Source organism: Pseudomonas sp. Sample_14 (assembly GCF_004307515.1).
GTDB lineage: Bacteria > Pseudomonadota > Gammaproteobacteria > Pseudomonadales > Pseudomonadaceae > Aquipseudomonas > Aquipseudomonas atacamensis.
Window position 1 is genome coordinate 1 of record NZ_RCOC01000068.1, and the last position, 54,285, is coordinate 54,285.

Here is a 54,285-nt window from a genome sequence, read left to right on the forward strand (position 1 = left end):
GCCATATGACCCGAAACTTGCGCTTGCCCGGTGAGGCTCAAGACGGTATCTACATCGATTACGGGGTGATGCCGTAAAGCTCGCAATACTCGATCCAGCCCATCCCCGCCATTTCCGCCACTTCCCGATGCACTTCCAGCCGTTGCGCCTGATATTCCTCGGGCGAAGCAGCGGTCAACTGCAACGTCAGCTCCCAGGCGAACAACCTCTGTCTCTCCGCTTCTTCCTCAAACGCCTCATGCAAGCGTTCTTCGCGATACTGCGCCTGGGTTTCGCCCTTGGCCTGAGCCAGCAGCGGGTTGAGATGGTCGAGGGTTTCACGTAGTTCGGGTCGCGCATCGAGAAACAGTTTCAAAGCCTGTTCATGTCGCTGGTCGCTAGGCGCCATGTAATTTCCTTGTGTGACTGATGACCATAGGGTGCCGCACCTGCTTGCGCATGTCGCGCATAAAAACAGTAAAGCAGAACGATTTGCCGCGTCGCAGTGCTACAGTCCGCTTTTTTCTCGATGAGCAAATGCAATGCGAATGCTGATGGTAGTGCTGGCGGCGGCCCTGTTGGCCGGGTGCGCCGGTTCGGTGATGAACGATGCTCGCAGCAAGAGCCCGGACAAGGTCCTGACCTCGGACAAGCCGGAGAAAGACGTCGCCCGGTGCGTGCAATTCGCCTGGCAGGACGAAGCGGTGTTTGGCGTCGACGCGGCGGCCTATCTGGAACCGCGCAAGTCCGGCGGCACTACGGTTTATACGCGTTCGGCAGAGTCGTTTGTCGATGTGATCACCGAAGCGTCAGGTACGACCTTGAACTATTACGCGCAGAAGAGTGATTTTGTCGCGATGCGGCGGATGGCGGCGATGGCGACCTGCCTGTGATTATGGGGTGAAGCGGTTGACGCTTTCGCGAGCAGGCTCGCTCCCACAAGTTGTAATGCATTGCACTGTGGGAGCGAGCCTGCTCGCGAATACGGCATGACTCAATCGATCAGGCGCTTCTGAAAGTAGTGCCGCTTGTGCCCCGGTGGGTAGTCAACGATTTCCCCAAACTGGCTGAACCCCAGCTTCCTGTAGAACTCCGGCGCCTGAAAATCGAACGTGTCGAGCCAGAGGCCGTAGCAATTCTTTTCCCTGGCCAAGGCTTCCGCCTGAGCCATCAATTTCGAGCCGATACCCTTTCCGCGACCCTGTTCCGGCACGGACAGCAGCTCGATGAACATCCAGCGAAAAATCATTCGCCCGTACAAACCGCCCAGTATTTCGCCATTTTCGTCTTTGACCATCAAGGCGAACGGCTCGGATTTCGAACCGCCGGTTTGAGCATCGTTGTATTCGATCAGCGGCTGCAGAATGGCCTGACGCTGTTCCTCGGTAGGGCTCTGCGTCAACTCGATACGCAAATTCATGCATGACTTCCTTGTGTAATTGAACGCCCAGCCTAACCCGTCCGGGCAAACGCCTCCAAGCCCTTCGATCGAACAAGCGGAACCGTCAAACCAGCGTTGCGGTCTAGGCTTTTATCGCGTCTTTCCCTGAGCGCGATTGATGAGGAAATCCCGTGAATATTTTTGAAGCCCTGCGCGAAAGCCACGAGCGCCAGCGCACTTACGCCAAGGCTTTGATCGCGACCAGCGGCGACAGCCCTGAGCGGGTCGAGGCCTACAAGCAGCTCAAAGCAGAACTGCAAGCCCATGAAACCGCTGAAGAGCGGCATTTCTATATTCCGTTGATGGAAATCGATGAAGGCGTGGACCTGAGCCGCCACGCCATCGCCGAACACCACGAAATGGACGAGATGATGGAAGAGCTCGACGAGACCGAAATGTCCAGTCCGGCCTGGCTGGCCACGGCCAAAAAGCTTTCCGACAAGGTTCATCACCACCTCGAGGAAGAAGAGCACAAATTCTTCCAGATGGCCGGCAAGCTGCTCGACGATAAACAGAAAAGCCAACTCGCCGGGCAGTACGAAAAGGAGTATCAGGCGCAACTGTCTGAATGACCAAAGGCGACTCGGCGTGTAGGTGTTCAGCTACACGTTGAGTGCGATGCGTCGTCGAGCGCTGGTTATGCATCCAGTGTTTCCGGGCTTTTTACGTCTTGCACACTGGGACTGTGACAAAAGCGCCGATGGACAAAAAATTCACCTCCGTTAGCTTGAAGGCCTCTCCTCGGGAAGGAGAGTTCTCAAATCAACGGAGTGAGCAAGATGAATCAGGCAATCCCACAAACCCAACTCAAACACGGTCGTGTCATCTCGCCAGCGAGTCGCGGCGCAGTGGCCATCGACCTCGGCCTGCTCGGCGCTTGGCAAGTCAATGAAATGGAAGGTGGCAAGAACTTTCCGGCCATGGACGCCGGACCTTTCCCGCAACCTTTCGAGACCGACTCGGACAGCGTCGCGCCGCCGGCCGATGGCTACATTCTCAGCGGCGGCAAGACCGATGCCCGCGATTGCGTCAATTACACCGACGACGAGATGAGCAAGAAGCTCGGCCGTTCATTCAACTGGCCGCTGCTGAATGTCGATCCGGGGCAGATTCTCGAGGTCAGCTGGGCGTACACCGCGCCGCACACCACCCGTGGTTATCGCTGGCTGATCACCAAAGACGGCTGGGATCCACAGCAACGCATCAGCCGTGCGCAGCTGGAAACCCAGCCGTTCTTCGAAGACTTCTACCCGCAAGTGCCGTATTACAGCCATGCCGGCGAATTGAAGGCCAAGGTCGATCATCAAGTGAAGCTGCCTGCGAACAAGCAGGGTCATCACGTCATTGTGCTGATGTGGATCGTCGCCAATACCGGCAACGCCTTCTACCAGGCCTTCGACGTCGACTTTCAGTAACCGCGCAGGCTGAACGAGCCCGGTAGCGCTGCCGGGCTTTTTTTATCGGCGCAATTGATCGACCATGGCAGTCCCCCCATGAAGACAGGATCAGACGCGATGTCCAACACAGCCGAACGGGTCAACATCGTCGACACTCAGGTGTTGTCCCACGACTGGTATCTGTTGAAGAAAATCACTTTCGATTACCACCGCAACAACGGCGAATGGCAGCGCCAGACCCGCGAGGTATACGACCGGGGCAACGGCGCGGCGATTCTGCTGTTCAACCGCGAAAAGCGCACGGTGGTGCTGACCCGCCAGTTTCGTTTGCCGGTGTTCGTCAACGGCCACGATGGATTGTTGATCGAGGTGGCCGCCGGGTTGCTGGAAGGTGCCGCGCCCGAGCAGCGCATTCGTGACGAAGCCGAGGAGGAAACCGGTTACCGCGTGCACGACGTGAAAAAAGTATTCGAGGCGTACATGAGTCCCGGTTCGGTGACGGAGAAACTGCACTTCTTTATCGCTGAATACGACGCGGCGTCCAAAGTCAGCGACGGTGGTGGCCTTGAAGAGGAAACCGAAGAACTGGAAGTGCTCGAGTGGGGCTTCGATGAGGCACTGGCAGCGTTTCAACGCGGCGAGATCTGCGATGCCAAGACCATCATGCTGTTGCAGTACGCAGCGATGAATAACCTCTTCGCTTGATTCGGGCAGGAGCTGCCAACGGCTGCGATGGCTCAGCATACTGGCTGAACAGGGAGGCGCAATACGCAAAGCCGGCCATACTGCTTGTTGCTCCTGAAGTGTTGCCCTGCGTTTTGCGCAGTCCCCAAAAACAAAAAGAGATCGACTCATGAAGTACGAACCTTTGGCCAGATCGCTCATTGCGACCTCTCTGGCGCTCAGCTGTCTCATGGCTCACGCGGCATCAGTGGCTCCGGTGGCGGCGGAAAACGGCATGGTGGTCACCGCGCAACATCTGGCGACCCATGTCGGCGTCGACGTTTTGAAAAACGGCGGCAATGCCGTGGATGCGGCAGTGGCCGTGGGCTATGCGCTGGCGGTGGTCTATCCGGCTGCGGGCAACCTTGGCGGCGGCGGGTTCATGACTATTCAACTGGCGGACGGGCGCAAGACCTTTCTCGATTTCCGCGAAAAAGCGCCGCTGGCAGCGACCGCCAACATGTATCTGGACAAGGACGGTAACGTCATTCCGGAACTGAGCACGCGCGGGCACCTGGCGGTCGGCGTACCGGGTACGGTGTCCGGCATGGAGCTGGCGCTGAGCAAATACGGCACCAAACAGCGCAAGGAGATGATTGCCCCAGCGATCAAACTGGCCGAAGACGGTTTCGAGTTGCAGCAGGGCGATGTCGAGCTGCTCGAATACGCGACGGATGTGTTCAAGAAGGACATGCGCGATTCCGGCTCGATCTTCCTCAGCAACGGCGAGCCGATGCAGGTCGGGCAGAAACTGGTGCAAAAGGATCTGGCGAAAACCCTGCGGACGATTTCCGACAAGGGCGCCGACGGCTTCTACAAAGGTTGGGTCGCCGATGCCATTGTCACTTCCAGCCAGGCCAACAAAGGCATCATCACCCAGGCCGACCTGGACAAATACAAGACTCGCGAACTGGCCCCGGTGGAATGCGATTATCGCGGCTATCACGTAGTCTCGGCGCCACCGCCAAGCTCCGGCGGGTTGGTGATCTGCCAGATCATGAACATTCTCGAAGGTTATCCGATGAAGGACCTGGGCTTCCATTCCGCTCAGGGCATGCACTACCAGATCGAAGCGATGCGCCATGCGTACGTCGATCGCAACAGCTACCTCGGCGATCCGGATTTCGTGAAGAATCCGATCGAGCATCTGCTGGACAAGAATTACGCGACCAAACTGCGCAACGCCATCCAGCCGCAGAAGGCCGGTGTGTCGGCTGAGCTCAAGCCCGGTGTAGCGCCCCACGAGGGCAGCAACACCACGCACTATTCGATCGTCGACAAGTGGGGCAATGCGGTCTCGGTCACCTACACCCTCAACGACTGGTTCGGCGCAGGCGTGATGGCGAGCAAGACCGGGGTGATTCTCAACGATGAAATGGACGACTTCACCTCCAAGGTCGGCGTGCCGAACATGTACGGGCTGGTCCAGGGGGAGGCCAATGCCATCGCACCGGGCAAGGCGCCGCTGTCGTCAATGAGTCCGACCATCGTCACCAAGGATGGCAAAGTGGTGATGGTGGTCGGCACGCCGGGCGGTAGCCGGATCATCACCGCGACCTTGCTGACCATGCTCAACGTCATCGATTACGGCATGGGCTTGCAGGAAGCGGTCGACGCGCCGCGCTTCCATCAGCAGTGGATGCCGGAGGAAACCAACCTCGAAGACTTCGCCGCCAGCCCGGATACGAAAAAAATCCTGGAAAGCTGGGGCCACAAGTTTGCCGGCCCGCAGGATGCCAACCACATTGCCGCGATTCTGGTCGGCGCGCCGTCACTGGGAGGCAAACCGGTTGGCAAGAATCGCTTCTACGGCGCCAATGATCCACGGCGTAATACCGGCTTGTCTTTGGGTTACTGAGCGGAGTAAAAAGGGGCGGGCTTAGGTCCGCCCCATTCTCAAGGATTGATCAAGGAAGGCTCGACATGACCACCGCATTACTGATCATCGACGTCCAGCAGGCGCTGTGTGCTGGTGAATATCAGTGCTTTGAAATCGACCGCGTGATCGCCACGATCAATGATCTGAGCCAACGCGCCCGTACGGCTGGCGTTCCGGTGGTTTTGATTCAGCACGAAGAAAAGGACGGCTCATTTGTTCGCGGTGCTGAGGGTTGGCAACTGGCGAAAAACCTTCTGACTTCTACGAAAGACCTGCGCGTAGACAAAACCACCGGGGACTCTTTCTACCAGACCGATCTCGGCAAGCTGCTGCCCAGCGAGGACTTCGAACGCCTGATCATCTGCGGCCTGCAAACCGATTACTGCGTCAACGCCACGGTGCGCAGCGCGCATTCACTGGGCTACGACATCGTCGTCGCGCGGGATGCGCATTCGACGGTCGATAACGGCAACATGAGCGCCGAGGACATCATTGCCGAACACAACAAGGACTTCGCCGCCCTGACCAGTTCCGTGGCACGAATCGACGTCAAACCGGCAGCCCAAATCACCTTCTGAACTCACACAAAACCCCTGTGGGAGCGAGCCTGCTCGCGAAAGCGCTGTGACAGCCAACATCAAACCGACTGATATACCGCCTTCGCGAGCAGGCTCGCTCCCACAGGGGTGAGCAGGCTCTACGACAGCGGCGATTTACGGCAGCAGCACTGGCATAATCCCCGCCGCCCGAAGAATGGAATCTCTCGATGTTCGCTATCTACCTGCGTCACGCCGTGGCGCTGACATCTCTCGTCCTCGCCTGCACCGCCCATGCCAGCAGTTTCGATTGCACCGACGCCTCCGGCAAAACCGAAAAAGCCATCTGCACTGATCCCTACCTCTCAACCCTCGACGACAAACTCGCCGAGCAATGGCGGACCACGCTGGGCAAAGTTGCCGATCCCAAAATGCTGAAAACCGACCAGCGTCAGTGGCTGAAAAACCGCAACGCCTGCGGTGCCCTGAGCGCGTGTCTGCGGCGCGAATACCTGATGCGCCTCACTGAGCTCGAACACGCGGTTCAGCCCTTCAGTTGGGATGCCACCTGGCAACTAATTTCGCGCGGCACCTCGACCTCGGCGACCCTTGTCACCCAACGTCGTAATGCCTCGCATATCGCCATCGATATCTCGGCAGGCGAGGGCGCCAATTCCGGAGACTTGACTGGCGTTGCCATACTCAAGGATGGAACAGCCGTGTACGCCGAGGACGCCTGCAAACTCGCCTTCACGCCCATCAATGGCGTACTGAACGTCACGCAAACCGGTGCGGACTCCGACTGCGGCGGAGGCATGGGCGTGTATTACGCCGGTCGGTATGTCGCCTCCGAACAACCGCTGAAGCTGGATTACGATCTGCTCAGCCTGGGTCTGGCTCGCACACCCGCAGAAGATCAGGCACTGCGTTCGCTGCTCAAGACCGACTACCAAAAACTGGTAGAGACCTCCGGTTCCTTGCAGGTCGGCGAAAACTCAAAAGATGTGCCCGATGCTCAGGTTGTAGAAATGTGGATGCGCGGTCTCGGCGGCATCGGGATCCTGATGAGCGCGGCCGATGCGCAGGTCTGGCTGATCTTCAAAAGCTACGATGACCAGAGCCATGAACATCTGCGGTACTACACCAACGTGGCGAAGTGGAAGAAGCGGCTGCCCGATGTGCTGCAGGGCTGGTATGACCGCATGCACGAAAGTCAGTCGTCTCTGGTTCTGGAAATGATGCCCTGAGCCACAACTCCATCCGCCTCACGCACTAACCGTTCGATCTGCGCCAATTCCCACGTGCTGAGCAGACTCACCGGGTCGGTACCATAACGCTGCCAAGTGTCCAGCGTCGCTTCATCCCCGGCGCAGTTGCGCGCGTATTCACAGTGATGCAAGTGTCCCTCGGCGAAGTCCAACCGCAGATGCCAGCCCTCGATATCAACGGCAATCAGCCCGGTCTCGGACATTACCTGGCAGACTTCGAACCCAAGCACGCCCAGCGCAGCTTCGCGCAGGCGCTGACACACATCACGGGCGGACAAAAACGCTGACATGCTGCGACTCGATTCGATGGACAAGCCTGCAAGGATAAGGCCCGCGCCACCCCATGTCAGCGTTTCACTGGCCCGAGGCTGAACAATTCCGTAACATTCGCCTCCCTCTTTTTTCGCGAAAACAGCAGCCGTGCCCAGCGGCCGCTCAGTCAGGTAAGCCATGAAACCGATTCGTCTGCGCGCCGATGTCCTCGCCGGACTCACCACCTCGTTCGCCCTGTTGCCCGAATGCATTGCTTTCGCGCTGGTCGCGCATCTCAATCCGCTGATGGGCCTGTACGGCGCGTTCATCATTTGCACGCTGACGGCGTTGTTTGGCGGTCGACCGGGCATGGTTTCCGGTGCGGCGGGTTCGATGGCGGTGGTGATCGTCGCGCTGGTGGTGCAACACGGCGTGCAATATCTGCTGGCAACGGTGCTGCTCGGCGGTCTGATCATGATGGCGTTCGGGCTGTTGCGCTTGGGCAAACTGGTGCGCATGGTGCCGCATCCGGTGATGCTCGGTTTCGTCAACGGCCTGGCGATCATCATTGCGCTGGCGCAACTGGAGCACTTCAAAAGCGGCGAGCACTGGCTCAGCGGTACGCCGCTGTATCTGATGACCGGGCTAGTGCTACTGACCATGGCCATCGTTTACATCCTGCCGCGCCTGACCAAAGCGGTACCGCCGGCCCTGGTGGCGATCCTTGGTGTCGGCCTGCTGGTCTACCTGTTCGGGCTGCCGACCCGCACCCTCGGTGACATGGCGCACATTGCCGGCGGTCTGCCGACCTTCGCTTTGCCGGACATCCCATGGAATTTCGAAACCCTGCGCATCATCGCCCCGTACGCGATCCTGATGGCGATGGTCGGCCTGCTGGAAACCCTGCTGACGCTGAACCTGACCGACGAGATCACCGAAACCCGTGGCTATCCGGATCGCGAGTGCGTAGCGCTCGGCGCGGCGAACATGGTGTCCGGGGCGTTCGGTGGCATGGGCGGTTGCGCGATGATCGGGCAGACCGTGATCAATCTCAGCTCCGGCGGGCGCGGGCGCTTGTCCGGCGTGGTTGCCGGTGTGCTGATTCTGTTGTTCATTCTGTTTCTGTCACCGCTGATCGAGCGTATTCCGCTCGCCGCGCTGGTGGGGGTGATGTTCGTGGTGTCGCAGCAGACCTTCGCCTGGGCGTCGTTGCGGGTGATCAACAAGGTGCCGCTGCACGATGTGCTGGTGATCATCGCGGTGACCACCATCACCGTGTTCACCGATCTGGCCACGGCCGTGCTATGCGGGATCGTCATCGCCGCGCTCAACTTCGCCTGGCAGCAGGCCCGCGAACTGTATGCCGATGAACATCTTGAAGCCGATGGCAGCAAGCTCTATCGCCTGCACGGCACGCTGTTTTTCGCCTCGACCACGCCGTTTCTCAACCAGTTCGATCCGGCCAACGACCCGGCCAAAGTCACTCTCGACTGCCGGCACCTGAGCTTTGTCGATTATTCGGCGATCGCCGCATTGAAAACCCTGCGTGAACGCTACGCCAAGGCTGGCAAGCATCTACAAGTGTTTCATCTGTCGGAACGCTGCAAGAAATTACTCAAGCGCGCCGGCGTCGATCACGACTGACGCCGCTGGTTTTGCGTCCTTGAGCCAGGTCTTGCCGAGAATCCGCGAGACTTGTTCGGCGGAGTAGGGCTTGGCGAGAAATTCAAAACCTTCGTACCCGCTGCGCGCCAGTTCTTCGCTGTAGCCGGAGGTCAGAATCACCGGCAGATCGGGGCGGCGCTGGCGCAGTTCCTTGGCCAACGCGACGCCGGTGATGCCCGGCATGACTACGTCGGAAAACACCGCATCGAACGCGCTGGCATCGCTACCGGCCAACTGCAGGGCTTCTTCAGCGTTGGTCGCCCATGCGGTTTCATAGCCCAGATCCTGGAGGATCTGGTTGGCGAAACGGCCGACGTCGAGATTGTCTTCTACCACCAGCACCCGGCGTTTTTCGCAGGCCGGCTGCACCTCGCCATCGTCCTCTGCCTCGTCCATTTCTGCCTCGATCGCCGGCACTTGCGGCAAATACAAGGTGAACTCGGTGCCTTGACCAAGGACGCTGGAAACATCGACGTTGCCGCCCGATTGCTTGGCGAAGCCGAACACCTGCGACAGCCCCAGCCCCGTGCCTTTGCCGACAGCCTTGGTGGTAAAGAACGGCTCGAAGATGTGTTCGAGGGTGTGTGCGTCGATGCCGGCACCGGTGTCGGCCAGGGCAATCGACACGAAATGGCTGCTGGACCCAGCGTGGCCGCGAATCGGCGGCAGCGCTTTATGGCACTCCAGGCGCAATTTCAGTTCACCCTGACCATTCATGGCGTCGCGAGCGTTCAGGGCGATGTTGATCAATGCTGTTTCGAACTGACTGAGATCGACACGGATGTAGCAGGGGTGATCCGGGCGCTCGACGCACACGTGAATCTGCGCGCCGGTGACCGATTCGAGCATTTCGCCGATGTTGGCCAAACGTTCGCCGGCGTCGACTACCTGCGGATTGAGCGGCTGACGGCGGGCGAAGGCGAGCAACTGGCTGGTCAGCTTGGAGGCGCGCTCAACGGTGTCGGACACCGCGCGCATGTAGCGTTGGCGGCGTTCTTCCGGCAGGTTGGGCTGGCGCAGAAAATCCACCGACGAACGAATGATCGTCAGCAAATTGTTGAAGTCATGGGCGACGCCGCCGGTCAATTGGCCGATGGCTTCGAGCTTCTGCGACTGGCGCAACGCCGACTCGGCCTGGGCCAGACGCAGGCTGCGCTCTTCGACCCGTTGCTCCAGCGTGGCATTGAGTTCAGCCAATGCAAGCAGGCCCTCGCGCACGTTGGCGTCGGCGCGCACTCGCTCGATGTGCGCCCAGCAACGTTCGGTGACTTCGCTGAGCAGCGCCTGTTCGAAGCTCGACCAGACACGCGGCACTTTGTCGTGAATGGCCATTAACGCGGTAAGACGGCCTTGCTTGATCAGCGGCACGCAAATGGTGGCGGTGATGCCTATGCCCTGAAAGGTCGCTGATTCTTCCGGCGGCAATTCGCTGCGGTTGTCGTGGATCACCAGCGGTTGACCCGCGCGCAGAAGGCGTACGGCTTTCTCGCCGAAATCGCGCAAACGGTAGTGGCCGACGATGCTCGGCGAACCCGGCGCTGCATAGTCGCCGCGAATGGTGAAACCATCTTCGTCGGCATCCATGTCGGCGTAGGCGCAATTGGACAGACGCAGTTGCTCGACCATCAGCCGCGTGCTTGCCGCCAGGATTGCTTGCGCATCCGTGGCATTGGTCACCGCTTCGCCGATGGCATCGAGGACGGCCAGGCGTCGGTTGAGATAAACGGTCTGGGTGGTCTCGGTGACGGTGTCGATCATGCCGACGACATTGCCGTGGGAATCACGAATCGGGCTATAGCAAAAAGTGAAGAACGCCTGCTCCGGGCCTTTGCCGCGTTCGATCTGCAGAGCGAAGTTTTCGATGTAAGTAGCCTGGCCGGCGTACGCGGCCTCAGCAATCGGGCTGATCTCGTGCCAGGCTTCCTTCCAGATGTCGCTGAAAGGGCGTCCCAACGCGTGCGGCTTGTCGCCGAGAATCGGTACGAAGGCGTCGTTATAGAGTGTGATGAGTTGCGGGCCCCAGACGATCGCCTGAGGGAAATGCGAGGCGAGACTGAGCGAGACAGTGGTCTTGAGTACATCGGGCCAGTTTTCCAACGGGCCGAGGGGCGAATTCGCCCAGTCGTGACGGCGGATCTGCCCGGCCATCTCGCCGTTGTCTTGCAACCAGTCTGTCATGGGGTTCGTGTCTTTCCGGGGCATTTGTCTGAGAACAAAGACCTGCGCGCAGGGTGTTTGGTTTCAGCGCACCAGACACTGTTTGCGCTGCGAATTATTCTGACCTACATCATGGCAGCAAAAAACAGCGCTGGCGAAAAGAGCATCTTTTCGCCAGCGGATTTTTCTTCAGTTCGTGAGCGACTGCTCAGGCCTCGACGGCCGGGAAGTCAATGTCGGTCAGCGCCGTGTTGTTCAGGTAGTTGGTCAATGTTTGCACGGCCACCAGGGCAATCACTTCGATGATCTTGCTGTCATCAATACCGGCAGCGCGAGCGGCGGCCAACTGTCCATCGCTCAAGTGGCCACGGGTTTCGGTCAGTTGGCGGGCGAGGGCGGCGTAGGCATTCAGTTCGCCGTGACGTGCCGCGATGATGTCCTCCGCCGACAGCCCGGCCTTGCCGGCAAACACGGTATGTGCGGACAGGCAATAGTCGCAACCGTTAACCTGCGAAGTGGCGAGGTATACGGCTTCTTTTTCCTGGGCGCTGAGCGAAGTCTTGCCGAGGATCGCCGAAGCTTGCAGGTAAGTGTCGAATGCAACCGGCGCTTGGGCGAGGGTGGTGAAGACGTTGGGCAGGAAGCCGATTTTTTTCTTCACGCCTTCCAGTGCAGGACGGGTGGCATCGGTGGCTGTGTCGAGGCTGATTGCAGGGATGCGGCTCATGGTGATTCTCCGAAATTCCGCAGCGAAGTGCAGCGGCGATGGAGAGATCTTAGGGGCTACCAATGGCGCCTTGGCGGCAAATCGTCGAGGATATGCGGCAGATCGTCCAGATATGCCTTCGGGAGTCAGCCATGGATCGCCTTTCCACATTACTCAGTCATTTCGGTGTGAACGCCGGCACCTTCCATAGCGGCGCGTTTTGCGGCGTGAGCGTTCACGAAGGCGAACCGGTCGGCCATGTGCATGTTCTGCAAGCCGGGGCGTTGCTGCTCAAACCGGGCAACGAGCGGGAAATTCGCCTGGAAGAACCGTCGCTGATTTTCTTTCCCCGGCCTTTCACTCACCGGATGTTTGCCGACGAGGCCATGGCCAGCCAAGTGGTGTGCGCCTCGCTGACCTTCGACGGTGGCTCGGGCAATGCCTTGGCCGCCGCGTTACCGGACTATCTGGTGTTGAAACTCACCGATATCCCGGAATTGCGCAGCACCCTTGACTGGCTGTTCAACGAAGCTTTTGAAGGGCATTGCGGGCGCGTGGCGGTGATGGATCGTCTGTTTGAATTGCTGGTGATTCTGCTGCTGCGCCATCTCATCGGCAGTCGCGATCAGCAACCGGGCATGATGGCCGGGCTGGCGGATCCGCGCGTGTCTCGCGCCTTGAACCTGATCCACGAGCAGCCGCACAAGCCTTGGAGTGTCGCTGATCTCGCGGCGGCGGCGAACCAGTCCCGCGCCGGTTTTGCCGAGCAGTTTCGCCGCGTGGTCGGGCAGACGCCGGCCGATTACCTGTTGAGCTGGCGCGTCAGTCTTGCGCAGAAACGCCTGCGCGAAGGCCGCCCGATTGCATTGATTGCCGAGGAGGTTGGATACGAAAGTCCGTCGGCGCTGGCCCGGGCGTTTCGGCGCAAGACCGGGCTCAGTCCTCGGCAATGGAAAGCCGAACACTGAACATTACCTGGCGAATTTCTTCGCTCCGGCCACGCAAAGAATCACCCCCAGCGTGACGCCGAGCATGCCGACACTGACCTGCTCATGCAGCAACGTCGCCGCCAGTGCCAGACCAAAAAAAGGCTGCAGCAACTGCAACTGCCCGACCGCTGCGATTCCGCCCTGGGCCAGACCGCGATACCAGAACACGAAGCCGATCAGCATGCTGAACAGCGACACGTAAGCCAGGCACATCCACGCCGAAATGCTGATGTCGGCGAACGAGGCGGGCGCCAGCCACAGGCTCAGCACTGCCATCAGCGGTAACGACAACACCAGCGCCCAGCAGATCACCTGCCAGCCGCCGAGGCTGCGTGACAGTTTCGCGCCTTCGGCGTAACCGAGGCCGCAGGCCAGGATCGCCGCGAGCATCAGCAGATCGCCGGTGGGCGAGGCGCTCAAGCCTTGGGACAGGGCAAAGCCCACCACCAACGCGCTGCCCAGCACCGAAAAGATCCAGAACACTGGACGTGGCCGCTCACCGCCACGCAAGACACCAAACATCGCCGTGGCCAGCGGCAGCAATCCTACAAACACGATCGAATGCGCTGACGTTACGTGCTGCAATGCCAACGCGGTCAGCAGCGGGAAACCCAACACCACGCCCAGCGCCACAATCAACAGCGACAGCCACTGATGATGCGCCGGTCGCCGCTGTTTGAACAACAGCAGAAGTCCGACGGCCAGTGCGCCGGCGATCGCTGCTCGCACCACGGTCAGAAACACCGGTTCGAATTCCAGCACCGCCAAACGTGTGGCCGGCAGCGAACCGCTGAAAATCAGCACGCCGATAAAACCGTTGATCCAGCCACTGGTTTTTTCCAGTGCCGGGTGGGCCGCAGTCGATGTTGTGTGCATGTCGGTCGCGCTCAAAAAGTGGCTTGTGTCGCCGTGATCCTAGGGCGGAGAATCAGCACAATCAAAAAATTGTCATGGATACAGCCGACATGCCGCGTTCCCGTTACAAGACCCTGGTTGATCGCTATGCGGCAGACATTCGTGGCGGACGATTGGCGCCGGGCACGCGACTGCCAACGCATCGGCAGCTGGCGAGCCAGGAAGGTCTGGCGCTGGTTACCGCTTCACGGGTTTATGCGGAGCTTGAAGCGATGGGCCTGGTCAGTGGCGAAGCCGGGCGCGGCACGTTTGTTCGGGAAACGTCGCTGGCGCCGGGGCAGGGCATCGATCAGAAAGACGTGGCGGTCGGCATGATCGACCTGAATTTCAACTATCCCTCGTTGCCAGGTCAGGCTGAACTGTTGCGCACGGCGTTGCGCCAACTGGCGTTGTCCGGTGATCTGGAAGCACTGCTGCGTTATCAACCCCACGCCGGACGTGCCCACGAACGCGCCTCGGTGGCGCGACATTTGTCGACACGCGGCGTGGCGGTTGAAGCCGACCAAGTGCTGGTCGTCAATGGCGCTCAGCAAGGTTTGGCGGTGACGCTGATGGCCCTGCTCAAACCCGGCGATGTGATCGCCGCCGATGCGCTGACCTATTCGGGATTCAAGGTGCTGGCCGACGCGCTGCATCTGGAAGTGCTGGCGATCCCGATGACGGAGCACGGCCCGGATTTGCCGGCACTGGACAGACTCTGTCGCCAGCGTGCGGTGCGCGCCGTATACAGCATGCCGACGCTGCACAATCCGCTGGGCTGGGTCATGCCACTGGAACAGCGCGAGCAATTGGTGGCGATTGCCCGGCGGCACGATCTGACAATCATTGAAGACGCTGCCTACGCGTTTCTGGTCGAAAACCCGCCATGTCCGTTGATTGAACTGGCACCGGAACGGACGTTTTACGTATCGGGCCTGTCGAAAAACATCGCCACCGGATTGCGGGTCGGCTTCATTGCCGCGCCGCTGCCTCAAGTGCCCGCACTGGAGCGAGTCATTCGCGCGACGACGTGGAACACGCCCGGGGTGATGACCGCCATCGCGTGCGGCTGGCTCGACGATGGCACCGTCACCGTGCTTGAGGCGCAGAAACGTCGTGATGCTACGGCGCGACAGGCCTTGGCCGCCGAGGTACTCAAAGGGCTGCGCTACATTGCTCATCCGGCCTCGTATTTTCTCTGGTTGCCGTTGCCCGAAGATGTGCGTGCCGATCAGATCGTGGTCGAGTTGATGCAGCAGCAGATTTCGGTCACCAGCGCCGAGCCGTTTTCGCTGTCGGCCCATACGCCCCATGCGATTCGTCTGGCGCTCGGCTCGGTGGAGATGCAGGTGTTGCGTCAGGCGTTGATCACCGTCAGAACGGTTGTCGGCGCTTATCTGTAAACTGCGCCCACGCCATGCAAAGCGAGGTTTGGACTGTTCAATGAAATTCACCACGACACTGTTTCTCGCCTTGATCTTCAGCGCCAGTGCACAGGCTAAGGGCGATCCTGAGGCCGGGGCGGAAATCTTCCCGCGTCTGTGCGGCGGTTGCCATCAGGTTGGCGAGTCGGCTCGTTCGGGGTTTGGTCCGCAGTTGAACGGCATCATTGGCCGGGCTGCGGGGACTTCGGCCAATTATGTTTATTCCGATGCGATGAAGAACTCGGGGATTACCTGGGATCGGGCGACGTTGAAGGCTTATCTCGAGGATCCGAAAGGGGTGGTGCCGGGGACGCGGATGATTTTCTGGGGGCTGAGTGATGAGCAGAAGCTGGAGAATCTGTTGGCTTATCTGCAGAAATTCAGCGCTGAATAATTACGGGAACGCGCTGTTCCAAGGCGTTTTTTTAGTTTTGACGGGGTACATATCCATTGCTGCGGTAACGGCTGCTTAGGGTTTCGCCCTTACGGCGAGTCACCTTTTTTTGCTTTTCTGTGGGAGCGAGCCTGCTGGCGAAAGCGGTTCTCCAGCCGGCCCAAATTTCCGCTTTTACCCCATCCCTGTGGGAGCTGGCTTGCCAGCGATGGGGTCGGTGAGCCGGCCTGTCTCTGGTTGATTTACGCCGGTGTCAGTGGGTATGAAACGCAACCTGATTGCGCCCCGCAGCTTTCGCCTGATACAGCTGCTGATCGGCGCGTTTGATCAGGGCCGTGTGGTTGTTGTCTGCCGGATCTGCCAGGCCAAGGCCAATACTCACCGTGACGTTGCCGACGCCCGGAAACTGCGCTTCGGCGACTGCCGTGCGAATCTTTTCGGCGACGACTTCCGGGGTGTCGGGTTGCGCGACTTCCGGCAGCAGTACGGCGAACTCTTCGCCGCCGTAGCGGGCGACGAAATCGGTGCTGCGTACGCTGTTCTGGATCAAGGTCGCCAGTTGTTGCAGGACCTCGTCACCGACCGCGTGGCCGTGGCTGTCATTGATGCGTTTGAAGTGGTCGGCATCGATCAGCAGCAGGGCAAACGGGCGTCCGGTGCGTCGGGACAGCAGCGAATACTCAGTGATTTTTTCGTCAAAACGGCGGCGGTTGTAAACGCCGGTCAGGCCGTCGTGAGTGGCCAGGCTCAGCAGCTCGGCGTTGGCCTCGGTGAGTGCGGCGGTGCGTTGCGCCACGGTGGCTTCAAGCGAGGCGTTGGCTTCTTGCAGTTCGCGCTCCTTGCCGAGCAGTGACTGCGTCATTGCGTCGATGGACTGGCCGAGCTGGGCGATTTCCAGCACCGGATGCTGGAGCTGGAACTGTGCGCCGGCCTGGTTGTTTTGCACTTGTTTGGCCGAGCGTGCCAGTTGTTCGATCGGCCGGCTCAGGTACAGCGCCAAGTAATAAGCCACCAGACCGAAAACGATTGCAGCGAAAACGCCGAGGATCAGCAATTCGTATTGCAGCATCCGCGCCGGTTGCAGCGCAGTCTCCAATGGCTGGCGAATGGCGATCGACCATGACAGCGCCGTGCCCGATGGCGTCGGCACTGTGACCATGCTGGTCAGGTAACCGTTGGCCGCCGTCCAGCCCGGCAATATCGAATCGCCGATCGCCAGCTGTTGGCCCATCAGCGCTTCGGGGTAGAGCACCTTGCCATCGTGGTCGACGATCAGCGCCTGGATATCCGGCGCCGAGTTCTTGTGGGAAAACGCCGCCGACTCGACGATGCGCGTCACCCAACTCCAGTGCGCATGTGCGCCCAGCACGCCAATCACCTGCCCTTCGGCATTGTCGATTGGCGCGGCGAAATCGATGAAGCGCAGCGGCTCGCCATTGGGCAGACCCGGCAACAACTTGGCCAGCAACACTGCTTCGTGGGGATCGCCGGTGTATTGCCGGCGCAGGCCGATCTGGAACCACGGGCGTTTCTGTACGGATTGGCCAACCAGCAGATCATTGACCGCCTGGCGCACGTTGCCCTCGGCGTCGGTGACGCCCATCCACGCATATTCGGCGCGCGCCTGGGTGCGCAACTGCATCGACTTGAGGATGGCTGGGTTGTCCAGATCTCCGCGCTCCAGATGCGGCGCGCGACTGAGCAGGTAAACCTCTAGCTGCCGTTCGCGCAGTTGTTCGCCCAATAGCGTCGCCGCCGCGCGCGCCGTGTTCAGCAACGCGTTGCCGCTGGCCTGTTTCATTTGTTCGGTGGCGATGTGACCGACATAAAAGCCGACGCTCAATAACGTCAGCAGGGACAAACCGCCGAACCACAGGGTGAGATGGCTATGCAGACTGGCTTTGAACATGGAGGCGGGTGTCTGTCTTTATTGAAGTGGCGCCATGGTATGCGACATCGCCGACGGCGGGCCAGCGAACGGGTTCAAGTAAATACAAAGAAGATTGATGCCAATGAGCCATCATTTTGGTTAGAATGCGCGCCGCCCGAGAGACGGATCCCGGGCGTTTCCCCATGGAGTTTTACTGTGAAATACCTCAGCAAAGTAGTCGCCGCCGCACTGTTCGGTGTGGTTCTGGCAGGTTGCACCGGCGCCCCGATGAAAACCGCCCATTACGACAGCAACCAATACACCGTGGTTGGCCACAGCGAAGCATCGGCCACCGGCCTGCTGCTGTTTGGCATTATCCCGATCCGCCAGAACAGCCGATTTGTGCGCGCGCAAAACGCGGCCATCCAAGCCAAGGGCGGCGATGCAATGATCAACACGCAGGTTCAGGAAAACTGGTTCTGGGCCTGGGTTCTGACCGGCTACACCACCACCATCTCCGGTGACGTGGTCAAGCTGAAAACCGCGCAATAAGCGACGGCTGAATGCAAAAAAGCCCGGCTGATCAGGCCGGGCTTTTTCATGGGTGTTGCGGTCATGCAGTAGATTCATGCAACGCGGCGCTCGATCAGACGATCAGAGCCACCTTCAGCGACGCGGCGCTCGATCAGACGATCAGAGCCACCTTCAGCGACGCGGCGTTCGAGCAGACGATCCGAACCACCTTCAGCAACGCGGCGTTCGATCAGACGATCCGAACCACCTTCGGCAACACGGCGTTCGATCAGACGATCCGAACCGCCTTCGGCAACGCGACGTTCGAGCAGACGATCCGAACCACCTTCGGCAACACGGCGTTCGAGCAGACGATCCGAACCACCTTCGGCAACGCGGCGTTCGATCAGACGATCCGAACCGCCTTCAGCAACGCGGCGTTCGAGCAGACGATCTGAACCACCTTCGGCAACACGGCGTTCGAGCAGACGGTCCGAACCACCTTCAGCCAGACGGCTTTCGATCAGCTTGTCCGAGCCGCCTTCAGCGACCAGGGTGTGAGCAGGCGTTACTGCAAAAGCGTTAACTGCGAAAACCGAGAAAGCGATGCCGAGAAGGGTTTGGCGTTTCATGATCGTGTGCTCCAGAAAGTTGTTTGTTTGTCTGGAGCCGATGTTACGCCGCGCAGTTTTTATGAGAACTTCATTGACGTGATGGTGAACATCGACGCCGATGATGTTTGCCAGGAGCGTTGATTCAGAGCGCTTTCGCCCGGATGCACAACTCGCCGCTGGCACGAATCAGCGCCAGGTCGTGCAGCAAATCGGCGGCCAGACCGTTGCGGACATCGGCCAGCCATGCTGGGCAATTCGGATCCTGGCGATAGGGCGCGAAGGCGGCGTACTGCTGCAACAAGCGCTTTTGCTGTTCATCCAGGCGCGGGCGGATCTGTTTGCCCAGATCCGGACGCGGTGTGTCCGGTGCAGCACCTGCCGCTTGCCATTGCGCGAGCAGACCGTATTGCACCAGTTTGTTCGCTTCCATCTGTGCGGCGATAAGTTGCGCGACGTCGTCCGGATCGAGTTTGTATTCGGTGGCCAGAGTTCGGGCATTGGCGATGACCTGCGCCTCACGCGGGCTGTCCTGAATAGGCTTGCCGCTGTCCCATTTGGACAACGCAACCAGATCACCGATGCTCAGGCGTTCATTCAAAGTGGCCAGTAGCGGTTTCAACGAAGCAGGCGCCGCTACGGGTGCGGCTGCCTGAGCGTAGGCGGCCGACAGAGCGAGGAGGGAACCAAGCAGAAAATTTGCAACGTTACGCATGAACCGAGCCTCAATAGTACGTGTCGACAGAGTCGCTGATTTACCACAGCCGCAACACTGACACAAAGCGATGCACGGCATTTACACAAATGCAAAACAGACAATCAACACCGTCTGGAAATGTTGATTGCACGCTGCACGCAACTCACCGAAGCTATCGTCAATCAGGCCTGCCGCCGTCGAGATGGACCTCCATTCAATGCATAGCGCCACCTTCGCCAAACCGCTCTGGCAAACCTATCTGCTGTTTCTCGCGCCGATGGTGCTGTCGAACTTCCTGCAATCGATGTCCGGGACGGTCAACAGCATCTACATCGGTCAGATGCTCGGCACCCAAGCGCTTGCGGCCGTATCCGGCATGTTTCCTGTCGTGTTCTTTTTCATCGCCCTGGTCATCGGCCTCGGCGCTGGCGCGGGCGTGTTGATCGGTCAGGCGTGGGGCGCGCGCGAAACGCATATGGTCAAAGCGATTGCCGGAGCGACGTTGCTGCTGGGTGTGTTGATCGGTTTGGTCGCGGCGGTGCTGGGCACGGTGTTTGCGCGACAGGCACTGACGGGGTTGGGCACGCCGGCGGATGTACTCGATGACGCGGTGGACTATGCCCGCGTCATGTTGTGGATTCTGCCATCGCTATTGGTATTCGTGCTGTTCACCCAATTGCTGCGTGGGGTCAGCGATACGCTGTCGCCACTGCTCGCGCTGATCGTCTCCACCGCCGTGGGGCTGGCGCTGACGCCGGCGTTGATTCGCGGCTGGCTGGGTTTGCCGCCATTGGGCATTCAGAGCGCGGCGTATGCCGGGCTGGCGGGGAATCTGTCGGCAATGGCGTGGCTGGCCTGGCGGCTGATTCGCAAGGGCCATCCGCTAGCGCCGGATCGAGAGTTCTTCGCCGCGCTGCGATTGGATCGGGCCATTCTCGGCAAGGTCCTGCGCATCGGCCTGCCCACCGGGGTACAGATGATCGTCCTGTCGTTATCGGAGCTGGTGATCCTGGCACTGGTCAATCAGCACGGCTCGCAAGCGACAGCGGCATATGGCGCAGTAACGCAGATCGTCAACTATGTGCAGTTTCCGGCGCTGTCGATTGCAATCACCGCATCGATCCTTGGTGCCCAGGCAATCGGCGCCGGGCATCTGCAACGCATGGGTCCGATCCTGCGCACCGGGCTGTTGATCAATGTGTGCCTGACCGGTGGCCTGATTGTGCTGGGTTATCTGTTATCGCACTGGTTGCTGGGCCTGTTCCTCACCGAGGACTCGACCCGGGCGATGGCCGAGCACCTGCTGCATATCATGCTCTGGAGCCTGTTGGTATTCGGTTTCCAGGCCATCATCGGCGGGATCATGCGGGCCAGCGGCACGGTACTGGTGCCGGTGGTCATCTCGATTATCTGTGTGGTCGGCGTGCAGCTGCCAGCGGCTTACTGGCTCGACGGGCAGTTCGGTTTGCAGGGTGTGTGGATGGCGTTTCCGGTTGCCTATCTGGGAATGCTGATTTTGCAGACCCTGTATTACAAATTGGTGTGGAAGCATCAGAAGATAGAGCGGTTGATATAGGCGCTGGCATAACAACGGGTTGTTTGCTTAAGTCAACCAAGGCCCTCGACGACACGCCGCCCGGAGAATTCCATGACGTTGCGATTGCTGCTGGTTGCCGCGTTTACATCGTGCGTCATGGTCGGTGCGCAGGCCGCTGAATACAACCGGGTCAACACCAGCGCCAGCCAGATCAGTTTCACCTACAACCAGATGGGCTCGCGAATGTACGGCACCTTCGGCAGATTCGAGGCGACGCTGGACTTCGATACCGACGACCTCGGCAAAGCCCAGACCACGCTGCATATCGATCTCGCCAGCATCGATGCTGGCAGTGAAGACGCCAATACCGAACTGGTGAAACCGGCGTGGTTCGACACCGGGAAATTCCCGCTCGCGGTGTTCAAGTCCAGCCGTTTTACTCAAGTTAACGAGCATCGTTACCAAGTCGCCGGTCAGCTCACGCTCAAGGGCATCACTCGCGAGGTCGAGGTGCCGGTGGAGTTGAAACCGGACAACGCCATCGGCATCTTCGACGGTGAGTTGGTGCTCAATCGAGAGGAGTTCGGCCTCGGCGCAGGGGAGTGGGCCGACAGCGTGGTGTCCAGAGACATCAACATCAAATTCAGAGTGGTGGCGCCACAACAGTGACCGTTCAGTAATATCGGTCCTGTTCCTTCATCGCCTGAATCTGCCAGAACGTCCGGCCGGAAATCAGCAGGAACAGCAGGGCGAGCGTCACGCCGCCGGTCATGATGTAAAAACCTGCGCGATAGCTTTGCAGCTGGCTGGCGATGGCGCTTTTTTCCGGCATCCAGGGCGAGACCAATAGCGCAATCGGGCCATTGACTTCGTACTGGGTGTGTTCGGCGTAGCGTTCGTCGACAAAATCACCTTCATGGAGCTGGCCCAGCTCGTCGGCATAACGATAGTGAATGATTTTGCCATTCTTGTTCATCAGGATCTCTTCCAGCTGCGTGACAGTGCCGTTGGTTTGCGCGCCATTGAAATTCAGCAGCGCATACAGAATGCCTTGATGGCGCGCCATCCCGGCGAGGAGCAAGACCACGCAGCAGGCGACAGTGAGCATGACGACGCGGTTGTAAAGATGATCTTTTGCGGCTTCGCGCGGGTAATACATGGCCCGGTCCTTGGTAGTGAAATGAAGGTGTTCGTTACATCGGCCTTCGACAGCGGATCTTTAAACGGTGGTCTATCGCGGCACGGTATGATGTCGCGGTTCGTCGACGGCTCTGATCATCGGCAACGTTTTTTATCGCCGGAGTTTGCCCATGCCACGCATCACCCACTACACCTCCCCATGCCCGGAAAACGTCAACAGCCAGATCCTGCAAATGGTCGTCGATTACCTGACCGACATCAGTGCTGTCGGCCTCGGCCCGAGCAATCTGCTGTACAACGTTTATCAGTACGCGGTGGGTTACGAGGTGCACCTGTACCTCGAGGCGTTGAACGGCCAGAAGGGCACCGAGGTGGAATTGCTGGTGGCCACTGACGATGAGGATCCAGAGCAAGTCATCGGATTTCTCATCTGTCTGCCGGTGCAGGGCGATTGGGAGGCGTGCAGCGTCGCGTACATGGCGGTGCGTGAAGGTCATCGGCGTCAGGGTGTGGCGCGGGCGATGCTCGCGGACATGGTCGGGCGCTACCCGCATGCGGAACTGGCCTGCAGCATTGGCAAGGTACCGTATTTCGAGGCACTGGGTTTTGAAGTGATCGGCCAGCGCGAAACGCAGGTGCTGATGAGCACGCGGCATTACCGCAGCAACGGCCTGCGCGGGTTCATCGACACCACGCCGATCTATCGCTCGCTGGAAGTGCAGCAGATTCACACCTATCTGCTGCAGAAGAACGGCAAGCGCGCGATGCTCGATGCGGAAAAACAACGCGACCGCCATCTGGACCAGACCAGCCGCCACGTAGAAGAATTTGTCCGTCAGCGCCTGACCCTGCACTGATCGTCGGCCAATCAAAAGCCCTTGCTGCGCATCCCGCGGCAAGGGCTTTTTTGTACCTGCTAACCGAGCTTGACGTTCATGGTGATACGCGCGGTGAAGACTTTTTTACCCTCGCAATCGTGAATGTCGACGTTGACTACCTTGTCGCCATCACTTTGCCAATCCACACCTTCAGCGCTGGCCACGGCGGTGACGTCGGTTTTCGCCTTGGCCAGATATTCCACGGTCATGCCTTTGGGAATCCAGCGCGCGCCGGCCGGGATCGACACGTCGGTCATCATTCCGCCGGCCAGTTCTGCCGCGTTGCACATGGCGATCGCGTGCACCGTGCCGAGGTGGTTGGTGATTTCCTTGCGAAACGGCACTTGCACGGTGGCGGCATTCGGGCGCAACTCGGAAATCAGCGGATTGATGCTGCTGAAGTACGGGGCGAACTGGCAGGCCATTTTGCTGAATGCATCCGGGCCGACGCTGTTGAACACACTGAGAGATTGACTCATGGGAAGCCTCGCTGGGTAGTTTGCAGAATGATGTTCCGTTACAGAATAATGTTCTGTAACGGAACGGTATTCTGTTCACGGTAAATCTGTCAACCTAGGCGCGATTTGTTCACGGGCACGTGACGCCTTTATCAACCTCCGTTTTTGGACCCGAGCAGCATGGACACCGCCGATCTACTGGAACGCAGCTACCCCGGCCGTCGCGCCGAACTCAAACGCGATATCTTTCGCAAGGCCCTGAGCCTGTTCAATGAACAGGGGATCGAAGCCACCACCATCGAAATGATCCGTGCCGAGTGCGACACCAGCGTCGGCGCGATCTATCACCATTTCGGCAACAAGGAAGGGCTGGTCGCGGCGCTGTTTTTCACCGCGCTGGAGGATCAGGCGCGTTTGCGTGATGCGTATCTGGACGCGGCCAGTACCACTGAAGAAGGCGTGCAGGCGCTGGTCTTCAGCTATGTCGACTGGGTCGAGCAACAGCCGCAGTGGGCGCGATTCCAGTACCACGCGCGGTTCGCCGTGACCAAAGGCCCGTTCAAGGACGAGCTGGCCGAGCGCAACAAGACGCGCAACCTGCGTCTGCGCCAATGGCTGACGCAATCGGGTCGCGCCGCCGAACTGCAGGATTTGCCTGCCGAGCTGCTGCCATCGCTGATCATTGGCCAAGCGGACAGCTACTGCCGAGCCTGGCTGGCAGGGCGAGTCAAAGGCAGCCCGAGCGCCTATCGCGAAATGCTCGCGCAAGCGGCATGGCGTTCGATTCGTGCCGAAGGTCTCGCCTAGGACTGAAATACGCAGACAAAAAAGAGCCTCAAAGCTCTTTGATGGGGAGGAAGTAGAGCCCGTGAGGCTCAAGAGGCGTGTGAAGCAAAGCGTGGGCTTGATTGGGGTTCAGAACACCCACGCCTACGCAGCGCCGGATCAATCCAGTCACCGCGTAGCTTCATCCTAGGAGCGTGCAATGGACGACTCAAGTACCGGCAGTCGTCCTTGCACAATGCCGGTTCATGCCGGGCGCGATCCCGGCCAACCGGATTTTTTCAGCGCCGCCAGAAGCGTCTGCCCATCCAGGCCCGGCACCGAATGACCGTTGCCCTCGCTGCTGTCGCTGGCGAGCAGGGCATTGATGATCGCTTCTTCCACGGCTTCGGTCGCGGCCAGAAACAGCTCGCTGATGTGGTCGTTGTTGACCATGCGCAAACCGTCGCAGGTGGCTGCGCGTTTAGCCTCATAAGCGGCAGGCGGGACATGATCATTGCCGGTGGCGAAAGCAATGAAGATGTCGCCGCTGTGGTCTTCGTTACCGCCGCCGGTACGCGCCAGGCCCAGGCTGGCACGCTGTGCCAGGCGCGTGCATTGATGGGGCAGCAGCGGCGCATCAGTCGCCAGGCAAACGACGATCGAGCCCATGCCCGGGTGCGGCAGCGCTGCCCGCAGGAACGGTGAATCCTTCTGTTCCATATAGCGCCCGACCGGGTAACCATCGACGCGTAATTCACTGCGAATGCCGTGGTTGGCCTGCACGATCGCGCCGACGGTCCAACCTCCCTGGGCAGCACTCAGACGTCGCGATGCGGTGCCGATGCCACCCTTGAACTCATGGCAGATCATGCCGCTGCCACCGCCCACCGCACCTTCGACTACCGGCCCATCCACGGCGCCGTTCAGTGCCTCGGCGACATGCTCGGGCTTGACGTGAAAGCCGTTGATGTCATTGAGCAGTCCATCGAAGGTCTCCAGCACCACCGGCATATTCCAGTAAAGCCGCCCGTCATCCGGCTGTTGCTCACGGTCCAGCACAATCAGCGCATCCCGCACCACACCGAGGCTGTGGGTGTTGGTAAAGGCAATCGGACTGGTCAGCAGACCGGCCTCGCGAATCCATTCCAGGCCGGTCGCATCACCGTTGCCATTGAGTACATGCACGCCGGCAAAGCACGGTTGCTGGCTGGTCGAGCCGGGGCGCGGCTCGATCAGCGTGACGCCGGTGCAGATGTCACGGCCGCTGCTGCTGCGACCACGTACATTGCTGTGACCGACGCGCACCCCCGGCACATCGGTGATGGCGTTGAGCGGGCCGGGTTGCATCTGGCCAATCAGGATATCGAGATCACGGGCACGCGGATTCATAACATTCAGTCTCTTCATTGAAAAGCTCGGGCGGCTTACCGCTCGGATAAGGCAGGCAGATTTCTTGCGCGGGTTATTGGCCGTTCTTGACCTTGCTCCACACCCGTGTACGCACGCGTTCGGCGGCTTTGGGCAAGGGTTCGAGGGTGTAGAGCGTGGCCATGGCGGCAGGGGACGGGTAGACCGCCGGGTTGTCGCGAGTTGCTGCTGCCACCAGCGCTGTCGCGGCGCGATTGCCATTCGGGTACGACAGGTGATCACTGACCGGCGCGATCACCTCCGGTCGCAGCAGGTAATCGATAAACGCCAGGCCTTGGGCGCGATTGGGCGCGTCCTTGAGCAGCACCAGAGTGTCGAACCACACCGGCGCGCCTTCCTTGGGCAGGCTGTAGGCGATCTTTACGCCGTTATTGGCCTGCTCGGCGTTGGTCTTGGCTTCGAGCATCGCCCCGGACCAGCCAACCGCCACGCAGATGTTGCCGTTGGACAGATCGCTGATGAACTTCGAGGAGTTGAAGTAGGCGATGTGCGGGCGCAGCTTGAGCAGCAGTGCTTCGGCTTTTTTGTAGTCTTCGGCATTGGTGCTGTTTGGCGGCAAGCCCAGGTAATGCAGGGCGACCGGCAGCATTTCCGACGGCGAATCGAGCATCGCCACGCCGCACTCGCCCAGTTTGGCCAGATTGGCCTCGTTGAACAGCAACTCCCAGGAATCCACCGGCGCTTTGTCACCCAGCGCCGCGCGGACTTTGTCGACGTTATAGCCAATGCCGTTGGTGCCCCACAGGTAAGGCACGGCGTACTGATTGCCCGGATCGTTGACCGCGAGTTTCTTCAGCAGATCGGGGTCGAGGTTTTGCCAGCCTGGCAGTTGATCGCGAGGCAACGGGGCGAGGGCGCCGGCTTTGATCAGGGTCGGCAGGCTGAAGTTGCTCGCCACGACAACGTCGTAGCCGCTGCGGCTGGTCATCAGTTTGCCTTCGAGCACTTCGGCGCTGTCGAAGGTGTCGTACACCGGCCGGATGCCGCTGTCGCGCTGGAAATCATGCAGGGTGTTCGGCCCGATGTAGTCGTACCAGTTGTAGACATGCACGCTCGGCTCGTCTGCCGCCATGGCAACCGAGGAGAGACAAAAACAGGCCAGCAGGCCCGGGTTGATAGATCCACGGTGACGACGCATGATGCGGCACTCCTGGCCTGTCGCAGGCCGGTGATGAACTGGAGTGGTCAGGCTAACGGGCCGGTCACACCAGCCCCATTCCCATCATGGGTTACTCGAAAGGGGTAGTGCGTGGACGCGTTGTTGCAGGAATTGCCGGTGCATCAGGGGCTGGCGCGGGTATTTACCCAGCTCGGGCAGGACAGTTTCTGGCGCGCGCTGGTCGACACCCTGCGCCTGCTGGTGCCGCTGGACAATGCCCTCGTCGCCCTGATGCAGGCCGGCCAGCCGCCGCGTTTGCTGATCGACTTCGACAGCAAGGGCTACGTGGACGACCAGCAGGAGCTGGCCGGTTATACCGCCGGCATGTACCTGCTCGATCCGTTTTATCAAGCCGCCGTCAGCGGGATCAGCGACGGCCTGCACAGCCTGGCGTCCGTTGCGCCGGATCAGTTTCTGCACAGCGAGTACTACCAGAGCTACTTTCGTGCCGTGGTGGGCGAGGATGAATTGCAGTTTCTGATCAACGTCGAAGGCGCGGTACTCAGCTTGTCCCTGGGCCGCTCGACCGCGTTTGGCATGGCCGAGCAGGGTCGCCTGTTGTGCGTACGTGACTGGGTATTGGCGGCGATGCATCGCCACATGCAGTTGCTGCCGCCCCAAGGGCCGGTGGCTGAAGCGGTGGTGGGTGATCTGGCGACGTTGCTGGACCGTTTCGATGCCCGGCTGACCGCGCGCGAGATCGACACGGCGCGCCTGATCCTGCAGGGCTTTTCCAGCAAGGCGATGGCCCAGCAGATGGGGATTTCGCCGGAGACCGTGAAGGTGCATCGACGCAATCTCTATCACAAGCTCAATGTCACCGGGCATGGAGAGTTGTTTGCGCTGGTGCTGCGGCCGACGGTTTTTTGATCAACACAGAACTTGTGTGGGAGCGAGCCTGCTCGCGAAAGCGGTGTATCAGTCAACAAAATTGTTATCTGACACTGCGCTTTCGCGAGCAGGCTCGCTCCCACAGGTGAACTTACGCTGTGTCAGTGGCTGCGCTGGAAGACCAGGGCTTTCAGGCCGCTCTCTGGATCGATATCGGGAAACTCCGGCGGATTGTCCAGCCGTTGCTCGAAGCGCAGGCTCGGCGCTTCCTGGGTCACGCCATCAATGAGAAAGTCGGAACCGAACGACGGGTCGTTCATGCACGCCAGCACCGTGCCTTGCGCGGTCAACAGTTCCGGCAAGCGGCGCAACACCCGTTGATAATCCTTGGTCAGCAAAAAGCTGCCTTTCTGAAACGACGGCGGGTCGATGATCACCAGATCGTACGGGCCGCTGTTGATCACCTTGCCCCAGGATTTGAACAGGTCGTGACCGAGAAAGCTGACCTTGCTCAGGTCATGGCCGTTCAGGCGGTGATTGTCGCGTCCACGGCTCAGCGCGGCGCGGGACATATCAAGGTTGACCACATGGCTGGCGCCGCCTTCGATTGCCGCCACGGAAAAGCCGCAGGTGTAGGCGAACAGGTTCAACACCCGCTTGCCCGCCGCCTGTTCGCGCACCCAGTTGCGGCCGTAGCGCATGTCGAGAAACAGCCCGGTGTTCTGCTTGCGTCCCAGGTCGACGCGGTACTGCAAGCCACCCTCGACGATGGTCATTTCTTCGATTTCCTCACCGATCAGCCATTCGGCCGTGCTTTGCGGCAGATAACGGTGCTGGATCAGCAAAGTGTGCGCGCCGGCTTGCTGCCATTCGGCCGAGGCGGCGAGTTGCAGCAGCGAATCCCGCAGATCCTGCAGTTGCTCAGGCGCCGGTTCCTTGAACAGCGACACCAGCACCACGCCCTGCAACCAGTCCACGGTCAACTGCTCCAGGCCCGGCCAGCAGCGTCCGCGCCCGTGAAACAAACGACGGGTTTCGCTGGGTGCCGCCGCCAGTGCAGGCAGCAAATTGGCGTGGAGGGTGGCGAGGGCTTCAGGATTCATGGATTACGGTTCGGCCGTTCAAAGGGCCGGCATTTTAACCACAAATGAAGGTTTTCGACGGGCGCTGCGCTTCGAAAAACAACACCTTGGCGAAATCTGCTGTATCAAAAGTGAATTTCTACAAGGCGCGCTGCTCATACCTGATAAGCAGCGGATTCAAAACCGCTTATCAAAAATGTAATTCGGGGGAGTGCTGTTCATGTGCCCTACACCTACGTCGAGCGCGCACCTTCCTGGCGGGTTGATTCTGATTGTCGAGGACGATCCGTTGATTCTGGAGTTTCTCTGCGAAATTCTCCAGGAGGAAGGGTTCAAGGTCGAACCGCAAACCAGCGCCGACGCCGCCTCACTGTATCTGGAAAAACATGCAGCCGACGTTGCGCTGCTGCTGACCGACATCACCATGCCCGGCACGCTTAACGGCGCGGACCTGGCCAATCTGTTCGGCGACCGCTGGCCGGAGAAACCGGTGATGGTCATGTCCGGCTATGAAACGCCCGAGACCTCCGGGGTCAAGCACTCGGTGGCGTTCATCAAGAAGCCGTGGGCGATCGGACAGTTGCTCGATTGTGTGGAAAGTGCGTTCAAATCCAAGGCGCCGCAGTTGCACTGACAAGTGCTACATTGCCGGGCCAGGCTGCCTGGCCAACTGTCAGAGGATTTGCTCTCTTGTCTGCACAAGCATCGGTTTTTGATCGCGCGTTCGGCGCGTTCCTGTTCGACATGGATGGCACCGTCCTCAACTCCATCGCCGCCGCCGAGCGCATCTGGTCAGCGTGGGCGGTGCGCCATGGCGTTGATGTCGCGACGTTCCTGCCGACCATCCATGGCGCGCGTGCGATCGACACGATCACCCGGCTGAGTCTGCCGGGCGTGGATGCCGAGCAACAAGCAGCGTTCATCACCGCAGCGGAAATCAATGACGTTGAAGGCATTGTCGAGATCCCTGCGGCGGCAGCCTTTCTCAACGCGCTGCCGAAAAATCGTTGGGCGATGGTGACGTCGGCGCCTCGCGATCTGGCGTTGCGGCGGATGGCGGCTGCGGGGATTCCGGAGCCGGCGGTGATGATCACGGCGGAAGATGTAAAGGCTGGCAAGCCTGATCCCTCCGGTTATCTTTTGGCAGCGAAAAAGCTTGGCGTTGAACCGGCGGACTGTCTGATTTTTGAAGACGCCACGGTTGGCATTCAGGCTGCGGAAGCGGCGGGCGCTGCACTGATGATCATCACCACCACGCACCAGCACCCGATCGAAACGGCGCATGCGACGTTGGCCAGTTACGATGCGATCGGCGTCAGGGTCGGCGCCGATGGTCTGCTTCGTCTGACGGAAATCTGATCTGTTCCGAAATGCCCCTCACCCTAGCCCTCTCCCGGAGGGAGAGGGGACTGACCGGGGGATATTCAGGTAATACGCCGACGTGAAAGGTCTTCTCTGAATCCATAATCGCTATGGTCTTTCAGGTCGAGGGCAAACTCAGCACAACTCGATAGGTTCCCTCTCCCCCGGGAGAGGGCTAGGGTGAGGGGCTACGGTCTGCCAGACACAGGGGAGCGTCGATCAAACCACATCCCCGTCACCGGTCGGCAGCTCAACCATGCCGGCAATATCGCAACTACGCTGATCCATGCTTGTGAAATCGTCGCCAAAGTCGAGCGCGGTGGAACTCCTTGCTAATGAGGTAAACGCATGAAGATCGATCTGAGTGGAAAACTGGCCATTGTCAGCGGCAGTACCGGCGGCATCGGTCTGGGCATCAGCCAGTCGTTGGCCGAAGCCGGGGCGACGGTGGTGGTCATCGGTCGTGACACGGCCAAGGTCGAGCAGGCGCTGGCGAGCATTCGCCAAGCGGTGCCCCGCGCGCAGTTGCGTGGTGTTACCGCCGATCTGGGCACGGCCGAGGGCGCGGAAAAGCTTTTCGCCGCCGAGCCGCGCGCGGACATTCTGGTCAACAACCTCGGCATCTTCAACGACGTCGATTTTTTCGAGACTCCCGACAGCGAGTGGACGCGCTTCTATGAGGTCAACGTGATTTCCGGCGTGCGCCTGGCGCGGCATTACGTGCCGGCGATGGTCGAGCAGGGTTGGGGCCGGGTGATCTTTCTGTCATCGGAATCCGGGGTGGCGACGCCGGCTGACATGCTCAATTACGGCGTGACCAAAAGCGCCAACCTCGCGGTGTCCCACGGCCTGGCCAAACGTCTGGCTGGCACCGGGGTCACGGTCAATGCGATCCTGCCGGGGCCGACTTTCACCGACGGCCTGCAAGACATGCTCAGAGACGCGGCCGCCGAACCCGGGCGCGACGTGCGCGACGAAGCCGACGCCTTTGTGCGCAGGGCCCGTCCGACTTCGATCATCCAGCGCGTGGCGGATGTTTCGGAAGTGGCGCATCTGGTCACGTACATTGCTTCACCGCTGTCCTCGGCCACCACGGGCGCAGCGTTGCGCGTCGATGGCGGTGTGGTCGACAGCCTGACTATCTGAAATTTCCGAAAGAGAGGTTTTATGCCAACAGCATCTGCAACCATCGACATCCCGGCCGCGGCCGATCAGGTCTGGCAATTGATCGGCGGCTTCAACACGCTGCCGGACTGGCTGCCGTTGATTACCAACAGTGAACTGAGCGAAGGCGGGCGCGTACGCACCCTGCAAACCGCTGACGGCGGCGTGGTCGTCGAACGTCTGCAGACCTTCGATAACGCCGCCCGAACCTACAGCTATTCGATTGAACAGGCACCGTTCCCGGCCAGCGATTATCTCGCGACGATCAAGGTTGAAGCCCAAGGGCAGGGCGCGCGGGTGACGTGGTCGGGGCGATTTAATGCGGTCGGCGTGAGCGATGAAGAGGTGGTGGCGTTGTTCAACGGCATCTACCAGGGCGGGCTCGAAGCCTTGCGGGCGAATTACCCAACCTGAGACGCAGATCGTTCCCACGCTCTGCGTGGGAATGCAGCCCGGGACGCTCTGCGTCCCATTTCGAAAGCCGGAACGCGGAGCGTCCCTTGAGGCATTCCCACGCGGAGCGTGGGAACGATCGGCGCGAGACGTCAGGCCTGACTGATCAAACTCTGCCGACAATCCAGCACCAGTTTCGCCCCGCCCAGATCGCTGCTGCCGACTTCAAGACTGAAGCCGTGCAAGCTGACAATCGCCGCAACAATCGACAGTCCCAGACCAAAACCGCTTTGCGGCTGGCCACCCTCGGTGCGGTAAAACCGCTGGAACACCGCCTCACGCTCCGCCTCGGGAATCCCCGGGCCTGAGTCATGAACCTCGATCCGCGTCTTGCCATTGGCATTGACCCCACGCAACATCACCGTGCCGCCGGGCGGGGTGAATTTGATCGAGTTGCTCAGCAGGTTCGCCAACGCTTCGAACAGCAACGCGCGGTCGCCATTGAGCGGCGGCAGCGTCTCCGGCATGTTCAGTTGAAAGCGCAGATCGCCTTCCTCGGCCAGCGGCAGATAGAACTCGTGCAACTCCTCCAGCAAACGCACCGGATCAAGTTCGACGAAACCTGAACGGCGCTGGCGATCTTCCAGTTCGGAAATCCGCAGCAGTCCGCGAAACCGCGCCATCAGCGTGTCCGCCTCAGCCAGTACCAGATCCAGTTGCGCCGCTTCCTGCGAGCCTTCGCCGGCTTGTTGCTGCATGCGATACAACTGCGCGCGCAGGCGAGTCAGCGGTGTGCGCAAGTCGTGGGCAATGTTGTCGCAGACGCCTTTGACCTCGTTCATCAAGCGCTCGATGCGCTCCAGCATGGCGTTGACGATGGCGGCGAGCATGTCCAGCTCATCGCGGCGATTGGACAGCGGCAAGCGGTGCGTCAGGTCGCCGGCAACGATGGCCTGGGCGCTGTTCTGAATCGCGCGGATGCGCTGCAGCGGTCGACGCCGCAGCAGATGCCAACCGGCGACCCCGGGAATAATCGTCAGCGACACGCCCCAGAACAGCGCGTGCAAAATGATCCGCGTCACCGCGAACAGCGAACCGTTGTCACGCAGCAGCACCAGCCAGCGACCGTCGCGAGTCTGGGTGGCCACGGCATCGCAGCTGTCGCTCGGCAGAGTCGGATCGTCGGAATCGGCGCACTCGGCGAGCATGTGGATCTTGCCGTCGAGCGGCAGTCCTTCGGGAATTTGCTGAAGTGCGCCGCCCAGGTAAACGCCGTCAGCGCTGAACAGACCATAGGCGTCGATACCACGAATATCGAAGGTCATGCTGGCCGCGAGCGCGTCTTCGAGTTGCTCGCCGCGAAAATGCGAGAACAGATGCTGGCGTTGCATCAACGAATGTTTGGCCAGTTTGTCGAGGTAGCCGGATACCTCGTAGTACATGACCCCCATGAGGATCGCGCTCCAGGCCACGAACAGCGAGCTGTACAGCGCCAGCAAGCGGCTGCTGGACGAGCGCCAGCCGTCAGACGGGTTCGGCAATGACATAGCCGGAGCCCCGTACCGTGCGGATCAGCGGAACGTTGCCGGCTGCGTCGATCTTTTTGCGCAGACGGCCGATATGCACGTCGATCAGGTTGGTGCCCGGGTCGAAGTGATAACCCCAGACCTCTTCGAAAATCATCATCCGCGAGAGAATCTGGCCGCTGTTGCGCATCAGGAACTCGAGCAGTTTGTATTCGGTGGGCAGCAGCGTCAGCACCTGTCCGGCGCGGCGGGCTTCATGGCTGATCAGGTCGAGTTCGAGGTCGGCGACGTTCAATGTCGTGGCCTGGGTGGCGACGCTGTTTTGCCGGCGCAGCAACACTTCGACCCGCGCAGCCATTTCATCGGTGGCGAACGGTTTGGTCAGGTAGTCATCGCCACCGGCACGCAAACCGCGCACGCGCTCATCGACATCGGAGAGGGCGCTGATCATCAGAATCGGCGTCGCCACGCCCATGGTGCGCAGGGTGGTGACGATGGCCAGACCATCCAGCTCGGGCAGCATGCGGTCGAGGGTGATCAGGTCGTAGTTGCCGCTGACGGCGCGGTCGAGGCCTTCGCGGCCATTGTCGACCCAGTCGACATCCAGCCCGTGGCTGCTCAGTTCGGCAACGATTTCCCGCGCGGTCACGGCGTCGTCTTCGATGGTCAAGATACGAGTCATAGGCAGGCCTGCTGATCGGTTCAAACGGAATGGCAGCATTTTGCCAAGAATTTACCGTGACGCTTTAAATTAACTTTCATCTTCGTGGCGACGGTGAATCGGAACTGATCGGATTTGCCAGTCAGTCATCAATGCAGAAAACCCGCAGGCGCTGACCGTTTATTGCAAATTGCACGGATCAGCGAAGTTCAAACTTTATAACCTCTTGAAAATTAACAGGTTATTTACTTTGTGTAACTGGCACGGTCACTGCAATTCCTCACTTGACGAGTTGTAACACCATTTTTCATGCCTGGAGCAGTACAACAATGAATAGATCCCCTGATGGCTATTATCCTGCCGTGGAAGAGTCGAACAGCGTCTCAGGCGTGTCCTGGGGCGCGATCTTTGCCGGTGCTGCGGCGGCCGCTGCGCTGTCGATGATTCTCGTGCTGCTCGGTTTCGGTCTGGGCTTTTCGGCGGTTTCACCGTGGGCCGGAGAGGGCGTGAGCGCCAAGGGCTTGGGCATTTCGACGATTGTCTGGCTGGCTGTGACGCAGATCATTGCTTCCGGCATGGGCGGCTACATTGCCGGTCGTCTGCGGGTGAAATGGGCGAACATGCACGGTGACGAAGTCTACTTTCGCGACACCGCCCACGGCTTCCTCGCCTGGTGCGTCGCCACACTGGTCACCGCTGTGCTGGTGGTCGGTTCGGTCAGCAGCGTCGTCAGCGGCGGTGTGCAGGCTGGGGCTAACGTCGTCGGCGGTGCTGCCGGTGCCATGAGCCAGGCCGCCGGTTCTGCCGCAACCAATACTGACAGCGATCAGTACGGCTACTTCGTCGACAGCCTGTTCCGTGACGACCGTCCGGCTGCCGTCAGCGATGACGCCGCACGCGGCACCGTGACCCGCATCTTCGCTCAGAGCCTGGCCAACGGTCAGCTCAGCGCCGAAGACCGCACCTACCTCGCACAACTGGTGTCGCAACGTACCAACCTGAGCCAGGCCGATGCTGAACGTCGTGTCGACGAAATCTACGCCAACACCCAGAAAGCCATCGCTGACGCGAAACTGAAAGCCCAGCAAGCTGCCGACACCGCCGCGAAAGTCGCTGCCTACACCTCGCTGTGGATGTTCGTCGCGCTGCTGGCCGGTGCGTTCTTCGCCAGCCTTGCAGCCACCTTCGGCGGTCGTCGTCGCGATGCAGTCGAGTACGTTGAAGTCGACACCTACACCACTACCACTCCGGTCCGTTAAAAAGGAGAGTCACCATGCGCTCATTACTGCTGTTTTTCCTCGGCGTACCGATCCCGATCATCATCCTGATCGCCCTGTTCGTGCACTGATCCCTCTGAGGCAGGATGCCTCTGCCGCTTTCATCTTCGGGTGAAAGCGGCTTTTTTGCGTTTGGGAACTGCAAACGCAAGCTTGGCGAATTACTCGGTCGGCACGACATTATCCAGCGCTTTGTTCACGGCCAATTCTCCCAACATGACCACTTGCGCAATGCCCAACAGGGTATTGCGCCGTGAGCCTTCGAGCATCCCGGCAAAATCACCGAGCATCACCGTGGCGGACGCCAGGGATTCGCACGCGTTGACCAGCAACGATTCGGTGTCGGATTGCGGGTTGACCATGAACAGAGTATTGGGGCTGTACGGCGTGGCGTTGATCCTGGCCGGCGGATTGGATGGTGTCTGTGACATCAGCTGAAACTCCGATGAGAGCAGCTTGGTGTGAGAGAGAGCGCCATGGGGTGACGTGCACGCTGGCAGTGAGGGAGCACGCCCCCTCATACCTCGGTTGCGGCTAGTTCGACACGCGTCGGCTGTCGAGCACGCGATTGACGACCAGCTCACTCAGCATGATCACTTGCTGCAACATCAGCAGCGAACGGCGCTGTGCAGGCTCGATGACGTTGCTTATTTCGCGGGCCATGTCGTTCGCCGCAGCCAGCGATTCACAGGCTTCGAGGAGCAAGGTTTCCTCGTCCACCGTTGGGTCGACGAGAAAGATCCGGCCCGGGTGACGATTGGGAATCGTAGTCTTGAGGGTTTGCGGATCGAGATAAAAGTTGATGGCGCGAGCGGCGGCGTCTTTTATGCGCTGAGGCTCCAGAGCGGGGTCGTACGGGATCGAATCGGCTTCTGGCGGGTTTGGCGTTACTTTGAACATGGATGACTCTCTATCTTGAAGGAATGAAGAGCCGTCACTATCGCTACCAAACGAAGGGTGGCGGCCACGCGCAGGTTGGTAGACCGGTCAAGATAGTTAACCCCGGCGCTCACGAATGAGCCCCACGCATGGTCACCATGAAGAGCTGACCCTCAAAGGAGGGGCCGCTTAAAGGGACGCCATACAACTATCAAGAAACGGGCTACCAAACCCGATCACTGTTTTGCAGTGACAGGGAAACGATATAGCCCTACCGATAGCCGTGTAAGCCGGCGGATTCTGATGCACCCGTAGGCAGCGACGCAAGGCGTTGTAGGTCCGATGCCGTAACAGCGCGTGTGATTTAAACATGATCGACAAATTGCGTTTATCCACTGCGCAAGGGCCGGCATGCCTGAGCTTTTTGCTTTCGGCAACTCAACAAAGCGACAATCGGTTCCCGATGTGCCCTAGCTTCACTCCCCCGACTTTTCAATTAAGGAAGAATACGTTGGACAAGAAGGAAACCAAACGCCAGGTCAGCGAAATGCTCGATGCCGGCCGCTCGAAAACCGAGACTTTCAAGGCATTCTCCGGTGGTGCGCTGAAAGACAAGGCGCTGGCCTATCTGATCGGCTCGCGTCCCGATGTGGATCTACTCGAACGCCACGCCGGCAAGATCAAGATCCTTCTCGGACTGACTTACGTTCAGGCGCTGATCGGTCTGGTGGGCGGCTATCTCCTCGGGCTGACCATCAGCAGCGGTTTCGCCATCGGACTTGGTTTGTTCGCCGGTGGCGTGCCTTTGCTTTTTGCCTGGGGTTTCTATCGCAACGCGGCCCATGCCTATACGGTGTACGTGATGCTCTCGATCAGCCAGATGCCGCGCATGTTCAAGGAATATGCGGATGACCCGATCGGTACAGTGATCGGCGTGGCGATCACGCTGGCGATGATCTTCTACGTCGCTTGGCTGAAAAACCTGCTGTTCCCGGACCTTGCATTGATCGGCGCAAAGAAGATCAAAGGCCAGTTCGTCTTCTCCAATTGATCGTTGTCCATCCCGCCATTTTCACTGGCCTGGATCAATATTTCCCCTGGCGATATCGCCTACCGTAAATGATCCAGGCCTTTGCTGAGGTATGAGCTACAGTGCTTGTCGCGCACCTTGTTGCGCTGACGAAGTATCCGCGTCGACGTTGAAAACACAGCAATAAAAGCGTCGACGAGGCGTAGTGCAGCAAGGAGCTGACACAACCTCAACTGAATCTTCACGGACGAACACCGTAATGAACTGCCTAGAAAGAACCTTCGATATCCAGCCCTTGGTGCAGGCGGACATGACCGTGCACATCAACGGCCAAGCGGTCAGCGCCGCCATTGGCGAAACCGTTCTCAGCGTCATCCAGTCCCTCGGCGTGCGCCAGATCGCACGCAACGATCACGATCAAATCAGCGGCGCCTATTGCGGCATGGGCGTGTGCCAGTGCTGTCTGGTGAAAATCAACGGTCGCCACAAACGCCGCGCCTGCCAGACCGTGGTGCGCGACGGCATGCTGATTGAAACCCGAGTCAACCGCGTCGTCGGGCAGGAGGTTGTATGAGCCTGCAACCGTTGATTGTCGGCGGCGGGCCGGCGGGAATGGCGGCGGCCATCGAACTGGCGCGCCACGGCGTGCGCTGCACCTTGCTCGAAGAGGCTTCGCGCCTTGGTGGGGTGGTCTATCGCGGGCCGTTGCGCGATGGCGTGCAACTGGATTATCTCGGGCCGCGTTATTCGGAAGCACTGGACAAACTGCACCGTGAATTTCAGCAGCAGTCAGGGCTGATCGACGTGCGTCTCAACCATCGCGTGGTCGGCGCTGAAGGCACTCGCGCTCTGGTGGTGCTCGATGGCGATGAACAGCTGCACGAGATCGCTTATCCGCAACTGTTGCTGGCCGCCGGTTGCCATGAACGCAGCGTACCGTTTCCCGGCTGGACGTTGCCGGGAGTGATCCTGCTCGGCGGCCTGCAGTTGCAGATCAAGAGTGGCGTGGTCAAGCCGCAAGGGCCGGTGATCATCGCCGGCACCGGGCCGTTGCTGCCCTTGGTCGCGACTCAGTTGCATGCGTCTGGCGTGCGCGTCGCCGGCGTCTACGAGGCGTGTGCGTTCGGCAAGATCGCCCGCGAGAGTCTGGCGCTGTTGAACAAACCGCAGCTGTTTCTCGACGGTTTGAGCATGCTCGCTTATCTGAAGCTGCACGGCATCCCGATGAACTATGGCTGGGGCGTGGTTGAGGCCCACGGCGAGGGCGAATTGAAAAGCGTCAGCGTCGCGCCGTATTCGTCGACGTGGGAGGCGGATCTGTCGCGGGTCGAGCGTTTCGAAGCGCAGACCCTGGCGGTCGGTTACGGTTTTATTCCGCGCACGCAATTGAGCCAGCAGATGGGCCTTGATCACGGCTTCAGCGCCGATGGCTACCTGCGTGCCAACGCCAATGTCTGGCAGCAAAGCAGCGTCGCGCATGTGCATCTGGCCGGCGACATGGGCGGGATCCGCGGCGGCGAAGCGGCGATGCTCGCCGGCAAGATCGCCGCCACTTCGATCCTGCTGCAACGCGGTGTGCTCGACGCCGAGCTGGCCCGGGTGCGCCGCGATCGTTACGCGAGCAAGCTCAGAGCCATCGTGCGCTTTCGTGCGGCGGTGGATCGCTACACCGAGCGCGGCGTTGGTCAGATTGCTTTGCCCGCAGCCGACACGGTGATCTGCCGCTGCGAGCACGCAACCCGCGCCGACATCGATCTGGCCCTGGAGCAGGGTGTGCAAGACATCGCCAGCCTGAAAATGCGCACCCGCGTGAGCATGGGCGATTGTCAGGGGCGGATGTGCGTCGGCTATTGCAGCGATCGCTTGCGCCAGGCCACCGGACGTCAGGATGTCGGTTGGCTGCGCCCGCGCTTTCCAATCGATCCGGTGCCGTTTTCCGCGTTCCAGTCTCTCGGCACGGAGGGCGCTTGCCATGAGTAAGTTCTACGACGTGGTCATTGCCGGTGGCGGCGTGATCGGCGCCTCCTGCGCCTACCAATTGTCCAAGCGCAAAGATCTGAAAGTTGCACTGATCGACGCCAAGCGCCCCGGCAATGCGACCCGTGCTTCGGCGGGTGGTTTATGGGCGATCGGCGAGTCGGTCGGCCTCGGTTGCGGGGTGATTTTCTTTCGCATGATGTCGGCCAACCGCAAGCGCGAAACCCAGGGCGCTGCGGTAGCGGTGGACGCCAGTACGCCGCATATTCTGCCGCAGTCGTTTTTCGATTTTGCCTTGCAGTCCAATGCGCTGTACCCGGCGCTGCACCGCGAGCTGAAAGACAACCACGGCATGGATTGCAAGTTCGAAAAGACCGGATTGAAATTCGTGATCTATGACGACGAAGATCGGCTCTACGCCGAGCACATCGTCGGCTGCATTCCGCATCTGGCCGATCAGGTGCGCTGGCTCGATCAGGCGGCGTTGCGCGCCGCGGAACCGAGCGTCAGCCATGAAGCACGCGGGGCGCTGGAGTTTCTCTGCGATCATCAGGTCAGTCCGTTCCGCCTCGCCGATGCCTACATGGAAGGCGCGCGGCAGAACGGCGTCGACATCTTCGTCAACACCAACGTCACCGGCGTGTTGCATCACGGCACTCGTGTGACCGGCGTGCAGACGGCGGAGGCGGGGGTGTTCCACTGCAAGACGCTGATCAACGCCGCCGGTGCCTGGGCGGCGGATCTGAGTGAGTGGGCCACGGGAATTCGTATTCCGGTGAAACCGGTGAAAGGGCAGATCCTGCTGACCGAACGCATGCCGAAAATCCTTAACGGCTGCCTGACCACCAGCGATTGCTACGTGGCGCAAAAGGACAACGGCGAAATCCTTATCGGCAGCACCACCGAAGACAAAGGCTTCGACGTCACCACCACCTACCCGGAAATCGCCGGGCTGGTGCAGGGCGCGGTGCGCTGTCTGCCGGAGCTGGCGGACGTCAATCTGAAGCGCACCTGGGCGGGGCTGCGTCCGGGCTCACCGGATGAATTGCCGATCCTCGGGCCGATGCGTGGGGTCGAGGGTTATCTGAATGCTTGCGGGCACTTCCGCACCGGCATTCTGACGTCGGCGATTACCGGTGTGCTGCTGGATAAACTGGTGAATGACGAGCCGCTGCCGCTGGATATCACACCGTTTCTGGCGGATCGGTTTGCGGTTGCAGCCGTCGAGCCAGTGCCCGCGCTGGAACGGGCCTGACCCAATCCCCTGTGGGAGCGAGCCTGCTCGCGAATGCAATCTGTCAGTGAAGTATTGGGTGACTGACACGACGCTTTCGCGAGCAGGCTCGCTCCCACAGTTGGATCTGCGCAAGGCACGATCAGGACCTGCGCGCTTCTTCTTCGAGCTGATCCGATTCAAACAATTTGGCCAGTTCCGCCCGGGCTTCCTGGGCGGTCTGCAGGACTTTGGCGGCGTCGTCGTAGACGGCGTGTTGCGCCTCCAGCACCTGTTCGTCGTGATGCTTGAAACGCTTGATCCGCGCATCGGCCTGGGCCTGGGTCAGACCGAGGCCGACCAGCGTGCGGCGGCTCATTTCCAGGCTCGAATAATAGGTCTCACGAATCGCTTCCGCGCCGACATCCACCAGGCGATGCACGTGCTGGCGGTTACGCGCGCGGGCGATGATTTTCATGTGCGGATAGTGCTTGTGCACCACTTCGGCAGTCTTGATGTTGGTCTCCGGATCGTCCGTGGCAATGACGAAATACTCCGCCTCGCCAACCTTCGCCGCGTGCAAAATTTCCGGGCGCATCGGGTCGCCATAGAACACCGGCACACCGCCGAAGCTGCGTGACAGTTCGATGGTTTCCACCGAGGTGTCCAGCGCAACGAACTTGATGTTCTGCGCACGCAGAATCCGCGCCACGATCTGGCCCATCCGGCCCATGCCGGCAATCACTACGCGTGGCGCTTCGGTGTCGATTTCGCGGAATTTCTCCGGCACTTCCACCGGCTGCACTTTCGGGCTGACCAGCCGTGCGCAGATCAACAGCAGCAACGGCGTCAGCGCCATCGACAGAGTGATGGTCAGCACCAGCAAGTCGTACAGCCGTGGCTCGAACAGGCCCTGATCACGGCCGATCTTGAACACCACAAACGCGAACTCACCGCCGGCAGCGAGGACGATGCCGAGGCGGATTGCGCTGATCTTGTTGAGTCCGCCTGCCAGACGTCCGACGACGAACAGCAGCGGCAATTTCAGACCGATCAGCAGCAGGGTCAGGCCCAATACGGTGATCGGCGCGCTCAACAACAGGCTGAGATTGGCGCCCATGCCGACGCTGATGAAAAACAGCCCGAGCAGCAGGCCCTTGAACGGTTCGATCTGCGCTTCCAGTTCATGCCGGTATTCCGAGTCCGCCAGCAGCAGACCGGCGAGAAACGCGCCCAGCGCCATCGACACACCGACCAGATCCATTAGCCACGCGGTACCGATCACCACCAGCAACGCGGTGGCGGTGGACACTTCCGGCAGCCCGGTTTTCGCCACCACGCGGAACACCGGACGCAGCAGATACCGCCCGCCGATCACCACCACGGCAATGCCGCCGAGCACCTGCAAGCTGTGACGAATATCGTCGGCGGTGCTGGTGTGGTGATCGACGCCGGCGAGCATCGGCACCAAGGCAATCAGCGGAATCGCGGCGATGTCCTGGAACAGCAGAATCGCAAACGCGAGACGCCCGTGGGGGCTGGTCAGTTCCTTGCGTTCGGCGAGGCTTTGCAGGCCGAACGCCGTGGAGGAGAGCGCCAGACCGAGGCCCAGCACAATGGCGCTGTTCAGCGGCTGGCCGAACACCGACAGTGCCAGCACGCCGATCACCGATGCGGTCAACAGCACCTGCGCCAGACCGACGCCGAACACCGATTTGCGCATCACCCACAAGCGTCGCGGCGACAGCTCCAGGCCGATGATGAACAGCAGCAACACCACGCCCAGCTCGGAAATATGCGCAACGCTTTGCGGGTTGCCGATCAGACCCAGCACCGACGGGCCGATGATCACCCCGGCAAACAGATAACCGAGCACCGCGCCCAGTTGCAGACGTTTGGCCAAAGGCACGGTGAGCACGGCCGCGAACAGAAACACGACGGCGGCTTGCAACAGATTGCCTTCATGGGGCATTGGAACGACTCCTGACTACGGGTACGGCGAGGGTGACAAGGATAAGGCTTACGCGGTTTCCAGACCATTCGAGATCCAATGTGGGAGCGAGCCTGCTCGCGAATGCGCTGGGTCAGTCACCTATGCATTGACTGATGCCCCGCGTTCGCGAGCAGGCTCGCTCCCACAAGGGCAGCTTTCATCAGGCCTGTAATAATTTGCATCAACTGGTTACATTTATAACCCCTGCGCATCAATTTCCGGAAACGCCATGGCCATCAACTTCGACCTCAACGACTTGCAAGCCTTTCGCGCGGTGGTCGAGCAGGGCAGTTTTCGCAAGGCTGCCGACACCGTGCGCCTGTCGCAACCGGCGCTCAGCCGGCGCATCGAAAAGCTCGAAGACGCCCTCGGCGTGAAACTGTTCGAGCGCACCACGCGCAAGGTCAGCCTGACCCAGGCCGGGCGCGGCTTCATGCCCAGCGTCGAGCGCTTGCTGGATGATCTCGACATTGCCTTGCTCGGCATCAGCGAAGTCGCCTCGACCCGACTGGGCCATGTCACCGTCGCCTGCGTGCCGTCGGCGGCGTACTACTTCATGCCCCGCGTGGTCGCGCGCTATCACCAGCAGTTTCCACGGATCAAGGTCAAAGTCCTCGATTCCAGCGCCCACGATGTGTTGGGTGCGGTGGTCAATGGCGAGGCGGATTTCGGTTTGAGTTTTCTCGGCACGCAGGATGCCAAAGTCGAGTTCGAACCGCTTGTGCAGGAGTGCTACGTTGTCGCCTGTCGTCGCGATCATCCACTGGCCGGGCGCAGCAGCGTCAGCTGGGACGAGTTCTATCAGCAGGATTACATTGCGCTGGACAAGACTTCGGGCAATCGCTTTCTGCTCGATCAGGCCTTGGGCGGGGTAGTGCCGCAGCGTCAAAGCATCTGCGAGACGCGGCATGTGACGACGATGATCGGCTTGGTGGAGGCGGGGCTGGGCGTGGCGGCGGTGCCATTGATGGCGATGCCCGGGCCGGATCATCCGATCCTGACGCGGGTGCCACTGATTGAGCCGCAGGTGATGCGCAGTGTCGGCATCATCAAGCGCCGGGATCGCACGTTGACCCCGGCGGCACTGGAACTGGAGCGGCTGGTCGTGGAAATGCGCGTCCAGCCGCCAATGATCAACGCTTGACCGAATCCAGCCCGGTGGCCTGCACGTCAGCCTGAGCGGCCGGTGCAGCGAGGTAGGCGAGCAGGGCTTTGGCCTCTTCTGGATGCTCGGCCTTGACCGGAATGCCAGCGGCAAAACGCGTCACCGACTGCACCGATTCCGGAATCTTCGCGACGAAGCTCACGCCCGGCACCGGCAGCAATTCGCTGACCTGCTGGAAGCCCAACTGATAGTCGCCAGTGGCGACCACCGAGCCGACCGGGATCCTGGCGATCATCTTGGCTTTCGGTTTCAACTGATCTTCGATGCCGAGTTTCTTGAACAGCTGCTGCTCGATGTACACGCCGCTGGCGCTGTCGGAGTAGGCCACCGACTGCGCATCAAGCAGGGTTTTCTTCAGGCCGTCGACGCTGCTGATGTCCGGTTTCGCCGCGCCTTCACGCACCACCATGCCGATCCGCGAATCCGCCAGTTCAACGCGGGAGGCCGGGTCGACTTTGCCTTGTTTGATCAGCTCATCGAGGGCGTAACCGACCATGATCACCACGTCGGCGTGCTCGCCGCGCGCCAGACGATTGGGAATCGCTTCCGGCGCCTTGCCCATCGACGGGCCGAGGCTGGTGGTCAGGGTGTTACCGGTGGCGGCGGCGAATTTCGGCCCGAGGATCTTGTAGGCGGCGGTGAAGCCACCGGAGGTCATCACGCTGAGTTCTTCGGCCTCGGCCGCGAAGTTGAAGGCGAGACCGGCGAGCAGGGCGGTGACAGTAAAAAGTTTTTTCATGGCGATTATTCCTCAGGCCGCGACAGGTTGTAGACGACCACCGGCACGGCGGTACAGATAAAGCGTGGCGCACAGGGCGCAGAGGGCACCGATGCTCATCCAGTAACCTGGCGCGGCTTTGTCGCCGGTGTACTGGATCAGGAAAGTCGACATCGCCGGGGTGAAACCGCCGAAGATCGCCGTGGCCAGGCTGTAGGCCAGGGAGAAACCGGCGACGCGCACTTCAACCGGCATGATTTCGGTCAGCGCCGGAATCATCGCGCCGTTGTACAAGCCATAGATGAACGACAGCCACAGCAGCGACAGCAGCATGTTGGTGAAGCTCGGCGCCTGCACCAGGAACGACAGCGCCGGATAAGTGGTGGCCAGCGCCAGCAAGGCCATGCCTATGAGCACTGGGCGACGACCGATACGGTCGGACAACGCGCCGCCAATCGGCAGCCAGAAGAAGTTCGACACGCCCACCAGCAGCGTTACCAGCAACGCGTCGGAAGTGCTCAGGTGCAGCACGGTTTTGCCGAAAGTCGGCGCGTACACGGTGATCAGGTAGAACGCGGTAGTGGTCAGCGCGACCATCAACATCCCGCCGAGCACCACGCCCCAGTTCTGGCCAAGGGTGCGGAACACTTCGCGCATGCTCGGGCGATGTTTGCGTGCGGCGAACTCTTCGGTTTCCGCCAGATTACGACGCAGGAAGAAGATGAACGGGACGATCATGCAGCCGACGAAAAACGGAATGCGCCAGCCCCAGGCTGCCACGGCTTGCGGCTCCATCCACTGGTTCAGACCGTAGCCCAGCGCGGCAGCAACGATGATCGCCACTTGCTGACTGGCCGACTGCCAAGCAGTGAAAAAGCCTTTGCGACCCGGCGTGGCGATCTCGGACAGGTACACCGAAACGCCACCGAGTTCGGCGCCGGCGGAGAAGCCTTGCAGCAGCCGCCCGATCAGTACCAGCGCCGGGGCGAACAGGCCTATGGTTTCGTATCCGGGCACCAGCACAATCAATATCGTGCCGCTGGCCATGATCGACAGGGTGACGATCAGACCTTTGCGCCGGCCGACGTCATCGATGTAGGCGCCGAGCACAATGGCGCCGAGCGGACGCATCAGGAAGCCTGCGCCGAATACTGCGAAAGTCATCATCAGGGAGGCGAACTCGCTGCTCGCCGGGAAGAACACCGCCGCGATCTGCGTGGCGTAGAAGCCGAACAGAAAGAAGTCGAACTGTTCGAGGAAGTTGCCCGAGGTCACCCGGAAGATGGCACCGGCCCGCGAGCCGTTGGTAGGGATTGAGGCTGTCATTGAAAAGTACTCCACCGCTTTTATGACATGCGCTACGGAGAAGCGGCGCACGGTTTTTATTGAGGTGGATGGTGGCGCAGATGTAACAATCTGTTAATTGCATTGTTGGCATGGATTGATGCGTGGGGCGGATCAATGGCTTCAGTGCTTGGCGCATTTGTGGGAGCGGGCCGGCTCGCGAAGGCTTTCCGTCAGATGGCAACGATGGCGGATGTGCCGGCGTATTCGCGAGCAGGCTCGCTCCCACAGGGGATCGGTGGTGATCAGAGAATCAGCGTCCGCCAAGACTTGTGGGAGTGGAGCTCAGGTCAAAAACTGTGGTGTAACACCAACCCTGTGGGAGCTGCGGTGCGACGATTCGAGTTGCCAGCGATGGCGGTCTGATGGACAAGGCCTCTTACGGCCACCTCCGGCAAAAAACAAGGAATGTTTCCCGCGCCACGCAGTCGGAGTTCAGGTACTACTCATCTGAAAGAGGTTCACCGATGAACAGCAAAACCCTAATCGCCAGCCTGGCCCTTGTTGCGGGCATTGCCGGAATCACACCCATTGTTCAAGCGGCGCAAACCTCCAGCGAACCCGCCGTGCAATCGCCCACCAGCGATCGCCAGCTGAAGGTCAACGACCGCGCGCCGGAAATGTACCAGCGCGACGACAAGGCTTTGAAGAACTGGAAAGCCAAAGGTCTGAAAGCGCCGATCGACCAGGCGCAGTGGGTACAGATCAATGACAAGTACGTGATGGTGATGATCACCAACGGCACGATTGTCGAGATGCAGCCGGTCGAGAAATAGCTTGATCGCGGGGGAGAGCGTTTACACAAGCTCTCCCTTGTCCCACAGACTCACTAATTCCCCAGGCGCCCGGTCCTCCGGTACCTTCAACACCATTTCCCCGGACTGATAGCGCACTTCAATCTGGTAGAAGCGCTGATCCCCACGTCCCGATTCGCTGCTATCGAGTGGCAGGCAACCCTCAAGCACCGAGCAGATCCTGGAACGCTGATTGATGTCGCACTGGGCAAATTCGATTTCCCGTGGGCGGCTCAGGCTGTGAATCGCTGCAACGCCACCCTGGCGAGATACGCGCAAAACGGAATCTTTATCCAGCTCGGGTAGCGTTTTCATACGGTCTCCTCGGATTATTCGATACCGACCTGTGCCCAGGCTTGCTGCACTGCGTCGGCTGCTTCGGCGCCGAAGCGCTCGCCGGCGTGGTTGATCGTCAGTTTTGCGAACGCGTCGAACGTTGCGTCCTGTTTCAAATGGTCGTCGCACAGTGTGTCGTACCAGATGCGTCCGGCTTTTTCCCAGGCGAAGCCGCCAAACGCTCGGGCTGCCAGGTAAAACGCGCGGTTGGGAATGCCGGAGTTGATGTGTACGCCGCCATTGTCTTCGCTGGTGATGACGAACTTGCGCATGTGATCCGGTTGCGGATCCTTGCCCAGCATCGGGTCGTCGTATGCCGTGCCGGGGTGCGACATCGAGCGCAGGCCCTTGCCCTGGATCTGTGGCATCAGCAGGTCGGCGCCGATCAACCAGTCTGCCTGCTCGGCGGTTTGGCCAAGGGTGTATTGCTTGGTCAACACGCCGAATACATCCGAGAGCGACTCGTTCAGCGCGCCGGACTGGTTGGCATAAATCAGCCCGGCTTCGCTTTCGGTGACGCCGTGGGCCAATTCATGGCCGATGACGTCGAGCGAGCGGGTGAAGCGCTGGAAGATTTCGCCATCCCCGTCACCGAAGACCATCTGCGCGCCGTTCCAGAATGCGTTCTCGTAGCCCTGGCCATAATGCACGCTGCCGATCAGCGCGAATCCCTGATTGTCGATCGAGTCGCGACCGAGCACCTTCCAGAAGAAATCATAGCTGGCGCCCAGCGCATCGTAAGCCTCGTCGACCGCCGGATCCCCCGATGCCGGCTGGCCCTCGAGACGCACCGGCATGCCCGGCAAGAGCATTTTGTTCTGCGCATCATGCACGCTGCGCCGTGCCAGGCCAGGCTTGCTCGCCTCCGGCAGAATCGCCCGCGCCGGCGGCTGCGAAGGACGGCCGGGGTTGGGCAGCAGGCTGCGCACATGATTGAGCGTCTGCATCGCGGCGTTGCGCTGCGGCTCGGAACCGTGGGCAATGATGCGGTTGAGAATGTAGGGCGGGATGAAACTGCGCAGCAATCGAGAGTCGGTCATCTAAGCATCCTTGTCGTCATACGATGTCGATACACATGTGAGCGGCAAGGCGTGTTTTCGGTTCCATGGATTGCCATCGACGCCGGATTCTGCGAAAAACGCCGCCTGCGAACATCTCAAGAGCCAACGACATGACAGACGAACTGCAAATCATCGACCTGCAACCGGGCGACGGCAAAGCCGCGGTGAAAGGCGCGCTGATCACCACCCAATACACCGGCTGGCTGGAAGACGGCACTGAATTCGACTCGTCCTGGAGCCGGGGCAAACCGTTTCAGTGCGTGATCGGCACTGGCCGCGTGATCAAAGGCTGGGATCAGGGGCTGATGGGCATGCAGGTCGGCGGCAAACGCAAATTGCTGGTACCGGCGCATCTGGGCTACGGCGAGCGGACCATGGGCAAGATCCCGCCGAATTCGAATCTGCTGTTTGAGATTGAGTTGCTGGAGGTTTTGACGCGGGAGGATTGAGGTCTGACGTGCGTCTGGATGAAGCAACCCTCATCCAGACGCTTGCAACTTCGGATGCTCAGGTGAACATCTCTATATCGTCAATCGTGTCCTCAATGACGCCCTGCAACGAGGGCATCCGACGCCTTACGTTTTCGAGCGCCGGCAAAACGGTTTCGGTATTCAGTCTTCCATGTCGACGAGCGATATGGCTCAGGGCGGTGGTGGCAGAGGCAGCGATCGCTTCGGTTTCGCTGGAGAGATATTGGAGGCAGAAAGACTGGGCCCACATTGGGTCTTCCTCGCTCATACCGATGGATACTAATCCTGCTGCCATATTTTCGGCGACACCACTTGCAATAAGTCTCATCGCCACGTCGCGGGAAATAGATGAATCTTGATAGATGAGGCTCATCGTCGACGCTAGCCCCTGACGCCGATGAATAAGTCCAGCTCCTTCGGCAATTGCTCTCCAAGTATTTCGCTGATTCGTTGAGTTTGGTCCGCAGTCAGCAGCCATTCTCCGTCGGGACTTAGACTGAGTTCTGGCCAGCCCATTACGGCCAATATCCGACGCTCAGATTTCGAGTGGACCGTCAGCTCGAATTTCAGCGTATCGTCCTCGCTTTCGTCTGGTAAAAAACCACTAATCCATAAATACATATTTTTATTCCTCTTCACTTTGGAGTCCATCGCTCGGGATCGGCAGGATCGATTTGCTCGCCCGTTTCGTGATTAAACTCACCTAGATGTTTGCCTTGCTTGTTATAGAGTTCTATAGCCCCTGTTTTGCTATCCCATTCATAGATTCGACCTTTCTTGTCTTTCCATCTGCTGCGCTTGCCGCCACCACCTTGAACACTGCTTTTGGATTTGACGGGATAGGTATCCGGGAATGCTGGGAGAGTTACGGGAGGCCGGTGATATTTGATGTCACCGCCAAGAGTAGGTCTTGAAAGCACAACGTATAGAGGCTGTACTCCAGAGTCCGCCGGAAAGACCAGAATAAAGTCCTGGTATTCAGGCGGGTAAACCGGATTGACGATGATTTTGTCCGCCTGCTCGGTCGGCGGGTATATCCAGATGTGTGGAACCTGCGGCGCACCCTCCAACGGCGGAATTGCCGATCCGCGTGATGAGTCTACAGAGGGAGTCCAGAGTAGGGTTGACCCATTACCAAAATCTGCGACGTGCGAGGCGCCTTGCTTGACGAACTGCACGACTGGAATCATTTCCCAGTCGCTGCGCGTTTGAGTGTTGTATCCGTATCCTTTCAACGTCCCATCGGGCTGCTGTTCCACATGCAATCGAACCCGAGTCCGAGCTGTCTCGAGCGACTGTAGTTGCTCTTCTGTGTAGAGAGCACTATCGGCGAGACTCGATGGCCACAGCAGCGCAACCAACCCAAGCAACCCGCCTGCGACGACACCGCCGGTGGCCAGGCTTGTGGTACTTGCGGCGGCAGTGCTGGTGCTCAGACTGCCAGAGCTGCCGAGAGCAAAAGCTCCGATCGACGCTTGCAAACTGGTCGCGCCAATTGTCTTGAGTGCGATATTCCCGGCCGAGTCGCGTTCATGCCCCGCTAGCAAGGACAGCGTTCCATAATCCGAAATTTTCCCAACCGGTATAAATCCAGATGGATTGGCATCATTGATGACGCCGTTCGGCAGCTTGCAACTTTTCACGAAAACACAGCCGCTTATATTTTGCTCTTCATGTATGACCTGGTGGCCAAGTCGATCTTCGTGGGCCTGCTGCCGAGCCAGAATGTCTTCATAAGCGCCTTGTGCGGCCTCGCGCGCAGCAAGTTCGCTGGCAGTCATGTAGCGGCTGGTGATGTGGTGTCCGTCTCCCTCTGGCGGGTTCTGGACCCGGGGGATGTCTTTCTTGCGAGCCATGAGCGTCCTTGTCCGCTGTTAAAAACGAAGTGGACGCTAAAGCAACGAAGGAGTGATGGATGTAGGACGCGTCTGAAAGTGTTGCAGTTGTTACAACTGCAAAAAGATCAAATCCATGACCAGACAGGTCAACAAATCGCCTTACCCGACCGCCCAAACCGCTCCCGATAAACCGACGGCGGTACGCCCACCACGCTGCGGAACGCCACACGAAAGCTCTCCACCGAGCGATAGCCGCAGCGCTGGGCGATCTGCTCGGTGTGTTGATGGGTGCTCTCGAGCAGCTCCCGCGCTCGCGCCAGGCGTTCATGTTGCAGCCAGGCCTTGGGCGTTTGCCCGCTGGCTTCGGTGAAACGCCGTAGAAAGGTGCGCTCGCTCATCGCCGCTTCACTGGCCAGATCGCGGACTTCCAGTGGTTCGTGCAGGCGTTCGCGGGCCCATTGCATGATGCGCGACAGGTCGCTGCGGGGTGTCGGGCTGACCGGGGTGGGGATGAATTGGGCCTGGCCGCCGGTGCGTTGTGGCGACATGACCAATCGCCGCGCGACGGCGTTGGCGACCTGCGTGCCGAAGTCGCGGGTTACCAGGTGCAGGCAGGCGTCGATGCCGGCGGCGCTGCCGGCGGAGGTGATCAGTTGACCGGCGTCGACGTAGAGCACGTCCGGATCGACCTCGATCGCCGGGAAGCGTTGCGCCAGTTCACCTGTGTAGCGCCAGTGCGTGGTGGCGCGGTGGCCGTCGAGCAGGCCGCTGGCGGCGAGCACGAACACGCCCGAGCAGATCGACACCAACCGCGCGCCTCGGTCATGGGCCTGACGCAACGCGTCGATCAGCGCAGGCGGTACCGGGGCGTTGCGGTCGCGCCAGCCCGGAATGACGATGGTGCGCGCTGCGGCGAGCAGTTCCAGGCCACCATCGGCCAGCACCTGAATCCCGCCCATGGCGCGCATCGGGCCTTGATCGACTGCCGCTATCGCGTGTTCGTACCAAGGGAAATCGAACTCTGGCCGGGCCAGGCCGAAGATCTCGACGGCAATGCCGAACTCGAATGTGCAGAGGCCGTCGTAGGCCAGAATGGCAACCAGATTGGGGTGAGTGGGCATTTGGCGGAAATCTCCCGGTCGGTGTCTTGCGCGCCACTGTAGCGGCAAGCGCCGTCTCGATAAAGTCTGTTCATCCCCCACAGACAAAGGAGCAACACAGCATGACCAGCCTGGTTCGCGAAATTCCCGCCGCCCCTTCGGCGATTGCCCTGATGCATTTCAGCAATCGTCTGACCTTCGAAACCGATTGTTCCGACGTGTTCAGTAGCCAAGAGGCCGGGGAGGTCGATTTTGTTCTGGTGGATGTGCGCGGCCCATTGGCGTTCGAGCGCGGCCATGTGCCCGGCGCGATCAATATCCCGACCCGCTTGCTCACGGCGGAGCGCTTGGCCGATTACCCGAAACACACTTTGTTCGTGGTCTATTGCGCCGGGCCGCATTGCAACGGCGCGAACAAGGCGGCGGTGAAGCTGGCGGCATTGGGCTATCCGGTCAAGGAGATGATCGGCGGTGTCACCGGATGGCTCGATGAGGGTTTCGAATTGAACGCGGTTTCAGCAGCCAACACCGCGATCAGCTGCGCCTGCTGACGCTTCGATCTCGCCGCCATGGGCCCTCCGCATCTCGTGTCGGGACATAGAGAGTCCCAAACAAAAAAACGCATATTTCTGACCTGAAAAGGGCAGTGTCCTACAGCCTTCGCACCACCACGGCGCACGCGTTGACCCTCGTCAATGCGTGCGCCGATGTTCTGTAAGTAATTGTCGCTTAAAAACAATTGCCTCCGTGCGCGCCGCCATAGACTGCCGGCCACGTCGGTTTTTGCCGTTAGAACGCCATGACCGAACGCTGACTCGAAAGCTGCCAATAAAAGCCTCCGCACGGGAGTAATAAATGAAAAAGCTAGTGATGTTCGGTGCCCTGGCACTGTCGATGTTGTCCCTGACCGCCGTGGCCGAAGACGCCAAGCCGATCCGCATCGGTATCGAAGCCGGGTACCCGCCATTCTCGATGAAAACCCCTGACGGCAAACTCACTGGTTTTGACGTGGACATCGGTGACGCACTGTGCGCGCAGATGAAGGTTAAATGCACGTGGGTCGAGCAAGAGTTCGATGGCCTGATCCCGGCGCTGAAAGTGAAGAAGATCGACGCGATCCTGTCGTCGATGACCATCACTGACGATCGCAAGAAAAACGTCGATTTCACCATCAAGTACTACCACACCCCGGCACGTTTCGTGATGAAGGAAGGCTCGGGCGTGAAAGACCCGCTGACCGAACTCAAAGGCAAGAAAGTCGGCGTGCTGCGCGCCAGTACTCACGACCGTTACGCGACCGAAGTGCTGGTTCCGGCCGGGATCGAACTGGTGCGCTACGGCTCGCAGCAGGAAGCCAACCTCGACATGGTGTCCGGGCGTATCGACGCGATGCTGGCCGACTCGGTCAACCTCAGCGACGGTTTCCTGAAAACCGACGCCGGCAAAGGCTTCGAATTCGTCGGTCCGACCTACGAAGACGCCAAGTACTTCGGCGGCGGCGCTGGCATTGCCGTGCGCAAGGGCGATACCGCACTGGCTGAGCAATTCAACAAAGCCATCACCGAAATCCGCGCCAATGGCGAGTACAAGAAAGTCCAGGACAAGTACTTCGACTTTGACGTATACGGCCATTAATACGCCGTGAAAAAAAAGTGGCCCCGTTTGCGCGGTGGCCACTTTTTTTATGTTCTTTTATTGATGGAAATTCTCTGTGGGAGCGAGCCTGCTCGCGAAAGCGGTCTGACATTCGACATCGTCATCGTCTGACCTGACGCATTCGCGAGCAGGCTCGCTCCCACAGGGATTTGCATAACCCAGCTATTAAGGAGTTTTCCATGCAACGCATCGACCACGTTCTGCCCTGGAGCCACTTGGGCAGCGAGCGCTCCCTCAGCGTTTTTCGCTACGGCGCCGGCAGCCGCAAGGTGTATATCCAGGCCAGCCTGCACGCCGATGAACTGCCGAGCATGCGCACCGCGTGGGAACTCAAGCTGCGCTTGAACGAACTGGAACGGCAGGGCCGTTTGCAGGGCGTTATCGAACTGGTGCCGGTGGCCAATCCGATCGGCCTGGATCAGCATTTGCAAGGCAATCACATGGGCCGCTTCGAGTTGGGCAGCGGCAAGAATTTCAACCGCGCATTCGTCGAACTCAGCGCCCCGGTCGCAGCGCTGGTGGGCGAGCGTCTGGGCGCGGATGCCGAGGCCAACGTCGCCCTGATCCGCCAGGCCATGGCTCAGGTCTTCGAAGAATTGCCGGCGCCGGCCTCGCAACTGGAAGCCTTGCACCGCTTGTTGCTGCGCCACGCCTGCGACGCCGACATCACCCTCGATCTGCATTGCGACTTCGACGCTGCGATTCACCTCTACGCGCTGCCGCAACACTGGCCGCAATGGCAATCGCTGGCGGCGCGGCTGAAGGCGGGTGTGGCATTGCTCTGCGAGGACTCCGGCGGCAGCTCGTTCGATGAGTCGTGCTCGACGCCGTGGCTGCGTCTGGCCAAAGCGTTCCCGAACGCGGCGATTCCGGCGGCGAATCTGGCGACGACGCTGGAGCTGGGCAGTATGGGCGACACCCGCGTCGATCAGGCTCAGGCCAATTGCGAAGCGATCCTCGGTTTTCTCGCCGAGCAGGGTTTCATCAGCGGCGAATGGCCGGCGGCGCCGAGCGAATGTTGTGAAGGTCTGCCGTTCGAAGGCACCGAATACCTGTTCGCCCCGCACCACGGCGTGGTCAGTTTCTTGCGCAATGCCGGCGAGTGGGTAGAGCAGGGCGATGCGCTGTTCGAGGTCGTTGACCCGTTGCAGGATCGCGTGACCACCGTGCGCGCCGGCACCAGCGGGGTGCTGTTCGCGATTGATCGCGGGCGCTATACCGAGCCGGGGATCTGGCAGGCGAAAGTGGCGGGGCGGGTGCCGTTTCGTACCGGCAAGCTGACGAACGACTGACAGGTTGCGGTGAAGGTGCGGGCCTCTTCGCGAGCAGGCTCGCTCCCACAGGGGGAACGCATTTTAACGGTGGGAGCGAGCCTGCTCGCGAAAGGGCCATCAGCCACTCCACAAAATTTGGATCCTCAGCCGAGAATGTTAGGCTCCCCGCGAACCCGACACTCTGTGAAGGAACGCTGCAATGCTCAAATTGTTCGCCCTGCTGACCCTGCTCGCATCCACCGCCGTCCACGCGCAAACCACCCTGCAATCCGACCTGCCGCTCAAATACCTCGAACAGGTCCACGCCGACGCTGAACCACGTCCGCTGGTGATCTTCCTGCACGGTTACGGCAGTAACGAGGCCGATCTGATCGGCATGAA

61 protein-coding genes (1 of these 61 only partly in view) are annotated in these 54,285 nt (G+C 60.1%); 34 read left to right on the forward strand and 27 right to left on the reverse strand.

Features of this window, described 5'->3' with window-relative positions; translation table 11 throughout:
• Window positions 1-58: 58 nt before the first annotated feature.
• Window positions 59-388: a DUF6388 family protein gene (locus D8U61_RS16290; protein ID WP_073471290.1), complete on the reverse strand. Its 330-nt coding sequence runs from the start codon at window positions 386-388 to the stop codon at window positions 59-61.
• A gap of 133 nt (window positions 389-521) precedes the next feature.
• Here D8U61_RS16290 and D8U61_RS16295 point away from each other — a divergent pair, with 133 nt between their 5' ends.
• Window positions 522-872: a hypothetical protein gene (locus D8U61_RS16295; protein WP_130901723.1), complete on the forward strand. Its 351-nt coding sequence runs from the start codon at window positions 522-524 to the stop codon at window positions 870-872.
• A 101-nt stretch (window positions 873-973) separates the two neighbouring features.
• Here the strand turns inward: D8U61_RS16295 and D8U61_RS16300 are convergent, their stop codons facing one another.
• Entirely contained in the window at window positions 974-1,399 is a 426-nt protein-coding gene (locus D8U61_RS16300; protein WP_130901724.1) for a GNAT family N-acetyltransferase, read from the reverse strand.
• Window positions 1,400-1,551: 152 nt separating this feature from the next.
• On the opposite strand from D8U61_RS16300, the gene D8U61_RS16305 reads away from it, so the two are divergent.
• From D8U61_RS16305 to D8U61_RS16330, 6 genes are all read left to right on the forward strand, one after another.
• A complete protein-coding gene (locus tag D8U61_RS16305; protein WP_024013399.1) occupies window positions 1,552-1,992 on the forward strand; it encodes a hemerythrin domain-containing protein in 441 nt (146 codons plus the stop codon).
• Between the two features lie 207 nt (window positions 1,993-2,199).
• Complete coding sequence (locus tag D8U61_RS16310; protein WP_016775256.1) at window positions 2,200-2,835, forward strand: lytic polysaccharide monooxygenase auxiliary activity family 9 protein; 636 nt, start codon at window positions 2,200-2,202, stop codon at window positions 2,833-2,835.
• Between the two features lie 99 nt (window positions 2,836-2,934).
• Window positions 2,935-3,522, forward strand: a complete 588-nt coding sequence (locus tag D8U61_RS16315) for an NUDIX domain-containing protein (RefSeq protein WP_024013397.1) — start codon at window positions 2,935-2,937, stop codon at window positions 3,520-3,522.
• 148 nt (window positions 3,523-3,670) lie between these two features.
• On the forward strand, window positions 3,671-5,398 hold the full coding sequence (gene ggt / locus D8U61_RS16320) for a gamma-glutamyltransferase (RefSeq protein WP_130927301.1): 1,728 nt from the start codon (window positions 3,671-3,673) through the stop codon (window positions 5,396-5,398).
• Between the two features lie 65 nt (window positions 5,399-5,463).
• Complete coding sequence (locus tag D8U61_RS16325; protein ID WP_016770696.1) at window positions 5,464-5,997, forward strand: cysteine hydrolase family protein; 534 nt, start codon at window positions 5,464-5,466, stop codon at window positions 5,995-5,997.
• 188 nt (window positions 5,998-6,185) lie between these two features.
• A complete protein-coding gene (locus D8U61_RS16330) occupies window positions 6,186-7,202 on the forward strand; it encodes a lysozyme inhibitor LprI family protein (RefSeq protein ID WP_130927302.1) in 1,017 nt (338 codons plus the stop codon).
• Here D8U61_RS16330 and D8U61_RS16335 read toward each other — a convergent pair.
• Complete coding sequence (locus D8U61_RS16335; RefSeq protein WP_123442136.1) at window positions 7,169-7,513, reverse strand: hypothetical protein; 345 nt, start codon at window positions 7,511-7,513, stop codon at window positions 7,169-7,171. The two genes, D8U61_RS16330 and D8U61_RS16335, sit on opposite strands and share 34 nt — an antisense overlap.
• Window positions 7,514-7,673: 160 nt before the next feature.
• Here D8U61_RS16335 and D8U61_RS16340 point away from each other — a divergent pair, with 160 nt between their 5' ends.
• Entirely contained in the window at window positions 7,674-9,119 is a 1,446-nt protein-coding gene (locus D8U61_RS16340) for a SulP family inorganic anion transporter (protein ID WP_123442137.1), read from the forward strand.
• Here D8U61_RS16340 and D8U61_RS16345 read toward each other — a convergent pair.
• Together D8U61_RS16345 and D8U61_RS16350 are read right to left on the reverse strand one after the other, a co-directional pair.
• The gene (locus D8U61_RS16345; protein ID WP_016775250.1) at window positions 9,087-11,318 is read right to left on the reverse strand and encodes a response regulator; all 2,232 of its coding nucleotides are present in this window, start codon (window positions 11,316-11,318) and stop codon (window positions 9,087-9,089) included. The genes D8U61_RS16340 and D8U61_RS16345 overlap by 33 nt on opposite strands.
• A gap of 187 nt (window positions 11,319-11,505) precedes the next feature.
• Window positions 11,506-12,024, reverse strand: a complete 519-nt coding sequence (locus D8U61_RS16350; protein ID WP_125927806.1) for a carboxymuconolactone decarboxylase family protein — start codon at window positions 12,022-12,024, stop codon at window positions 11,506-11,508.
• 131 nt (window positions 12,025-12,155) lie between these two features.
• Between D8U61_RS16350 and D8U61_RS16355 the strand changes: the two genes are divergently transcribed.
• A complete protein-coding gene (locus D8U61_RS16355; RefSeq protein ID WP_123442139.1) occupies window positions 12,156-12,971 on the forward strand; it encodes an AraC family transcriptional regulator in 816 nt (271 codons plus the stop codon).
• 3 nt (window positions 12,972-12,974) lie between these two features.
• Here D8U61_RS16355 and D8U61_RS16360 read toward each other — a convergent pair whose 3' ends face one another.
• Window positions 12,975-13,868, reverse strand: coding sequence for a DMT family transporter (locus D8U61_RS16360; protein WP_130927303.1), 894 nt, complete (start codon window positions 13,866-13,868; stop codon window positions 12,975-12,977).
• Between the two features lie 89 nt (window positions 13,869-13,957).
• Here D8U61_RS16360 and D8U61_RS16365 point away from each other — a divergent pair, with 89 nt between their 5' ends.
• Entirely contained in the window at window positions 13,958-15,289 is a 1,332-nt protein-coding gene (locus D8U61_RS16365) for a PLP-dependent aminotransferase family protein (RefSeq protein ID WP_125927804.1), read from the forward strand.
• Between the two features lie 40 nt (window positions 15,290-15,329).
• Window positions 15,330-15,704, forward strand: a complete 375-nt coding sequence (locus D8U61_RS16370; protein WP_125927802.1) for a cytochrome c family protein — start codon at window positions 15,330-15,332, stop codon at window positions 15,702-15,704.
• Between the two features lie 253 nt (window positions 15,705-15,957).
• Here the strand turns inward: D8U61_RS16370 and D8U61_RS16375 are convergent, their stop codons facing one another.
• Window positions 15,958-17,613, reverse strand: coding sequence for a diguanylate cyclase (locus D8U61_RS16375; protein WP_130927304.1), 1,656 nt, complete (start codon window positions 17,611-17,613; stop codon window positions 15,958-15,960).
• Window positions 17,614-17,790: 177 nt separating this feature from the next.
• Between D8U61_RS16375 and D8U61_RS16380 the strand changes: the two genes are divergently transcribed.
• Window positions 17,791-18,126 carry a hypothetical protein gene (locus tag D8U61_RS16380; protein ID WP_024013386.1) on the forward strand — a complete coding sequence of 112 codons (336 nt, stop codon included), beginning with the start codon at window positions 17,791-17,793 and terminating at the stop codon, window positions 18,124-18,126.
• A gap of 74 nt (window positions 18,127-18,200) precedes the next feature.
• On the opposite strand, the gene D8U61_RS16385 is transcribed toward D8U61_RS16380, so the two are convergent.
• Together D8U61_RS16385 and D8U61_RS16390 are read right to left on the reverse strand one after the other, a co-directional pair.
• Window positions 18,201-18,719: a phage infection protein gene (locus tag D8U61_RS16385; protein ID WP_130927305.1), complete on the reverse strand. Its 519-nt coding sequence runs from the start codon at window positions 18,717-18,719 to the stop codon at window positions 18,201-18,203.
• Between the two features lie 124 nt (window positions 18,720-18,843).
• On the reverse strand, window positions 18,844-19,413 hold the full coding sequence (locus D8U61_RS16390) for a chorismate mutase (RefSeq protein ID WP_130927306.1): 570 nt from the start codon (window positions 19,411-19,413) through the stop codon (window positions 18,844-18,846).
• 199 nt (window positions 19,414-19,612) lie between these two features.
• Here D8U61_RS16390 and D8U61_RS16395 point away from each other — a divergent pair, with 199 nt between their 5' ends.
• Both D8U61_RS16395 and D8U61_RS16400 read left to right on the forward strand, forming a co-directional pair.
• The gene (locus D8U61_RS16395; RefSeq protein ID WP_130927307.1) at window positions 19,613-20,971 is read left to right on the forward strand and encodes an MATE family efflux transporter; all 1,359 of its coding nucleotides are present in this window, start codon (window positions 19,613-19,615) and stop codon (window positions 20,969-20,971) included.
• Window positions 20,972-21,043: 72 nt separating this feature from the next.
• Window positions 21,044-21,601, forward strand: a complete 558-nt coding sequence (locus D8U61_RS16400; protein WP_130888693.1) for a YceI family protein — start codon at window positions 21,044-21,046, stop codon at window positions 21,599-21,601.
• A 4-nt stretch (window positions 21,602-21,605) separates the two neighbouring features.
• Here D8U61_RS16400 and D8U61_RS16405 read toward each other — a convergent pair whose 3' ends face one another.
• Entirely contained in the window at window positions 21,606-22,091 is a 486-nt protein-coding gene (locus tag D8U61_RS16405; RefSeq protein ID WP_076563476.1) for a DUF3592 domain-containing protein, read from the reverse strand.
• A 151-nt stretch (window positions 22,092-22,242) separates the two neighbouring features.
• Here D8U61_RS16405 and D8U61_RS16410 point away from each other — a divergent pair, with 151 nt between their 5' ends.
• Window positions 22,243-22,929: a GNAT family N-acetyltransferase gene (locus D8U61_RS16410; protein ID WP_125927896.1), complete on the forward strand. Its 687-nt coding sequence runs from the start codon at window positions 22,243-22,245 to the stop codon at window positions 22,927-22,929.
• Between the two features lie 59 nt (window positions 22,930-22,988).
• Here the strand turns inward: D8U61_RS16410 and D8U61_RS16415 are convergent, their stop codons facing one another.
• Window positions 22,989-23,429, reverse strand: a complete 441-nt coding sequence (locus D8U61_RS16415; protein WP_130927308.1) for a hotdog fold domain-containing protein — start codon at window positions 23,427-23,429, stop codon at window positions 22,989-22,991.
• A gap of 159 nt (window positions 23,430-23,588) precedes the next feature.
• Between D8U61_RS16415 and D8U61_RS16420 the strand changes: the two genes are divergently transcribed.
• Complete coding sequence (locus D8U61_RS16420; protein ID WP_125927894.1) at window positions 23,589-24,215, forward strand: TetR/AcrR family transcriptional regulator; 627 nt, start codon at window positions 23,589-23,591, stop codon at window positions 24,213-24,215.
• A gap of 222 nt (window positions 24,216-24,437) precedes the next feature.
• Here D8U61_RS16420 and D8U61_RS16425 read toward each other — a convergent pair whose 3' ends face one another.
• Both D8U61_RS16425 and D8U61_RS16430 read right to left on the reverse strand, forming a co-directional pair.
• Window positions 24,438-25,562 (reverse strand): P1 family peptidase, encoded by a 1,125-nt coding sequence (locus D8U61_RS16425; protein ID WP_125927891.1) that lies wholly within the window; start codon window positions 25,560-25,562, stop codon window positions 24,438-24,440.
• A 73-nt stretch (window positions 25,563-25,635) separates the two neighbouring features.
• Entirely contained in the window at window positions 25,636-26,739 is a 1,104-nt protein-coding gene (locus D8U61_RS16430) for a polyamine ABC transporter substrate-binding protein (RefSeq protein ID WP_125927889.1), read from the reverse strand.
• 111 nt (window positions 26,740-26,850) lie between these two features.
• Between D8U61_RS16430 and D8U61_RS16435 the strand changes: the two genes are divergently transcribed.
• Window positions 26,851-27,630, forward strand: a complete 780-nt coding sequence (locus D8U61_RS16435) for a helix-turn-helix transcriptional regulator (protein WP_130927309.1) — start codon at window positions 26,851-26,853, stop codon at window positions 27,628-27,630.
• A gap of 122 nt (window positions 27,631-27,752) precedes the next feature.
• On the opposite strand, the gene D8U61_RS16440 is transcribed toward D8U61_RS16435, so the two are convergent.
• Entirely contained in the window at window positions 27,753-28,694 is a 942-nt protein-coding gene (locus D8U61_RS16440; RefSeq protein ID WP_130927310.1) for a class I SAM-dependent methyltransferase, read from the reverse strand.
• On the opposite strand from D8U61_RS16440, the gene D8U61_RS16445 reads away from it, so the two are divergent.
• From D8U61_RS16445 to D8U61_RS16465, 5 genes are all read left to right on the forward strand, one after another.
• Window positions 28,693-28,875 (forward strand): hypothetical protein, encoded by a 183-nt coding sequence (locus D8U61_RS16445; protein ID WP_122508048.1) that lies wholly within the window; start codon window positions 28,693-28,695, stop codon window positions 28,873-28,875. The two genes, D8U61_RS16440 and D8U61_RS16445, sit on opposite strands and share 2 nt — an antisense overlap.
• Window positions 28,876-28,893: 18 nt before the next feature.
• Complete coding sequence (locus D8U61_RS16450; protein WP_024013374.1) at window positions 28,894-29,307, forward strand: response regulator; 414 nt, start codon at window positions 28,894-28,896, stop codon at window positions 29,305-29,307.
• 56 nt (window positions 29,308-29,363) lie between these two features.
• The gene (locus D8U61_RS16455; RefSeq protein WP_130927311.1) at window positions 29,364-30,032 is read left to right on the forward strand and encodes an HAD-IA family hydrolase; all 669 of its coding nucleotides are present in this window, start codon (window positions 29,364-29,366) and stop codon (window positions 30,030-30,032) included.
• Between the two features lie 351 nt (window positions 30,033-30,383).
• Window positions 30,384-31,181, forward strand: a complete 798-nt coding sequence (locus D8U61_RS16460; RefSeq protein ID WP_130927312.1) for an SDR family oxidoreductase — start codon at window positions 30,384-30,386, stop codon at window positions 31,179-31,181.
• 21 nt (window positions 31,182-31,202) lie between these two features.
• A complete protein-coding gene (locus D8U61_RS16465; RefSeq protein WP_123442154.1) occupies window positions 31,203-31,613 on the forward strand; it encodes an SRPBCC family protein in 411 nt (136 codons plus the stop codon).
• Between the two features lie 131 nt (window positions 31,614-31,744).
• On the opposite strand, the gene D8U61_RS16470 is transcribed toward D8U61_RS16465, so the two are convergent.
• Window positions 31,745-33,139 (reverse strand): HAMP domain-containing sensor histidine kinase, encoded by a 1,395-nt coding sequence (locus D8U61_RS16470; RefSeq protein WP_130927313.1) that lies wholly within the window; start codon window positions 33,137-33,139, stop codon window positions 31,745-31,747.
• Window positions 33,117-33,800 carry a response regulator transcription factor gene (locus D8U61_RS16475; protein WP_016775228.1) on the reverse strand — a complete coding sequence of 228 codons (684 nt, stop codon included), beginning with the start codon at window positions 33,798-33,800 and terminating at the stop codon, window positions 33,117-33,119. The genes D8U61_RS16470 and D8U61_RS16475 overlap by 23 nt, the downstream gene beginning before the upstream one ends.
• Before the next feature lie 308 nt (window positions 33,801-34,108).
• Here D8U61_RS16475 and D8U61_RS16480 point away from each other — a divergent pair, with 308 nt between their 5' ends.
• On the forward strand, window positions 34,109-35,038 hold the full coding sequence (locus D8U61_RS16480) for a hypothetical protein (protein WP_123442156.1): 930 nt from the start codon (window positions 34,109-34,111) through the stop codon (window positions 35,036-35,038).
• A gap of 179 nt (window positions 35,039-35,217) precedes the next feature.
• Here the strand turns inward: D8U61_RS16480 and D8U61_RS16485 are convergent, their stop codons facing one another.
• Both D8U61_RS16485 and D8U61_RS16490 read right to left on the reverse strand, forming a co-directional pair.
• A complete protein-coding gene (locus D8U61_RS16485) occupies window positions 35,218-35,577 on the reverse strand; it encodes a DUF6124 family protein (protein ID WP_241663633.1) in 360 nt (119 codons plus the stop codon).
• 13 nt (window positions 35,578-35,590) lie between these two features.
• Window positions 35,591-35,956 carry a hypothetical protein gene (locus tag D8U61_RS16490; RefSeq protein WP_130927314.1) on the reverse strand — a complete coding sequence of 122 codons (366 nt, stop codon included), beginning with the start codon at window positions 35,954-35,956 and terminating at the stop codon, window positions 35,591-35,593.
• 490 nt (window positions 35,957-36,446) lie between these two features.
• On the opposite strand from D8U61_RS16490, the gene D8U61_RS16495 reads away from it, so the two are divergent.
• The 4 genes from D8U61_RS16495 (at window position 36,447) to hcnC (ending at window position 40,197) form a co-directional block, all read left to right on the forward strand.
• Window positions 36,447-36,986 (forward strand): hypothetical protein, encoded by a 540-nt coding sequence (locus D8U61_RS16495; RefSeq protein WP_125927863.1) that lies wholly within the window; start codon window positions 36,447-36,449, stop codon window positions 36,984-36,986.
• A 238-nt stretch (window positions 36,987-37,224) separates the two neighbouring features.
• Window positions 37,225-37,539, forward strand: coding sequence for a (2Fe-2S)-binding protein (locus tag D8U61_RS16500; protein WP_130927315.1), 315 nt, complete (start codon window positions 37,225-37,227; stop codon window positions 37,537-37,539).
• A complete protein-coding gene (hcnB, locus tag D8U61_RS16505) occupies window positions 37,536-38,945 on the forward strand; it encodes a cyanide-forming glycine dehydrogenase subunit HcnB (protein WP_130927316.1) in 1,410 nt (469 codons plus the stop codon). The genes D8U61_RS16500 and hcnB overlap by 4 nt, the downstream gene beginning before the upstream one ends.
• Window positions 38,938-40,197 (forward strand): cyanide-forming glycine dehydrogenase subunit HcnC, encoded by a 1,260-nt coding sequence (hcnC, locus tag D8U61_RS16510; protein ID WP_130927317.1) that lies wholly within the window; start codon window positions 38,938-38,940, stop codon window positions 40,195-40,197. Before hcnB ends, hcnC begins: the two co-directional genes overlap by 8 nt.
• A gap of 121 nt (window positions 40,198-40,318) precedes the next feature.
• Here hcnC and D8U61_RS16515 read toward each other — a convergent pair whose 3' ends face one another.
• Window positions 40,319-42,127, reverse strand: coding sequence for a monovalent cation:proton antiporter-2 (CPA2) family protein (locus D8U61_RS16515; RefSeq protein WP_130927318.1), 1,809 nt, complete (start codon window positions 42,125-42,127; stop codon window positions 40,319-40,321).
• 250 nt (window positions 42,128-42,377) lie between these two features.
• Between D8U61_RS16515 and D8U61_RS16525 the strand changes: the two genes are divergently transcribed.
• Window positions 42,378-43,292: a LysR family transcriptional regulator gene (locus D8U61_RS16525; RefSeq protein WP_130927319.1), complete on the forward strand. Its 915-nt coding sequence runs from the start codon at window positions 42,378-42,380 to the stop codon at window positions 43,290-43,292.
• Here the strand turns inward: D8U61_RS16525 and D8U61_RS16530 are convergent.
• Entirely contained in the window at window positions 43,282-44,052 is a 771-nt protein-coding gene (locus D8U61_RS16530; protein WP_130927320.1) for a substrate-binding domain-containing protein, read from the reverse strand. The genes D8U61_RS16525 and D8U61_RS16530 overlap by 11 nt on opposite strands.
• A gap of 12 nt (window positions 44,053-44,064) precedes the next feature.
• A complete protein-coding gene (locus D8U61_RS16535; protein WP_016775219.1) occupies window positions 44,065-45,357 on the reverse strand; it encodes an MFS transporter in 1,293 nt (430 codons plus the stop codon).
• 485 nt (window positions 45,358-45,842) lie between these two features.
• Here D8U61_RS16535 and D8U61_RS16540 point away from each other — a divergent pair, with 485 nt between their 5' ends.
• Window positions 45,843-46,151 carry an RcnB family protein gene (locus tag D8U61_RS16540; RefSeq protein WP_130901745.1) on the forward strand — a complete coding sequence of 103 codons (309 nt, stop codon included), beginning with the start codon at window positions 45,843-45,845 and terminating at the stop codon, window positions 46,149-46,151.
• Between the two features lie 21 nt (window positions 46,152-46,172).
• Here the strand turns inward: D8U61_RS16540 and D8U61_RS16545 are convergent, their stop codons facing one another.
• Together D8U61_RS16545 and D8U61_RS16550 are read right to left on the reverse strand one after the other, a co-directional pair.
• Window positions 46,173-46,484, reverse strand: a complete 312-nt coding sequence (locus D8U61_RS16545) for a protealysin inhibitor emfourin (protein WP_130888707.1) — start codon at window positions 46,482-46,484, stop codon at window positions 46,173-46,175.
• Window positions 46,485-46,498: 14 nt separating this feature from the next.
• The gene (locus D8U61_RS16550; protein WP_130927321.1) at window positions 46,499-47,545 is read right to left on the reverse strand and encodes a M4 family metallopeptidase; all 1,047 of its coding nucleotides are present in this window, start codon (window positions 47,543-47,545) and stop codon (window positions 46,499-46,501) included.
• A 131-nt stretch (window positions 47,546-47,676) separates the two neighbouring features.
• Between D8U61_RS16550 and D8U61_RS16555 the strand changes: the two genes are divergently transcribed.
• Window positions 47,677-48,015 (forward strand): FKBP-type peptidyl-prolyl cis-trans isomerase, encoded by a 339-nt coding sequence (locus D8U61_RS16555; RefSeq protein ID WP_110600909.1) that lies wholly within the window; start codon window positions 47,677-47,679, stop codon window positions 48,013-48,015.
• A 58-nt stretch (window positions 48,016-48,073) separates the two neighbouring features.
• Here D8U61_RS16555 and D8U61_RS16560 read toward each other — a convergent pair whose 3' ends face one another.
• The 4 genes from D8U61_RS16560 to ftrA all read right to left on the reverse strand — a co-directional run bounded on the left by D8U61_RS16560 (window position 48,074) and on the right by ftrA (window position 50,995).
• On the reverse strand, window positions 48,074-48,409 hold the full coding sequence (locus D8U61_RS16560; protein ID WP_130901746.1) for a hypothetical protein: 336 nt from the start codon (window positions 48,407-48,409) through the stop codon (window positions 48,074-48,076).
• Window positions 48,410-48,417: 8 nt separating this feature from the next.
• Entirely contained in the window at window positions 48,418-48,657 is a 240-nt protein-coding gene (locus tag D8U61_RS16565; RefSeq protein ID WP_130901747.1) for a pyocin S6 family toxin immunity protein, read from the reverse strand.
• A 14-nt stretch (window positions 48,658-48,671) separates the two neighbouring features.
• The gene (locus D8U61_RS16570) at window positions 48,672-49,892 is read right to left on the reverse strand and encodes a colicin E3/pyocin S6 family cytotoxin (protein WP_130927322.1); all 1,221 of its coding nucleotides are present in this window, start codon (window positions 49,890-49,892) and stop codon (window positions 48,672-48,674) included.
• Window positions 49,893-50,020: 128 nt separating this feature from the next.
• A complete protein-coding gene (gene ftrA, locus D8U61_RS16575) occupies window positions 50,021-50,995 on the reverse strand; it encodes a transcriptional regulator FtrA (RefSeq protein ID WP_130901748.1) in 975 nt (324 codons plus the stop codon).
• Between the two features lie 101 nt (window positions 50,996-51,096).
• On the opposite strand from ftrA, the gene D8U61_RS16580 reads away from it, so the two are divergent.
• The 4 genes from D8U61_RS16580 to D8U61_RS16600 form a co-directional block, all read left to right on the forward strand.
• Window positions 51,097-51,525, forward strand: coding sequence for a rhodanese-like domain-containing protein (locus D8U61_RS16580; protein ID WP_130888711.1), 429 nt, complete (start codon window positions 51,097-51,099; stop codon window positions 51,523-51,525).
• Between the two features lie 304 nt (window positions 51,526-51,829).
• Window positions 51,830-52,609, forward strand: a complete 780-nt coding sequence (locus D8U61_RS16585; protein WP_024013359.1) for an ABC transporter substrate-binding protein — start codon at window positions 51,830-51,832, stop codon at window positions 52,607-52,609.
• A gap of 200 nt (window positions 52,610-52,809) precedes the next feature.
• Window positions 52,810-53,922: a succinylglutamate desuccinylase/aspartoacylase family protein gene (locus D8U61_RS16590; RefSeq protein WP_130927323.1), complete on the forward strand. Its 1,113-nt coding sequence runs from the start codon at window positions 52,810-52,812 to the stop codon at window positions 53,920-53,922.
• A 181-nt stretch (window positions 53,923-54,103) separates the two neighbouring features.
• Window positions 54,104-54,285, forward strand: the start of a protein-coding gene (locus tag D8U61_RS16600; RefSeq protein WP_130888713.1) for a dienelactone hydrolase family protein. 535 nt of this gene lie beyond the right edge of the window; 182 of the gene's 717 nt are visible here — the first part of the coding sequence; its start codon is at window positions 54,104-54,106; its stop codon lies beyond the right edge, outside the window.

Bases quoted from the DNA above. Each gene is read 5' to 3' on its own strand.
- ggt (WP_130927301.1), top strand. From the start codon at position 3,671: ATGAAGTACGAACCTTTGGCCAGATCGCTCATTGCGACCTCTCTGGCG.
- D8U61_RS16515 (WP_130927318.1), bottom strand. From the start codon at position 42,127: ATGCCCCATGAAGGCAATCTGTTGCAAGCCGCCGTCGTGTTTCTGTTC.
- D8U61_RS16475 (WP_016775228.1), bottom strand. From the start codon at position 33,800: ATGACTCGTATCTTGACCATCGAAGACGACGCCGTGACCGCGCGGGAA.
- D8U61_RS16460 (WP_130927312.1), top strand. From the start codon at position 30,384: ATGAAGATCGATCTGAGTGGAAAACTGGCCATTGTCAGCGGCAGTACC.
- D8U61_RS16500 (WP_130927315.1), top strand. From the start codon at position 37,225: ATGAACTGCCTAGAAAGAACCTTCGATATCCAGCCCTTGGTGCAGGCG.
- D8U61_RS16425 (WP_125927891.1), bottom strand. From the start codon at position 25,562: ATGAATCCGCGTGCCCGTGATCTCGATATCCTGATTGGCCAGATGCAA.
- D8U61_RS16485 (WP_241663633.1), bottom strand. From the start codon at position 35,577: ATGAGGGGGCGTGCTCCCTCACTGCCAGCGTGCACGTCACCCCATGGC.
- D8U61_RS16360 (WP_130927303.1), bottom strand. From the start codon at position 13,868: ATGCACACAACATCGACTGCGGCCCACCCGGCACTGGAAAAAACCAGT.
- D8U61_RS16555 (WP_110600909.1), top strand. From the start codon at position 47,677: ATGACAGACGAACTGCAAATCATCGACCTGCAACCGGGCGACGGCAAA.
- D8U61_RS16415 (WP_130927308.1), bottom strand. From the start codon at position 23,429: ATGAGTCAATCTCTCAGTGTGTTCAACAGCGTCGGCCCGGATGCATTC.
- D8U61_RS16480 (WP_123442156.1), top strand. From the start codon at position 34,109: ATGAATAGATCCCCTGATGGCTATTATCCTGCCGTGGAAGAGTCGAAC.
- D8U61_RS16545 (WP_130888707.1), bottom strand. From the start codon at position 46,484: ATGAAAACGCTACCCGAGCTGGATAAAGATTCCGTTTTGCGCGTATCT.
- D8U61_RS16390 (WP_130927306.1), bottom strand. From the start codon at position 19,413: ATGCGTAACGTTGCAAATTTTCTGCTTGGTTCCCTCCTCGCTCTGTCG.
- D8U61_RS16580 (WP_130888711.1), top strand. From the start codon at position 51,097: ATGACCAGCCTGGTTCGCGAAATTCCCGCCGCCCCTTCGGCGATTGCC.
- D8U61_RS16300 (WP_130901724.1), bottom strand. From the start codon at position 1,399: ATGAATTTGCGTATCGAGTTGACGCAGAGCCCTACCGAGGAACAGCGT.
- D8U61_RS16355 (WP_123442139.1), top strand. From the start codon at position 12,156: ATGGATCGCCTTTCCACATTACTCAGTCATTTCGGTGTGAACGCCGGC.
- hcnC (WP_130927317.1), top strand. From the start codon at position 38,938: ATGAGTAAGTTCTACGACGTGGTCATTGCCGGTGGCGGCGTGATCGGC.
- D8U61_RS16335 (WP_123442136.1), bottom strand. From the start codon at position 7,513: ATGTCAGCGTTTTTGTCCGCCCGTGATGTGTGTCAGCGCCTGCGCGAA.
- D8U61_RS16565 (WP_130901747.1), bottom strand. From the start codon at position 48,657: ATGTATTTATGGATTAGTGGTTTTTTACCAGACGAAAGCGAGGACGAT.
- D8U61_RS16400 (WP_130888693.1), top strand. From the start codon at position 21,044: ATGACGTTGCGATTGCTGCTGGTTGCCGCGTTTACATCGTGCGTCATG.
- D8U61_RS16540 (WP_130901745.1), top strand. From the start codon at position 45,843: ATGAACAGCAAAACCCTAATCGCCAGCCTGGCCCTTGTTGCGGGCATT.
- D8U61_RS16590 (WP_130927323.1), top strand. From the start codon at position 52,810: ATGCAACGCATCGACCACGTTCTGCCCTGGAGCCACTTGGGCAGCGAG.
- D8U61_RS16585 (WP_024013359.1), top strand. From the start codon at position 51,830: ATGAAAAAGCTAGTGATGTTCGGTGCCCTGGCACTGTCGATGTTGTCC.
- D8U61_RS16330 (WP_130927302.1), top strand. From the start codon at position 6,186: ATGTTCGCTATCTACCTGCGTCACGCCGTGGCGCTGACATCTCTCGTC.
- ftrA (WP_130901748.1), bottom strand. From the start codon at position 50,995: ATGCCCACTCACCCCAATCTGGTTGCCATTCTGGCCTACGACGGCCTC.
- D8U61_RS16340 (WP_123442137.1), top strand. From the start codon at position 7,674: ATGAAACCGATTCGTCTGCGCGCCGATGTCCTCGCCGGACTCACCACC.
- D8U61_RS16570 (WP_130927322.1), bottom strand. From the start codon at position 49,892: ATGGCTCGCAAGAAAGACATCCCCCGGGTCCAGAACCCGCCAGAGGGA.
- D8U61_RS16450 (WP_024013374.1), top strand. From the start codon at position 28,894: ATGTGCCCTACACCTACGTCGAGCGCGCACCTTCCTGGCGGGTTGATT.
- D8U61_RS16470 (WP_130927313.1), bottom strand. From the start codon at position 33,139: ATGTCATTGCCGAACCCGTCTGACGGCTGGCGCTCGTCCAGCAGCCGC.
- hcnB (WP_130927316.1), top strand. From the start codon at position 37,536: ATGAGCCTGCAACCGTTGATTGTCGGCGGCGGGCCGGCGGGAATGGCG.
- D8U61_RS16560 (WP_130901746.1), bottom strand. From the start codon at position 48,409: ATGAGCCTCATCTATCAAGATTCATCTATTTCCCGCGACGTGGCGATG.
- D8U61_RS16445 (WP_122508048.1), top strand. From the start codon at position 28,693: ATGGATTACGGTTCGGCCGTTCAAAGGGCCGGCATTTTAACCACAAAT.
- D8U61_RS16350 (WP_125927806.1), bottom strand. From the start codon at position 12,024: ATGAGCCGCATCCCTGCAATCAGCCTCGACACAGCCACCGATGCCACC.
- D8U61_RS16315 (WP_024013397.1), top strand. From the start codon at position 2,935: ATGTCCAACACAGCCGAACGGGTCAACATCGTCGACACTCAGGTGTTG.
- D8U61_RS16325 (WP_016770696.1), top strand. From the start codon at position 5,464: ATGACCACCGCATTACTGATCATCGACGTCCAGCAGGCGCTGTGTGCT.
- D8U61_RS16550 (WP_130927321.1), bottom strand. From the start codon at position 47,545: ATGACCGACTCTCGATTGCTGCGCAGTTTCATCCCGCCCTACATTCTC.
- D8U61_RS16345 (WP_016775250.1), bottom strand. From the start codon at position 11,318: ATGACAGACTGGTTGCAAGACAACGGCGAGATGGCCGGGCAGATCCGC.
- D8U61_RS16535 (WP_016775219.1), bottom strand. From the start codon at position 45,357: ATGACAGCCTCAATCCCTACCAACGGCTCGCGGGCCGGTGCCATCTTC.
- D8U61_RS16365 (WP_125927804.1), top strand. From the start codon at position 13,958: ATGCCGCGTTCCCGTTACAAGACCCTGGTTGATCGCTATGCGGCAGAC.
- D8U61_RS16375 (WP_130927304.1), bottom strand. From the start codon at position 17,613: ATGTTCAAAGCCAGTCTGCATAGCCATCTCACCCTGTGGTTCGGCGGT.
- D8U61_RS16525 (WP_130927319.1), top strand. From the start codon at position 42,378: ATGGCCATCAACTTCGACCTCAACGACTTGCAAGCCTTTCGCGCGGTG.
- D8U61_RS16420 (WP_125927894.1), top strand. From the start codon at position 23,589: ATGGACACCGCCGATCTACTGGAACGCAGCTACCCCGGCCGTCGCGCC.
- D8U61_RS16290 (WP_073471290.1), bottom strand. From the start codon at position 388: ATGGCGCCTAGCGACCAGCGACATGAACAGGCTTTGAAACTGTTTCTC.
- D8U61_RS16430 (WP_125927889.1), bottom strand. From the start codon at position 26,739: ATGCGTCGTCACCGTGGATCTATCAACCCGGGCCTGCTGGCCTGTTTT.
- D8U61_RS16465 (WP_123442154.1), top strand. From the start codon at position 31,203: ATGCCAACAGCATCTGCAACCATCGACATCCCGGCCGCGGCCGATCAG.
- D8U61_RS16490 (WP_130927314.1), bottom strand. From the start codon at position 35,956: ATGTTCAAAGTAACGCCAAACCCGCCAGAAGCCGATTCGATCCCGTAC.
- D8U61_RS16440 (WP_130927310.1), bottom strand. From the start codon at position 28,694: ATGAATCCTGAAGCCCTCGCCACCCTCCACGCCAATTTGCTGCCTGCA.
- D8U61_RS16310 (WP_016775256.1), top strand. From the start codon at position 2,200: ATGAATCAGGCAATCCCACAAACCCAACTCAAACACGGTCGTGTCATC.
- D8U61_RS16530 (WP_130927320.1), bottom strand. From the start codon at position 44,052: ATGAAAAAACTTTTTACTGTCACCGCCCTGCTCGCCGGTCTCGCCTTC.
- D8U61_RS16295 (WP_130901723.1), top strand. From the start codon at position 522: ATGCGAATGCTGATGGTAGTGCTGGCGGCGGCCCTGTTGGCCGGGTGC.
- D8U61_RS16395 (WP_130927307.1), top strand. From the start codon at position 19,613: ATGCATAGCGCCACCTTCGCCAAACCGCTCTGGCAAACCTATCTGCTG.
- D8U61_RS16385 (WP_130927305.1), bottom strand. From the start codon at position 18,719: ATGAAACGCCAAACCCTTCTCGGCATCGCTTTCTCGGTTTTCGCAGTT.
- D8U61_RS16405 (WP_076563476.1), bottom strand. From the start codon at position 22,091: ATGTATTACCCGCGCGAAGCCGCAAAAGATCATCTTTACAACCGCGTC.
- D8U61_RS16410 (WP_125927896.1), top strand. From the start codon at position 22,243: ATGCCACGCATCACCCACTACACCTCCCCATGCCCGGAAAACGTCAAC.
- D8U61_RS16370 (WP_125927802.1), top strand. From the start codon at position 15,330: ATGAAATTCACCACGACACTGTTTCTCGCCTTGATCTTCAGCGCCAGT.